This window comes from Streptomyces litmocidini (genome assembly GCF_014649755.1).
In the GTDB taxonomy this organism is placed as follows: domain Bacteria; phylum Actinomycetota; class Actinomycetes; order Streptomycetales; family Streptomycetaceae; genus Streptomyces; species Streptomyces litmocidini.
This window is the reverse complement of record NZ_BMTQ01000004.1, coordinates 510,626-568,296: the sequence shown is the minus strand read 5'-3', so window position 1 is coordinate 568,296 and position 57,671 is coordinate 510,626. Positions and strand designations below refer to the sequence as shown.

The window sequence follows — 57,671 nt, the reverse complement described above, 5'->3', positions numbered from 1 at the left end:
CTGTTCGTCCCGCTCTTCGCGCTGCCCCTCCTCGTCATCCTCGCCGCCTCGTTCTCCACGCACTGGTCCGGCGCCTTCCCCTCCGGACCCACCACCGCCCACTACACGGCGGCCGTGCGCGGCGAGTCCCTCCAGGCGCTCACCACCAGCCTGGTCACGGCCGTCACCGCGAGCGTGGTCGCGCTGACCGTCGGCACCTGGGCCGCGCTCGCCGCGGCGGCCCTCGGGAGGAAGGGCAAGCGGGTCCTCGACGCCCTGTTCATGCTGCCGGTCGCCGTGCCGTCCGTGGTCGTGGGACTCGCCGTCCTCGTCGCCTTCTCGCAGCCGCCGGTGCTCCTCAACGGCACGCGCTGGATCGTGATCATCGCCCACACCGTCCTCGTCACGGCCTTCGCCCATCAGTCGGTCTCGGCCGCCCTCCGGCGCCTGGACCCGATGTACGAGCAGGCGGCGGCCAGTCTCGGCGCCCGCCCCTCGTACGTACTGCTCCGGGTGAAGCTGCCGCTCCTGCTGCCGTCCCTGACGGCGGCCGCCGGGCTCTGCTTCGCCCTGTCCATGGGGGAGCTGAGCGCCACGGTGATGCTCTACCCGCCGGACTGGACGCCGCTGCCGGTGCTCGTCTTCACCGCCACGGACCGCGGCTCCCTCTTCACCGGCTCGGCGCTCGCCGTGGTCCTCATGACCGCGACGCTCCTCGTGCTCCTCGCCGTCTCCCGCATCCGCACCAAAGCCTCGTACCGCTGAGTCCCCGCACCCGCCAGGAGAGAACAACGCCATGCTTACGCACGCCAAGCCGGTCGCCGCCGTCACCGGCGCCCTCGTCCTCGCCGCCGGCCTCACCGCCTGCGGCGGATCCTCCTCCGCCTCCGACGAGAAGGTCGTCACCGTCTACAGCGCCGACGGCCTCAAGGGCGAGGCGGGCGACGGCTGGTACGACAAGGTCTTCGCCGACTTCGAGAAGCAGACCGGCATCAAGGTCAAGTACGTCGAGGGCGGCTCCGGCGAGATGGTGCAGCGCGCCCTCCGCGAGAAGAGCAACACCCAGGCCGACGTCCTCGTCACCCTCCCGCCCTTCATCCAGCAGGCCGGCTCCAAGGGCCTGCTCCAGTCGTACGAGCCGAAGGGCGCCGACCAGGTCGACGGTGGCGACAAGGCCGGCGACGGCACCTGGACCTCCGTCGTGAACAACTACTTCGGCTTCGTCCACAACAAGAAGGAGCTCCCCGCCGCCCCGAAGACCTGGGAGGAGCTGCTCGACGCGAAGTACGAGAACAGGCTGCAGTACTCCACCCCCGGCGTCGCGGGCGACGGCACCGCCGTCCTCATCAAGGCGATGCACGACTTCGGTGGCAAGGCGCCGGCGATGGAGTACCTGAAGAAGCTCCAGGCCAACAACGTCGGCCCGTCCTCCTCCACCTCCAAGCTCGCCCCCAAGGTGGACAAGGGCGAACTCCTCGTCGCCAACGGCGACGTCCAGATGAACTTCGCCCAGGCCAAGTCGATGCCGAACCTCGGCATCTGGTTCCCGGCCAAGGACGGCGGCAAGCCCTCCACCTTCGCCCTGCCGTACGCCGCCGGCCTGGTGAACGAGGCGCCGCACACCGAGAACGGCAAGAAGCTCCTCGACTTCCTGCTCGGCGAGGACGCCCAGCGCGAGGTCAGCGCGATCGGCGGCGGCTTCCCGGCCCGCAAGGACGTCAAGGGCACCGACGCCAACGCCCTCGCGCTCGCCCGGCTGATGGAGGGCGTCGAGGTCTTCGAGCCGGACTGGGCCGACATCGACGAGAACCTCGCGGCGTACGTCGACGCGTGGAAGTCCGCGACCGGAAGCTGAGAGTTCACCGTACGACTCTGGAAAGCCCCCGAACATCGCGGAAGGATAACGGGTACGGACCAACGCCCCTGAGAAGTCAGGGGCGTTGGCCCGTCCCGACCCCCCTTCCACGGAGGACTCCGACATGCCGATCACCGGCATCTCCGCCCCGCTCTCCCGCCGCACCGTGCTCGCCGCCGCCGGTGCCACCGCGGCCACCGCCGCCACCGGACTCGCCGCCGCCCCCGCCGCCCGGGCCGCCCCCGCCGCCCCGACGCTCCCGAACGGCACCAGCCGGGACAAGGTGCTCGTCGTCGGCATGGACGGACTGCGGTACGACCGGATCGACGCCGCCAAGGCCCCCGCCCTCAAGTCCCTGATGGCGAACGGCACCTACGGCCGTTCCCTGCTCTACGCCAACCCGATGGCCGGCACCCTCTCCGGCCCCGGCTGGTCCACGATCTCCACCGGCGTCTGGCCCGACAAGCACGGCGTGAAGGACAACACCTTCGCCGGCCGCGACTACGGCCGGTACCCCGGCTTCCTCGCCCGCCTGAACCAGGTCCGCCCCGGGCTCTCGCTCTTCGCCGCCGTCGACTGGCCCGAGCTCGACACGTACGGCACGGTCACCCCCGGCGCCGACGCCAAGCTCGTCTACGCCAACGACTACGCGGTCAACGACCTCGCGATCACCGAGATCACCGAGGACGTCCTCCGCAACCAGAACCCCGACGTCCTCTTCGTCTACTTCGGCGAGACCGACGAGATCGGCCACACCTACGGCGCCGCCAGCCCCAGGTACACCGACGCCATCGACGTCCAGGACGGCTACCTCGGCCGGCTCCTCGCCGCGATCCGGGCCCGCCCCGCCCACGCCGACGAACGCTGGACCGTCATCGTCGCCACCGACCACGGCCACACCGACGCCGGCGGTCACGGCGGCTCCACCATCGAGGAGCGCCGCACCTTCGTCCTCGCCCAGGGCCCCGGCATCGCCGCCGGCGCCCGCCCCATCGACACCCGGCTCGTCGACGTCGCCGCCACCGTCTTCCAGCAGCTCGGCATCGTCCCCGACCCGGCCTGGGGCCTCGACGGCAAGCCGATACAGGACCGCTCCACCGACCCCTTCGACACCCTCTACCCGACCCTCTCCGGCCGCGTCGACGAGACCGGCATCCCCGCCGGGATCCTCGGCTTCACCCACACCGCGCCCAGCGGCTGGTCCGTCATCAACAACGCCATGGGCACCGGAGGCACGACCGAGTGGCGCGGCTGGTCCTTCGCCACCGACGAGTTCTGGTGCCGCGCCCAGCGCGACCAGTCCCGCGAGCTCAACGTCCGCGCCCGGGGCGTCTTCGCCGTCGCCGACTCCGACGAGTGGGCCGACAAGTCCTTCTCCGGCACGTACGACTCGACCCTGGTCACCCCGGCGCACGGCGTCTCCGGCGCGACCGCCGTACGGCTCGACTTCACCACCCTCTACCGGCAGGAGGGCGGCCAGACCGCCCAGGTCCTCGTGAGCTTCAACGGCGGCACCCCCACGCCCGTCAAGAGCTACACCGCCGACGTCGTCTCCCAGCCCCAGTCCCTCACGGTCGCCGTCCCCGCCGGCGCCTCCAGCGTGAGCTTCCGCTTCCGGTACACCGGATCCGACAACTGGTACTGGACGATCGACGGGGTCAAGATCAGCACATCCTGATTACGCTGGGGGCGTCGCCACAGCGCTGTCGCGGCGCCCCCAGCACACCGCACGTCCCGTGCGTGCATCTGTACGGCAGGAGTCCCGCACCCATGGCAGAGCGCAAGCCGATCGAATCCTGGCTGACCGACATGGACGGCGTCCTCATCCACGAGGGCGTGCCGATCCCCGGCGCCGACGCGTTCATCAAGAAGCTGCGGGAGACCGGGAAGCCGTTCCTGGTCCTCACCAACAACTCGATCTACACGGCCCGCGACCTGCACGCCCGCCTCGCCCGCATGGGACTCGAAGTCCCCGTCGAGAACATCTGGACCTCGGCCCTCGCCACCGCCAAGTTCCTCGACGATCAGCGCCCCGGCGGCACCGCGTACGTCATCGGCGAGGCCGGCCTCACCACCGCGCTGCACGACATCGGCTACGTCCTCACCGACCACGACCCGGACTACGTGGTGCTCGGCGAGACCCGCACGTACTCCTTCGAGGCGATGACCAAGGCCGTCCGCCTCATCAACGCGGGCGCCCGCTTCATCTGCACCAACCCCGACGAGACCGGCCCCTCCCTGGAGGGCCCGCTCCCGGCCACCGGATCCGTCGCCGCCCTCATCACGAAGGCCACCGGCAAGGAGCCGTACTTCGCCGGCAAGCCCAACCCGCTCATGATGCGCACCGGCCTCAACGCGATCGGCGCCCACTCCGAGTCCAGCGCGATGATCGGCGACCGGATGGACACCGACATCCTGGCGGGCCTGGAGGCGGGCATGCAGACCTTCCTGGTCCTGACCGGCCTGACGACCCAGGCGGAGATCGACCGCTTCCCGTTCCGCCCGTCGAAGATCGTCCAGTCGATCGCGGACATCGTCGACCGCGTGTGAGGACCCCTGCCGCCGCTCCCTGCGGATGCGAGACGCGCCGATCCGGGTGACCCTGCCAGTATCAGGAGGTCACGATGCGTTCAGCTCCCATTGCTCTCCGTGCCGCAGGGGCGGCCCTGGCGGTCGTCCTGGCCCCGGCGGCCGGTGGCGCGTACGCCCACGACGGGGTGAAGGCCACCGTCACCCCGTCCACCGCCTCGCCCGGCGCCGACGCCGACGTCCGGGTCCAGGGCTGCAAGGGCACGACCGGCGCCGTCACGTCCGAGGCGTTCGTCGCCGACGCGGAGCTCACCGGCCGGGACGGCGGGGGCCACCCGCTGTTCGGCGACACCACGATCCGGTCCGGCCTGAAGGACGGCACGTACAAGGTCAGCGTGACCTGTGACGGGCACGAGCACCGGAACGTCGGCACCGTGCGGGTCCGGCACCACCAGGAGCCCACCCAGCGGCCGACGCACCACGCGACGCCGGTCGCGCCCGTCCGCGCCGGCGGGGGAGGCGCCGCCGCCTTCGCCGTCCCCGTGGCCCCCGGCGTCGCCCAGACCACCTCCGAGAGCGGCCTCGGCACCCCGTACACCCTGCTCGGCCTCGGCATGGCCGCGATCGCCGCCGTCGCGGTCGCCTTCCGCAGCTCCCGCCGCCGCGCCGAGACCGGCGACGACGGGGAGTGACCGTGCCGTCCGGCACCCGCCCGGCGGGCACCGGGCGCTTCGTCACCGGCCTGGCCTGGGCGGTCCTGCTCTCCGGGCTCTGGCTCTGGGGCCGCGACGCCACCGAGGGGCCCGGCGGCTCCGCGCCGGCCACCGGCGACATCGCCGCCGTCGGCCGCCCCTTCGGCGTCCCGCTGCCCCCGGCCCGCGACCCGCTCCCGCCCCTCGAACCCCGGCGGGTCGAGATCCCCTCCCTGGGCATCGGCGCGCCCGTCGTGGCGCGCGGCCTGGACGACACGGGCGCCATCGACCCGCCGCCCTTCGAGATGCCCCACACGGTGGGCTGGTACGGCTCCGGCACCCGGCCGGGCGCGGTCGGCGCGGCCCTCCTCGTCGGCCACGTCGACACCGAGACCCGTCCGGCCGTCTTCTACGGCCTGAGCGCGGTCCGCCCCGGCGCGAAGGTCCGCGTCACCCGGACGGACGGATCGGTCGCCGAGTTCACCGTCGACGACGTCCAGATCCTCCCGCGCGAGGGCTTCGACCCGGCCAGGGCCTACGGTCCCCACGACCCCCACCGCGCCGAGCTGCGCCTGATCACCTGCGGCGGAACCTTCGACCGGGCGACCGGAACGTACACGGCGAACGTGGTGGTCTCGGCGTATCTGACGGGAACGGGCGCCTGAGGGTCGTCCACCCGCACCGGAGAAAGACCGAGGCCCCCTCACCGATGGTGAGGGGGCCTCGACTCTGCGTGCGCCGCCAGGGACTCGAACCCCGGACCCGCTGATTAAGAGTCAGCTGCTCTAACCAACTGAGCTAGCGGCGCCTGCTGACAGAGAGAACTCTACCCGACGCGAGGGCGTGCTCCTGACCAATACCGACCGCCTCCGGCCTGTCGGATGGTCCTATAGGGCCTTCGATCCGTCAAAATGCGATTTGTCCAGACAGTTGAGACACTGACGCCCGAAACGAGGGTCCAAAAGATCTTGACGAGTGTGGAGGGGAATCGCATGAGCGTGCCGGTCTTCGAGGAGTTCGAACCCGCGGCCGACTGCGGCTGCCCGGGCTGTGCCCGACAGCGGCGTGACCTCGCCCTGGGCCTGCCCGTCCGGGTGGGCGGCCACCCTGCGGCACACGGCGCCCGCCGCGCGCTGGTCCTGGTGACGGCGGCGGGCGTGGTCCTGGGCGGAGGCGGGGCCGGAGCGGCGACGGCCCTCACCGGCCGGCCGGGCCCGCTCGCCCCGACGGACGCGCCGGCCGGCCGGGCGAGAACGGGCCCGGCGGAAGCGGGCCCGGTGGAGGCGGACGCCGCGGTCCTCCGGGAGCCGGCCGAGACCCGGTCCGTCGGCTCGGCCGACTCCGTGGACTCCGGGGACTCCGCCGGTTCCGCCGACGAGGCCGGCTCCGCCACCGCCGACCCTCCCCGGCCGGGGCCCGAGACCCCGCAGGGCGGCCGGGGGCCGCTGCACGGCGCGCCGGGGCCCGGCCCGGACCCGACCCCGATCTCCCTCCCGACGGCCAGTCAGATCTCGACGGAGACGCTGCGGCGGACGACCCGCGCGGAGATCATCAACCGGGCCAAGGAGTGGGTCGCCGCACAAGTCCCGTACTCCATGGAGAAGTACTGGTCGGACGGGTACCGCCAGGACTGCTCCGGCTACATCTCCATGGCCTGGAACCTGCGCAGCAACGAGTGGACCGGCAGCCTCGGCCGCTTCGCCGAGCGGATCGACCGCACCGAGCTCCAGCCCGGCGACATCCTGCTCTTCCACAACCCGGCCAACCCGACCCGCGGCTCGCACGTCACGATCTTCGGCGGCTGGACCGACTACACCCACACCTCCTACATCGCCTACGAGCAGACGAAGCCGCGCACGCGGAAGCAGGCGACGCCCATGGCGTACTGGGAGAACTCCGACCGGTACGTGCCCTACCGCTACAAGGGCGTGGTCGGCGGCAGCACGGGCGGCGGGGCGGAGCCCACGGAGGCGACGGCGTTCCCGGGTGCGGGGCGGTTCGGCCCGGGGACGAACAACGCGTACGTCACCCGGCTCGGGCAGCTCCTCGTCGAGCGCGGCGGCAGGAAGTTCTACAGCCAGGGGCCCGGCCCGAAGTGGGGGGAGGCGGACCGCAGGGCGACCCAGGCGTTCCAGCTCGCGCAGGGCTGGAGGGGCGCGGAGGCGGACGGGCTGCCCGGGCCGCACACGTGGCGGCTGCTGGTGACCGGCGGGGGCAGGGACATCGGCGGTTCGAGTGGTTCGAGCGGCCCGGGCGCGCATGCGACGGGGTTTCCCGGGCGTGGCTCCTTCCGTCCGGGCCAATCCAACGCATATGTGGAGAAGCTGGGCGAACAACTGGTGAAGCGGGGCTTCGGCAAGCACTACCTGTCGGGACCCGGTCCGCGCTGGACGGAGGCGGACCGCCGCAACGTCGAGGCGTTCCAGCGGGCACAGGGCTGGCGCGGCGGAGCGGCCGACGGCTACCCGGGCCCGGAGACCTGGCGGCGTTTGTTCCGATGACCCCGAGAGCATGAGGTGGACCCCGAATGACGGCATCGACCCCGAACCCCGCGGACTCCGGCGCGGCGGCCTCGCGTGACGCGGCCCGCACGGCCAGACGTCTGACGGACGGCACCCTCCCGCGCACGTCCCCCCCGGACAAGGACCGCCCCCTGCCCACCCCGAAACCGGACGGGGGGCCGGATGCGGAGCCGGGGACGACACCGGGAACCCCGGCGGGACCGGTGCAGGGCGGGGCGGGGGAGACGCCGACGGGACCTGCCTCCGGTACGGCACCGGTGGCGTCGGCGGATACGCCGGGGCCGCCCCCGGCCGGGCCGTCGCCCGACACGACGGAGACCGGCGGGACGGGACCTGGTGGGACGGGACCTGGTGGGGCGGGACTTGTGGCCGGTGCGACGCCGGTGACGTCGGCGGGCACGCCGGGGGCGACCCCTGCGGGGCCCGTGTCCGGTACGGCGCCGGGGGCGCCGGTTCCGGCGGGACCTGCGGCGGGCTCGGGGACGGCGGTTCCGACCGGCCTCGGGCCCGGGGCGGGGGCGGTGATCTCCGCCGGGCCCGCGTCCGGGGCGGGAGCCTCGGCCCTGGCGGCCGGTACCGCGCCCGGCTCGGGGGGGCCGGCTCCGGCCGGTCTCGCGTCCGACTCGGGGTCGGCGGTTTCCGCGGGACCCGCGCCCGGGCCGTGCGCGGCTCCGGCCGGTCTCGCGTCCGACTCGGGGTCGGCGGTTTCCGCGGGATCCGCGCCCGGCTCGGGGGGCCCGGCTCCGGCCGGTCTCGCTCCCGACCCGGGGTCGGTGGTTCCCGTCAGGCCCGCGTCCGACCCGGGTGCGGTGGCTCCCGCCAAGCCCGCACCCGGGTCGGAAGCGGGGGTTCCCCCCACGCCCACGTCTGGGCCGGACGCCCCGGTCCCGGCCGGTCCCGCGTCCGCTTCAGGGGCGTCGGCCCCGGCTGGTCCCGTGTCCGCTTCAGGGGTGTCGGCCCCGGTCGGTCCTACGCCCGTCTCAGGGGTGTCGGCCCCGGTCGGTCCTACGCCCGTCTCAGGGGTGTCGGCCCCGGTCGGTCCCGCGCCCGCTTCAGGGGCGTCGGCCCCGGCCGGGCCCGCGTCCGGCATCCGTCCGGCCCGGGTGGCTCCCGGCGCTGCACCGGGGGCCCCTGCCGGGCCCGCCTCCGGCGGAGGGCCCGCCGCTGTGAGCGGTTCCGCTCCCAGCGCGTCGACGGCGCCCCCGGCCCCCGCCTCCCCTTCCCCTTCCGCCCCTTCCCCCTCGGGCCCCTCCGCCCCCGCCCTCGCCGCCCCGGCCCCCGGCCGCCCCGTCGAGAAGGCCGCCGACGGCGGCGACGGCGGTGCTGGTGGCGCTGGTGGCGACGGCGGCAAGGCTTCCGTCCTGGCCCCTGCCCCTGCCCCTGCCAAGGCCCCTGCCAAGGCCCCTGCCAAGGCTCCCGCCCCCGCCGTGCTCGACCTCCGGCGGATCAGCGGGGCGCGGGTCGGTGCCGTCGCGGTGCCCGTCGCCGCCGTGGTGCGGGTGGCGCGGCGGAAGAACGTGATCGGGACCGAGACCACCGGCTCCATCCCGGTGCACCTGCTCTTCCGGGACGAGCCGGGGACCGCCGTCCCCGTCGCGGCGGGCGAGGACGGGGGGCCCGACACGATCTCCATGGCCGCGCCCACCCCGTCGGCGGTCGGCCGCAAGCCCGCCATCCCGGCCCCGTCGAAGGTCCAGGCCGCCCCGGCCAAGCCCGAGCCCGAGCCCCGGGCAGAGCCGAACTCCGAGCCGAACTCCAAGGCGAAGCCGCAGTCGCGGCCCCACGTCCGGCCCAAGGCCGCCGCCTCGCGTCCCGCCCCCACCGCCGATCCCGCGCTCGTGGAGCGCCCGGGGGCGGTGCTGCCCGGGTGGGTCGGGGTGGTCGCCGGGGCGCTGGCGATCGCCTGGTGCGCGGGGATCGTGTGGTGGGTCGGGGCGGTGCCCGCCGAGGCGGCGCGGATGCTGCGGCTGCCGGCGCGCCCGTACCACGGCATCCATCTCGGCCAGTGGGCCCTCCTGGCCCTGGGCGTGGTGCTCGCCCTGTTCTCGCTGGGCGGTCTCAGCCGTGGCCGGGTCGGTTACGCCTGGGTGCTGTCCCTCTTCGGCGACTACCGCGGCACGGTCCGCCGCACGGGCCTGGTGTGGGTCAGCCCGCTGCTGCTCCGCCGCCGGGTGGACGTCCGGCTGCGGCACTGGCGCAGTGAGCCGCTGTCGGCGGTGGACGCGAAGGGCACCGCGCTCGACGTGACCGTCCTGGTGGTGTGGCGGGTGCGGGACACGGTCCGGGCGGTGCTCGGGGTCGACGGGCACGAGGAGTACCTGCGGGAGCAGGTGGAGGCGGCGATGGCCCGGGTGCTGTCGCAGCTTCCGGCGGACGCGTTCCACGAGGACGCCCCCACGCTGCGGGACGCGGAGGCGGTCGGCGAGGCCCTGACGCGGATGCTGTCGGCGGAGTGCGCGCCGGTCGGCGTGGACGTGTTCTCGGCGCAGCCGACGCGCATCGAGTACGCGCCGGAGGTGGCGGCGGCGATGCGTCGGCGCCGGATCGCGGCGATCGACGCGAAGCACCGGGACAGCGTGCTGACCTCGGTGGTGGACGCGGTGGACGACGTGGTCCACCGACTGACCAGTCGTGGTCTGGTGGAGCTGGACGACTACGAGCGCAAGGCGCTGGTCAAGGACCTGACGGTGGCGTTCTACACGGGCAGGACGGGGCCGGTCGAGGGGGCGTGAGGGGGATGGACATGTGCAACGTCCGTCCATACCTTGGTACTTGGTCCAGACCAAAGAACGAGTGAAGCAGTACCGTACGCGCGCGCACGGCCCAACGGAACTCCCCCACGTTCTCCTGGAGCGACAGCATGCGCAAAAAGTCAGTCGGGGCGGCGGTGGTGGCGCTCGGCGTCGCCGGCGTCACCCTCCTGGGCACCGGCACCGCCGGCAGCCACGGCTACACCGACGCGCCGATCAGCCGTCAGAAGCTCTGCGCCAACGGCACCGTGACGGACTGCGGCCCCATCCAGTGGGAGCCGCAGTCGGTCGAGGGGCCGAAGGGCTTCCCCGCCGCCGGTCCCGCCGACGGGAAGATCTGCTCCGCCGGGCTGTCGCAGTTCGCGCAGCTCGACGATCCGCGCGGCGGTGCCTGGCCCGCCACCCGGCTCACGGCGGGGCAGAGCTACAGCTTCCGCTGGCAGTTCACGGCCCGCCACCGCACCACCGACTTCAAGTACTACATCACCAGGAACGGCTGGGACCCGACGCAGAAGCTGACGCGGGCCGCGCTCGACCCCCAGCCGTTCCTGACCGTCCCCTACGGCAACCAGCAGCCGCCGGCGACGCTCTCGCACTCCGGGACGATCCCGGCGGGCAAGACGGGCCGGCATCTGATCCTGGCGGTGTGGACGATCGCGGACACCGCGAACGCCTTCTACGCCTGCTCGGACGTCACGTTCTGACGGCCCGGTCCTGACGGCCCGGTCCTGACGGCCCGGTCCTGACGGCCCGGTCCTGACGGCCCGGTCCTGACGGCCCGGTCCTGACGGCCCGGTCCTGACGGCCCGGTCCTGACGGCCCGGTTCCGGCCGTCCGGTTCCGGCGGTTCAATTCTGACTGAGCGTCAGTTATGGTCCGGGCCATGAGGAGCGCGGACACCGTCGCGGAGCTCGTACGGCGCCAATGGGGCGACCACCGGACCGGTCTGAGGGACGAGCACCACACCCTCACCCACCACCAGGTCGCCGCCGGCGCCGCCGCGCGGGCCGCGCTGCTCGTGGACCTGATGCCACCCGTGCCGGGGGGTGAGCCACACCTCGGCATCCTGCTCGACAACACGCCGGAGTACCCGCTCTGGCTCGGCGCGGCGGCCCTCGCGGGGGCCGCCGTCGCCGGGATCAACCCCACCCGGCGGGGCCCCGAACTCGCCCGGGACATCCTCCACACCGAGTGCCGGGTCCTCGTCACCCAGCGCGCCCACCTGCCGCTCCTCGACGGGCTCGCGCTGCCGGGCCTGCGGATCCTGGTCACGGACACCGAGGCCTACCGGGAACTCCTCGCCCCCTACGGGAACGCCCGGCCGGGAGACGCCGCCCTCGGCCCCGTACGCCCCGACACCCGTTTCCTGCTCTCCTTCACCTCCGGTTCGACGGGCGCGCCGAAGGCCGCCCTGTGCAGCCAGGGGCGTCTGGCCGCCGCCGGCGCCTCTCTCGTCTCCCACTTCTCCGTCGGCCGGGACGACGTCCACTACGTCTGCATGCCGATGTTCCACGGCAACGCCGTGATCGCCGACTGGGCGCCCGCGCTGGCCGCCGGGGCCGGAGTGGCGCTGCGGGCCCGGTTCTCGGCCTCCCGCTTCCTCCCCGACGTCCGCCGCTTCGGCGCCACGTACTTCACCTACGTGGGCCGGGCCGTGCAGTACCTCCTCGCCACCCCGCCCGGCCCCGACGACCGCGCGCACCCGCTGCGGCTCGGCTTCGGCACGGAGGCGGGGGCGGTGGACGCGGCCCGCTTCCGGGAGCGCTTCGGGGTCCCGCTCGTGGAGGGGTACGGCTCCTCGGAGGGCGGCGCGGCGATCCGGCGGACCCCGGACACGCCGGCGGGCGCGATCGGCCGGGCGGCACCCGGCGACGACCTGGCGGTCCTCGCTGCCGACACCGGCGAGGAGTGCGCCCCCGCCCGCTTCTCGCCCACCGGCCGGCTCCTCAACGCCGCCGAGGCGGTCGGCGAGCTCGTCAACCGGGGCCGCTCGCCCTTCGAGGGCTACTGGCGCAACCCCGAGGCGGAGGCGGCCCGGCTGCGCGGCGGCTGGTACTGGACCGGCGACCTCTTCTACCGGGACGCGGACGGCTTCCTCTACTTCGCGGGCCGTACGGACGACCGCCTGCGGGTCGACGGCGAGAACCTGGCCGCGGCGGTGATCGAGAACATCCTCGCCCGCTGGGACCGGGCGGCGGGGGTCGCCGTCTACGCGATACCCGACCCGGTGACCGGCGACCAGGTCATGGCGGCGCTGGCCCTGCGGGAGGGCGCGGACTTCCGGCCCGAGGCCTTCGCCGACTTCCTGGCCGCCCAGCCGGACCTGGGCACGAAGATGGCGCCGCGCTTCGTCCGCGTCCTGCCCGAACTGCCGCTGACCGCCACCAACAAGGTCCATCGGGTCGCCCTGCGCCGGGCCTCGTTCCGCTGCCCGGGCCCCGTCTGGTGGCGCCCCGCCCCCGACGCCCCCTACGAGCCCCTGGGCCACGCGGCGCTCGACGCCCTCCGTGCCCACTACGCCCGGCACGGCCGCCCCGAGGCGTACGGCTAGACGGCGCACGGCTGGACGGCGTACGGCTGGACGGCGCACGGCTGGACGGCGCACGGCTGGACGGCGTACGGCTGGACGGCGTACGGCTGGACGCCTCCCCCGCGGGCCACCGGCCTCCTCCAGGGGGTCGCGGACCACTCCGGGCAGGCGCAGCAGGGCCTGGAGTGCGAGCTCGTGATGGACCTGCCGCTGTCGCCCGGGCACGGCGTCCCGGCCGTGACCCGCCTGACGTACCGGCCGGAGGACCCCTTCGCCGTACGGATCGTCTTCACGCCGACGCGGCGGCCCCGGCCGTCTGGACCTTCGCCCGGGAACCGCTCCCCGAAGGGCTCTTCCGGCCGGTCGGCGAAGGAGACGTCCGGGGCCGGCCGACGGCGACGGACGTCGCGCGCGAGCTGAACGTCCTGCTGCGCTCACCGGACGGCGACGCCTTCCTGCGTTCCCGGGCCGCCGAGGTCTCCGTCTTCGTCGGACGCGCCCTCGACGCGGTCCCGCCCGGCAGCGAGACCGACGACGCCGGCATGACCAGGGGCCTGGCGGCCCTCCTCGGCCCGGAACCCGCACCTGAGGCCCGGAGGCCGCCCCGGGGGTAGGGCCGTCCCCACCCTCCGTACGCCCTCCAGAACCATGGCCCCGCCCCGCCCCCGGCCCTACCGTGGGCGCCATGGAACCCCGTACGCCCTGGCAGGCACTCGCCGGACCCCGGTACCCGCGCAGCTCCTGGCCGTGGAGGTCCGCCGGGTACCTGGCCGGCGGAGGCGTCGTCGGGGCCCTCGCCTGTGCCGTGCTCCTGCTCCTCGGGGTGTTCTCGCTGTTCCTCGTCGGGCTGCCGCTGCTCCTCCTCTCCGGGCTCGCCCTCGGCCGGGCCGAGCGCCTGCGGCTCCGCCTCGTCGACCTGGATCCCGTCCCCGACCCGCACCGCGTCCCCGCCGCCCCCGGCCTGGCCGCCTGGCTCCGGACCCGGGTGAGGGAACAGGCCACCTGGCGGGAGCTCGCGTACGCCCTGCTGCTCGCCACCGTCCTGTGGCCGCTCGACCTCCTCGCCCTCGCCGTCGGCGTCGGCCTGCCCCTCGCCCTCCTCGGCGCGCCCCTCCAGCTCGCCGCGGACGGCCACGAGGCCAAGGTCGTCAAGGCGTATCTGGTCACCACCTTTCCCGAGGCACTCGTCGCCGCCCTCCTCGGCGCCGTCCTCCTCGTCGCCCTCGCCCATCCCCTCGCCGCCGTCGCCGGGGCCCGCGCCGCCCTCGCCCGCGCCCTGCTCACCCCGCGCGGGACCGAGCGGCCGGGCGCGATCGGCGAGGTCATCGCCTCCCGCGCCCGGCTCGTCGACGCCTTCGAGGCCGAGCGGCGCCGCATCGAGCGCGACCTGCACGACGGGGCCCAGCAGCGTCTGGTCGCCCTCACCATGACCCTGGGCCTGGCCCGGCTCGACGCCCCGCCCGGCGGCCCGCTCGCCGAGCAGCTGGAGAAGGCCCACACGCAGGCCGGGCAGGTCCTGACGGAGCTCCGCGAGCTGATCCACGGCATCCATCCGCAGGTCCTCGCCGACTACGGACTCGGCCCGGCGCTCGCCGACGCCGCCGACCGCTCCGCCGTCCCCGTCGACGTCGGCCCCGAGGTCTCCGCGCTGCCCCGGCTGCCCGTCGCCGTCGAGAGCGCCGCGTACTTCGCCGGCTGCGAGGCCCTCGCCAACATCGGCAAGCACAGCGGCGCCCGCCGGGCGCGGATCACCGCCCGGCACACCGGCGGAGCCCTGCGGCTCGACGTCGAGGACGACGGGCACGGCGGCGCCGACCCGGCCCGGGGCTCCGGCCTCACCGGGCTCGCCGACCGGATCGCCGCCCTCGATGGCACACTGACGATCATGAGCCCGCCGGGCGGGCCGACCCTCCTGAGAGTGGAGATCCCGTGTCCCGCACTGCCGACAGGCTCCGCGTCGTCCTCGCCGAGGACAGCGTCCTCCTCCGGGAGGGGCTGATCGGGCTCCTGGCCCGGTTCGGCCACGAGGTCGTCGCCGCCGTCGGCGACGCCGACGCCCTGCGCGAGGCGGTCGCCGCCCACGAGCCCGACATCGTCGTGACCGACGTCCGGATGCCGCCCGGCTTCCAGGACGAGGGCCTGCGCGCGGCGGTCGCGCTCCGCGCCGAGCGGCCGGCCCTGCCGGTCCTGGTCCTCAGCCAGTACGTGCAGCGCAGCTACGCCGCCGACCTCCTCGACGCGGGCGACGGCACGGGCGTCGGCTACCTCCTGAAGGACCGGGTGGGGCAGGTGGAGGAGTTCGCGGACGCCCTGGCCCGGGTCGCGGCCGGCGGCACGGTCGTCGACCCGGAGGTGGTGCGGCAGCTGCTGCGACGGCACCGGGATCCGCTGGAGGCGCTGACCCCGCGCGAGCGCGAGGTCCTGGGCCTCGTCGCGGAGGGCCGCTCCAACGGGGCGATCGCCCGCCGTCTGGTCGTGACCGAGGCCGCCGTCGGCAAGCACATCGGGAACATCCTGGCGAAGCTGGACCTGCCGCCGGCCGAGGACAGCCACCGCCGGGTCCTCGCCGTCCTCACGTACCTCAGGGCATGAGCCCTCGCGTGTCTCCGGGGGCGGTCTCCCCGGCACGACGAGAAGGCCCCCTCACCGGAGTGAGGGGGCCTTCTCTGTCTGTGCGCCGCCAGGGACTCGAACCCCGGACCCGCTGATTAAGAGTCAGCTGCTCTAACCAACTGAGCTAGCGGCGCCTGCTGACAGAGAAAATACTACCTGGTCCCGAGGGGTGCTTCCGACCACCCCGCGGGACCGGCTCGAGCAGGTCGGCCGCGGCCTCAGATCGCCAGCGAGAGCACCACCGGGGCGGCCCTGCGGTTCAGCGTGTCCGCCGCGGCGCGCAGCCGGTGGGCGTGCTCGATCGGCAGGGAGAGCGCCAGGCAGCCCACGGCCGAGCCCGCCGTCAGCGGGACGGCCGCGCAGACCGTGCCCACCGCGTACTCCTGGAGGTCGAGCACGGGGACGGTCGCCGGCTGGCTGTCGAGCTTCGAGAAGAGGATCCGCTCGCTGGTGATCGTCCGGGAGGTCAGCCGGGCGATCTTGTGCCGGGAGAGGTGGTCCCGGCGGCCGTTCTGGTCGAGCTGGGTGAGCAGGCACTTGCCGACCGCGCTGGCGTGCGCGGCCGAGCGGAAGTCCACCCACTCGTTGACCTTGGGCGTGCGCGGGCCGTCGGCGAACTGGGTGATCTTCACCTCGCCGTCGATGTACCGGCTGATGTAGACCGCCGCGCCGACGGAGTCCCGGAGCTCGGTCAGGGTCTCCTGGAGCTTGGCCTCCAGGGCTTCGCGGCGGGTCAGGCCGGAGCCGAGGAGGACGAGGGAGTCCCCGATCACGTACGCGCCGTCGGCGACCTGCTCGACGTACCCCTCGCGGCGGAGCATGAGGAGCAGTGAGGACAGGTGGGCGACGGGCAGGCCGGTCTCGCGCGCGATCTGGACGTCCGTCACTCCGCCACCGTGCCGCGAGACCGTCTCGAGGACGCGCAGGGCGTATTGCACCGAGTGGAACGGCGCGGTGGGCTCGGGCTTCAGCGCCACGGTTTCCCCCTACCAGGTTGTGACCGCAAGCTTTCGTACCACGATAACCGCCAAGGGCCCTTCACGGGGCGGCTGTTGGCGAGAATGATGCGACGGATCGGGCCCCTGGGCTGGGCCGCGACACCCTGGCATATGCCCATGTCATGAGTGGTGCACGGAGCCTCAGGTCAGGGGCGTGCGCGGCGGCGGTGACGTCGGTGTTCGGCCACCGGCGCGCGGCAGAAATTTTCCGCCCGCGACGGGGCGGAATAAGCGGAGACACCCTCCTGTTGTGGTCCGGATGTATCCGCACATGTGCCGAGGAGGGTCCCGACGGTGACCGACGCTATTCGAGGAGAGGCGCGGGGCAGCGCGCCCGTACCGCTGTCCGTACTGGACCTGGTGACCGTCGGCAGCGGGCGGACCGCGACCCAGGCGCTCGCCACGAGCGTCGAGCTGAGCCGGCTCGCCGAGCGGCGCGGCTTCCACCGGCACTGGGTGGCCGAGCACCACTCCATGCCCGGGGTCGCCTCCTCCTCCCCGGCCGTGATCCTCGCCCACCTCGCGGCCCACACCCGGCGCATCCGGCTGGGCTCGGGCGGCGTCATGCTGCCCAACCACGCCCCGCTCGTCGTCGCCGAGCAGTTCGGCACCCTGGAGGCCCTCGCCCCGGGCCGGGTCGACCTCGGCCTCGGCCGCGCGCCCGGCACCGACGGGGCCACGGCCGCCGCCCTGCGCCGGTCCGACACCCTCGACGAGGGAGCCGACGACTTCCCCGAGCAGCTGGCCGAGCTGACCCGGTTCCTGGACGACGACTTCCCGGACGGCCATCCGTACGCCCGGATCCACGCCGTGCCGGGGCCGGTGCAGGGCCCGAAGGGGCGGCCGCCGATCTGGCTGCTCGGCTCCTCCGGCTTCAGCGCCCGCCTCGCCGGGCTGCTCGGACTGCCCTTCGCCTTCGCCCATCACTTCTCGGCCAGGAACACGATCCCGGCGCTCGACCTCTACCGGGACTCCTTCCGGCCCTCGGAGGTCCTCGACGCCCCGTACGCGATGATCGGCGTCTCGGCGTTCGCCGCCGAGGAGGCGGCGGAGGCCCACCGCCAGGTCCTCGCCGGCGCGCTCGCGATGCTGCGGCTGCGCACCGGCCGGCCGGGCCTGGTGCCGACGCCGGAGGAGGCGGAGGCGTACGGATTCGGTCCCGCCGAGCGGGAGTTCGTCGACGGCTGGCTCGCGAACGTCGTGTACGGCACGCCGGACGAGGTGCGCGTCGGCCTGGACGACCTGCGGAAGCGGACGGGTGCGGACGAGCTGATGATCACGGCCAACGGGCACGGCGGCGCGGAGCGGGTGCGGAGCTACGAGCTGATCGCCGACGCGTACGGGCTGCCGGAGCTGTCGGAGTAACGCGAAAACCGGGCCGCCTGGTTCATCCTCGAACGATCCGCCGTCCTTCCCTAAGTGAACCTTAAACCGCTCGTCACCGATGGTGGCGGGCGGTTTCCTTTTGTGCTTCACCTCTCTGACAAGGGCTTTCTTCATCAAATTGGTCTAGTCCTCAATCTGGTTCAGACCATTGACGCGCTGTTCACGCGGCGGATATCACTGCTCCAACTTCCGTACCGCCACCCCCTCCCGGAGGCAGCACGTGCACCCCCGCAAGCCCTTGATCGCCGCGCTCCTCAGCTCGGCCCTCGCCGCCGGCGCCCTCGCCGCCACGGCCGGAATCGGCTCCGCCCAGGCCGCCGAGACCGGCACCACCGCCTCCACGGGAGGCGTGAAAATCGCGTACTACGACCAGTGGAGCGTCTACGGGAACGCCTTCTACCCGAAGCACCTCGACGAGCGGGGCATCGCGGCGAACCTGGACGTCATCAACTACTCGTTCGGGAACATCCACCCGACCGACCTCACCTGCTTCGAGGCCAACAAGGCCGCGGGCGACGACAACAACCCCGGCGCGGGCGACGGCGCGGGCGACTCGTACGCCGACTACCAGAAGTCCTTCTCGGCGGCGGACAGCGTCGACGGCGTCGCCGACAAGTGGGACCAGCCGATCGTGGGCGTCTTCAACCAGTTCAAGGAGCTGAAGGCGAAGTACCCCAAGCTGAAGATCAACATCTCGATCGGCGGCTGGTCCTACTCCAAGTACTTCTCGGACGCGGCCAGGACCGACGCCAGCCGCAAGAAGCTCGTCGCCTCCTGCATCAAGCAGTACATCCAGGGCGACCTGCCCGTCGAGGGCGGCTACGGCGGCCCCGGCACCGCGGCGGGCATCTTCGACGGCATCGACATCGACTGGGAGTACCCCGGTTCGCCCGACGGCCACCTCGGCAACCACTACGCCCCCGAGGACAAGCAGAACTTCACGCTCCTCCTCGCCGAGTTCCGCAAGCAGCTCGACGAGTACGGCGCGGCCCACGGCGGCAAGAAGTACCTCCTGACCGCCGCGCTCCCGGCCGGCCAGGACAAGATCAAGAACATCGAGACGGACAAGATCGGCGCGTACCTCGACTACGCGAACATCATGACGTACGACATGCACGGCGCCTGGGACGGCGACGGGCCCACGTACCACCAGTCCCCGCTGCACTCCGGCACGAACGACCCGACCGACGTCATCAAGCCGGGCACCGAGAAGTACTCGATCGAGAACGCGATCGACTCCTGGATCGACGGCAAGCCCGCCTACGGCATCACCGGCGGCTTCCCGGCGAACAAGCTGACCCTCGGCTACGAGTTCTACTACCGCGGCTGGAAGGGCGTCCCGGCCGGGACCACCAACGGCCTCGCGCAGCCCGCGACCGGCGGCTCCGGCGCCCGGCCGCTGAGCCAGGCGGCCGGCATCGCGTACTACAAGGAGCTCGGCGGCATCGTCGACAACCCGTCGACCACCTTCTGGGACGACCAGGCCAAGTCCGCCTACTTCTACAAGGACGGCGAGTTCTTCACCGGCCTGGACAAGCGCACCGTCCAGGCGCGCGCCGACTACGCCCACAACCGCGGCCTGGCCGGCGCGATGATGTACTCGCTCCTCGGCCTCGACGCCAACGCGACCCTCTTCAAGGACATCGTGACGGCGGTCGGCTCGTCCCCGACGACCCCGACCACCCCGCCCACGACCCCGCCGACGACTCCCACGACCCCGCCGACCACCACGCCCCCCACCACCCCGCCGCCCACCACGGGCTGCACCGCCCCGGCGTACGTGGCCGGCCAGGTCTACACCGGCGGCTCGCTCGTCTCCCACAAGGGCCACACCTGGAAGGCCCAGTGGTGGACCCAGAACGAGGAGCCGGGCACGACCGGCGAGTGGGGCGTCTGGAAGGACCAGGGCGCCTGCTGATCCCGCCCCCGAACGCACCGCTGAACCGATGAGCCACTGCCCCCGCCCGGAATGTCCCTCCGGCCGGGGGCAGTTCCATGCCTCCGGCGCTATACGGGAAGCGGCTCCGTGCCGATCAGCGCGGCGATGCGGTCCGGGGCCACCGCCCGCGAGTACAGCCAGCCCTGCCCGGTGTCGCAGCCGATCCGGCGCAGCCGGCTGGCCTGCCCGGCCGTCTCGACGCACTCCGCGGTCACGGTGAGGCCGAGCCGGTGCGCCAGGTGCACGAGCGCCTCGACGATCAGTTCGTCCGCCGGATTGGCGTGCTCCTCGTCCTGGAAGCCCCGGACGAAGGAGCCGTCCAGCTTGAGCACGGAGACCGGCAGCCGGCTCAGATAGGCGAGGTTCGAATAGCCGGTGCCGAAGTCGTCGATCGCGATCCGCACGCCCATGTCGCTCAGCGCCTGGAGGGCCTGGAGCGGCCGGCCGTTCGAGCCCATCACCGCGGACTCGGTCAGCTCCAGCTGGAGCAGGTGCGGTGCGAGACCGGTCTCCGCGAGGATGCCGGCCACGTCCGCGACCAGGTCGGAGTCCCAGACCTGGCGGACCGCCACGTTGACGCTGACGAAGATCGGGCGCTCGCGCGGATGGTCCTTCTGCCACTGCCGGGCCTGGCGGCAGGCGGTGCGGAGCACCCACCGGCCCAGTTCCACGATGGAGCCGTCCTCCTCGGCGATCCCGATGAACCGATTCGGCGGGAGCGGGCCGAACTGCGGGTGGTTCCAGCGCACCAGCGCCTCCACTCCGCGGACCGCCCCGTCGGTCAGGTCCACCAGCGGCTGGTACTCCAGGGTGAACTCCCCGCGCTCCACGGCCGGTCGCAGGGTGGAGGAGAGCGACTGCCTGGTCATGCGGTGGGCGTTGCGCTCCGGGTCGAAGAGCGTCCAGCGGGCCTTGCCGTCCGCCTTCGCCCAGTACAGCGTGGTGTCCGCGTCCTGCATCAGGGCGGTCGCCGTCGTCCCGGGCGCCGCCCGCTCGACCACGCCGATCGAGGCGGAGACCGAGAGCCGCTGACCGCCCAGGTCGAAGGGGTGCTGCAACGCGTCGAGCACCGAGCGCGCCAGGTCCGCCAGTTGTTCCGTGCCGGTGGAGTCCTCGACCAGGATCGCGAACTCGTCGCCGCCGAGCCGCGCCACGAGGTGGCCGCCGTTGCGGGTGTAGCCGTCGCTGTCCGCGCACTCCGTCAGCCGGGTGGCGACGGCGGCCAGGAGCCGGTCGCCGACCCGGTGGCCGAGGGTGTCGTTGACCGCCTTGAAGCCGTCGAGGTCCAGGTAGCAGAGGCCGATCCGCCCTGTTCTGCCATAGCCGTACGACTCGTACGACTCGTGTGACTCGTGCGACCGGGGGAACTCCCGGGAGCCGTGCCGCGCGCAGGCCTCGGCGACCGCGGCGTCCTGGGCCGCGACCTCCAGGGCCGCCGAGAGGCGCTCGAAGAACAGCGCGCGGTTGGGCAGCCGGGTCACCGGGTCGTGCATCTGGAGGTGGCGCAGCCGGGCGTGGAGCTCGCGCCGCTCGCTGATGTCCGCGATCGACAGCAGGACGCGCCGGCTGTCGGGGACGGGGGCGACGGTGACCTCGGCCCACAGCGAGCGCCCGTCGGCGTGCTTGAGGCGGCGGGTGCAGCGGAAGCGGGAGCGGCGGCCGCCGAGCACCTCGCGGTAGGCGTGCCAGGTGCGGCCGTCGGAGGCGAGGTCCACGAGGTCGGCCGCGGCCTGCTCCCGGAGCGCCGCGGGCTCGGCGCCCAGGAGGGTGCCCAAGGAGTCGTTGGCGGCGATGACGACGCCGTCCTCGTCGACCACGGCCATGGCGAGCTGGGCGACCCGGAAGGCGGCCCGGTAGTCGCGGAGTTCGGCCGCCCGGCGTGCGGGGTGACGCTCCGTGAGTGCGGGTTCGGCCGCGTGTGTCTCCGCCGGCTCTGGGTGCACCGGTCCTTCGGGGGTTCCGCTCACCGCTCGCTCCCGTGTGCAGTCGGGCCGGTCACATGTGGTCGGGACGGTCGGCCAAGGAAGAGTGAGCCGATCATAGAGCCAGCCGGGGGAGCGTTCCAGCTCCGAGGCGTCCGTGAGGGGCCTCCGGCGCTGTGAGGCTGCCCACCGGACCGACCCGCCCGATCGTTTCTGCGCGGGTGTGACACGCGCCGTTCGGGACATGACCGAATGTGACTTTCCGTGAGCTGAAGCGCGCTCGTGTCGCGTCGACCTCGAGGAGTGCCCTCACCCGACCGGGGCAGTGGAAACATGCGAAAAACCTCAAACCGCCACAAGGTGGGTGGGGTGTCCCGCATTCCCGATCCGGAGGTCCACGTGAGGGCTCAGCAGCCACCCGGGGGAGTGGAACGCTCACGGCTGCGTGCCGGCGCGGCGGCCTTCACCGCGCTCGCCGCACTGGCCGCCACGGGGCTCGTCGCGGGCCCCGCCGCCGGCGCGTCCTCGGCGAACCCCTGCGCCCTGCCCCGCACCGCCGCCCACCACTCGCTCGGCCTCGACACCTGGAACGGCTCCTACCCCCGGCCGAACAGGGACCTCGACGCGGTCATGATCTTCCTGTCCTTCCCGGACTCCGCACCGCTCACCGAACCGGGCGAACTCGCCGCCGACCACTTCCCCGCCACCAGCGAGTACTTCGCCCGCGCCTCCTACGGACGCTTCGACCTGCGCCCGCACCCCCGGCCCTCCTGGACCCCGATGCCGCACGCGTCGGAGGAGTACGCCATACGGCGCGACTGGGACGCCGGGAAGCGGGCCGCCTACCTCCGCGACGCGATCGCCGCCGCCGACGAGGACGTCGACTTCTCGCGGTACGACATCGTCTACCTGGTCGCCGACCCGGACGCGCCCGGCGTGGACTCCGACGCGACCAAGGTCGTCAACCTGGAACACCCGCTGGAGGCCGACGGCACCGAGATCAAACGCGTCGTCACCGTCTTCGAGCGGCACCCGCCCGACCGCAACGTCCTCGCCCACGAGACCGGCCACGTCTTCGACCTGCCCGACCTCTACCACCGGCCGGTGGACGGCAAGGGCGACTGGGACACCCACGTGGGCGACTGGGACGTCATGGGCAGCCAGTTCGGACTCTCCCCGGACCTCCTCGGCTGGAACAAGTGGAAGCTCGGCTGGCTCTCCCGCGCCCAGATCACCTGCGTCCAGGGCTCCGGCTCCCGGCTGGTCACTCTGGAGCCGGTCGACGCCCCGCCCCCGGCCGGCGGCATCCTCGGCACCCGGCTCGCCGTCGTCCGCACCGGCCCCGACAGCGTCCTGGCGATCGAGGCCCGGAGCGGCGCGGGGAACGACGCCGACACCTGCACCGAGGGCGTGCTCGTCTACCGGGTCCACAGCGGTACGGCCTCCGGCGACGGCCCGGTCGAGGTCGTGGACGCCCACCCCGCCACCCAGGCGTGCGCGGACCGCTCCGTCTACCCGCCGCTCGCGGACGCCCCCCTGGAGGAGGGCGAGACCCTGACCGTGCCCGGAACCGGGATCCGCGTCGAGGTCACCGACCGCACCGGGGCGGGCGACTGGACGGTGAAGATCACCCCTCCCCGAGGGGCGTGACCGGAAAGACGAAGAAGCCCCTCGCTTCCGCGAGGGGCTTCCCCTGTCTGTGCGCCGCCAGGGACTCGAACCCCGGACCCGCTGATTAAGAGTCAGCTGCTCTAACCAACTGAGCTAGCGGCGCCTGCTGACGTCGTAGACATTAGCATCCGGATCGGCGGGAGGAAAAATCGATACCCGCACGTCGGCGGCGGAGGCCGCCCGGACGGCCCGCACGCAGGCCCAGAGCACGACCTCGGGGCCGGGCAGCCACGGATGCCGGCTGTCCGGGGCCACCAGCCAGCGGGGCCCGGCGGAGCCGGACGGCACGAGCGCCGGCACGGTCACCGCGTCCCCGCGCCCGTGACAGAGCGGCCGGGGGACCTCCCGGCTCCACTCCTCCCAGTCGAGCAGCGCCGGCAGCCGCTGGGCCGTCCCCGGCGCGGCGAACAGCATCATCCGGCCCCGGTGCACGGCGACGGGCCCCGAACCCGGGCCCTCCTCCCACAGCCGGTCCAGCATCCGGCGCCCGAAGACCGGGTCCACGTTGACGACGTCGAAGAGGGTCCCGCAGGGCAGCGCCGCCGGGGAGGCGGGGCGGGACTCCCAGCGGGTGAGCGCGGCACCGGCCCGGCCCCCGGCGGCCGAGGCGAGCCAGGCGGCCCCGTCGGCGGTCACCCGGGCCGCCTGGTGCCGCCCCTCGTCGCCCTGCCGGAGGAACCGGAAGATGTCGTGCGGGGTCTCGTCGCGCAGCCAGGTCGTCATGGATCCAGGTCTACCGGGTGTGATCACCCGATTGCCGAGGGTTCCCGGAATCCCGGACAGGAGGGGTGGGGGAGGAGTATCGTGCCCCCTCGGCATATGCCAGGGGTGGTTTTCGGTCAGACGCACGCCTCCGAGCCACGCGGGCCCTCCGAGCCACGCGGACCCACCGGCCCCCACGGGCCCACCGGCCCCCACGGGCCCACCGGCCCCTACGGACCCACCGGCCCCCACCGGCCCACTGGCCCCGCGTACGCCCGCCCGTGTCACACGCCCGCCCGGCCCTCCCCCGCCCGGCCGTACGCCCGCCCCGTACGCGTCCGTCCGCCCGGTCCTTCGCCGACCGTCCGTACGCCGCTCAGTCCTCCGACGGCTGTCCGTTCGTCCGGATCAGGTCGCGGCCGAACTCGATCATCTTCCGGGCGTAGTCCTCGGTCCACGCCGCCCGCTCGGCGACGTCCGCCACCGTCAGCCGGTCGAACCGGCGCGGATCCGCCAGCTGCGCGGCCGCGATCGCCTGGAACTCGGTCGCCCGGTCCGTCGCCGCCCGGAACGCGAGCGTCAGCTCCGTCGCCCGGGACAGCAGCTCGCGGGGGTCCTCCATCGACTCCAGGTCGAAGAAGTGCTCCGGATCGGCGGTCGCCTCGGCAGGCTCGAAGATCAGCGGTGCCGGCCGAAGCCGCCGCTGTGCGCTCCGCTCCGCGGGTTCCGCCATCGTCCTTCTCCTCCTCGCACAGGCACGGCCCGGACTCCCGGGCCGTCTTCCATTGTCCCGCTTCCCGCAAGAGCGCGAAGCCCTCCCCGTACGCCCCCGCAGACCCCCGGGCCCCGGTTTCGATCCGCGCGGGACGGGCCGGGGCGTCCGGCCACCCGGTGCCCCTCCAGGCGGAGAGGGCGGCCCGGGTGCCCGTCCGAGGGCCGCCGCGGCCCTAGGGGGCCCAGGTCACCCGGTGTTCCTCCAGGTGGGAGAGGACCGCGTGGTTCGCCTCCCAGCCGTCGGGGAACGAGACCGCGACCCCCAGCCGCACCGGATCCGTCGACGGGTGCTCGTCGAGGAGTTCCGCCACGCCCGCCCGGCACACCACGACGCACGCGTGCCGGTGCCGGGAGGCCAGCACGCACAGCCGGCCCGTCTCCAGGTGGAAGGCGGTCGCGTCCGGGCGACCCGACAGCGGGTGCAGGACGACCGTCACGTCGTACTCACGGCCCTGGAGCCGGTTCGCGGTGTCCACCGTCACGCCCGTCACGCCGACGTCCGCGAGCGCCGCCCGGACCGCCGCCGCCTGGTCGCGGTGGGCGGTGCCGACGGCGATCCGGTCCGGGGTGAGCGGGACCGGGGTCTCCGAACGCTCCGAGACCGCCGCGCCGCCCCGGTCCAGGAGCCGGCGCACCACCAGGGCGATCGCGCCGACCGCCTCGGGGTCGGTGCGGGGGGTGTGCCGGGCCGGGAGTTCGAGCAGGCCCCAGCCGGACTCGGCGGCCTCGTCGAGGACCCGGTCGGGACCGGAACCGTCCGAGGGCACCCCGAAGGAGAGCCTCCGGTCCCCGTGTCCGGTGCCGCTGCGGAACGGCGTGTACGGGTAGAAGGCGTCCGACACCAGCGGCGCCGCCGTGGCAGGCAGCCGCCAGGAGACCGGCAGCCGGTGCTGCGGCAGCTCCGGGTTGTGCGCGAGCAGCGTGGAGACGGCGCTCGCCGACGGGTCGTACGTGAGCCCCGCCCACTGCTCCGCGCCCACCACTGAGAACGGGTCGAGCTGCCCGGGGTCGCCCACGAACAGCGCCCGCTCGAAGAGGCCCGCCACGGTGAGCAGCGCGTCCGAGCGCATCTGGTACGCCTCGTCGACGATCGCGTGCGCCCACGGCTCGACGTTCTTCACGTGCCCCCACTTGGCGGCCGTGGACAGGACGACCGGCAGCCCGGTCAGCTCGCCCGCCTTCGCCGACTTCCGTACGTTGGCCAGGTCGTCGAGCGCCTTGTCGTACGGGTCGGAGTCGTTCGAGTGCAGCCGGCCGACCTCCAGGTCGGGCTCCTTCTCCGCGAGCCGCAGCACCAGGTCGTCCACCTGCGCGTTCGTCTGGGCGACCACCATCAGGGGGCGCCCGGCGGCGGCCAGTTCGAGGGCGGCCCGGACCACGAGCGTCGACTTGCCGGCACCCGGCGGGGAGTCGACGACGACGCCCCGCGCGGTGCCGCGCAGGGTGTCCGCCAGGATGGCGGAGGTCGCGCGTGCGGCCTCGGCGGACGGGTCGAACACGGTCACGGCGGGTCCTCGGGGATCAGGGGGACGGACAGGGGCACGAGCGCGGTCTCCGGAGTCAGGGGCACGGCACGCCCCCCGAAGCCGGGGTCACGGCACGTCCTCGCGGGGCACGGTGCCGGACGGGGTCACAGGAGGTCCTCCGGCGTCACGGCGTCGGGCGGTTCCACGGCGTCCGCCCGGGGCGGGCCGCCGTGCGTCCAGGGCGTCTCCTCCGGGTCCGGCAGCTTCGGGCCGACCCGCTGGTCGTGCTCGAACAGCGTCCAGACGATCCGCTCGCCCTTCTCCGGCACCGAGCCCTCCGCGGGCTCCCTGGACCGGCCCATCCGGTCCAGGATCCGCAGCAGCGGCGAGCCGTCCTCCTCGTACCGCACGAACTCCGCCGCCTGCGGCTTGCCGTCCAGCGAGCGGTACACCTTCACCTTCTCGGCCAGGTGCGGCCGGTCGTCCGTGCGGACCGTGACGAGCGGCCGCGGCGCGGGCCGCTTCGACTCCGTCCACGCCATCGTCACCTCGACCACCTCGGCCGAGAACGCCTCGCCCGCGAGCCGCCGCCCCGCCATCACCAGCGGATCGTCCAGGGCCTCCTGCGCCTCCAGCTGGCCCTGCGCCTGTTCGCGGGCGGCCAGCTTCGAGGCCGCCGTCACGGCGTCGTCCCGGCGCGGCTGCGGCGGCTCGCCGGCCGCGATCCGGTCCCGGTGGCCGGTGAAGGACCAGCGGTCACGGGTCCAGCGGTCCTCGACCCGGGCGCCCTCCGGCAGCTCCCGCAGCAGCTCGATCGCCCGCCAGACGGAGTGCCAGGTCGGCTTCAGCTGGGAGGCGATCAGCCGGCGCAGTTCCCGCTCGGCCCCGTGCAGCTCGGCGAGGCCCGTGTCGGCGCTCTCGCCGTCCTCGGCCGCGCCGAGCGACTGCCGGGCCCGGTCGTACCGCTCGATCGCCGGCGCGAGGAGCTTGTTGTCGAAGGCCGGATCGGTCGCGGGACCGGCCGGCGGGCAGAGCAACTGCCCCTGGGCGTCCCGGCCGACCTCGGCCCGCAGGGCCGCCTCGGCGCCCGGCTCCCCGTCGCACGGGGCGATCCAGGCGAGCAGCGCGCCCAGGTGCTGGTCCTCCAGGGACGACTGGCCGGTCGCCCAGTGCCGGTTGAGCAGGTCCGTCGCCGAGAGGAGCAGCGAGGAGCCGGGCACCCGGGCCCGCTCGCCGAAGTGCGTCAGCCACCGGCCGAGCAGCGGCACCCGCGGCGGCGCCGGGAACGGCGTCTCCGGGTCCTGCTCGGCCGTCCGCCGGAACCGCGTCGACCGTCCGAGCAGCCGCACGTACTCGATGCCCGCCCGGCTCGGCACGATCAGCTGCGGCGCGTCGGCGCACAGCTCGACCTCGACCTTCACCTTCTTGCCGGTCTCGGGGTCGACCTCGTTCCGCTCCGCCGCCTCGACGACGTCCGTGAACGAGTCGACGTACGGCAGGATCTCCTCGGCGAGGTCCGCGAGGAACGCGAACCGCAGGTCGCGGTCCCGGGGTTGCGGCACCACCAGGAGCCGCGGCTCCTCGGGATCGGTGCCGACCAGCGCGCCCAGCGGGGCGCCCGCCTCACCGGCCGTCGTCAGCGGCACGAGGACCAACGGCCGTGCGGACAGCCGCCGGTGCCGGACCGTGGCGAGCGGCTGCGCCCGCCCCGACTCGACGGCCTCCATCCGGGCGAGCGTGGAGATCAGCGACATGCGGCCACCCCCGCCAGGGCCTCCTCGCGCAGCGCCCGCGCCCGGCGCAGCGCCGCCACCGCCGGGTCCTCCGGGTCGCCCTCCTCGCCGCGCGCCGCCGCCAGGACCGCGCCGACCGTCGTCAGACCGCCCAACTCCCCCCGTACGGAACGGCCCAGGGCCTCCACCGCGTCCGCCTCCCGGGCGCGCGCCCGGCAGTGGAAGGCCAGCTCGCAGGCGGCCAGGCACTCCGGGGCGTACTGATGGGGGACGCACTCCACGGCCGCCGCCAGCTCCTCCGCCGTCCGTTCCACCACGTCGAAGCTGATGCCCTCCGGCAGGGCCCGCGCGATCTCGTCGATCCGGGTCAGCCGGGCCAGCTGGCGCCGGGTCACCGACCGCTGCTTGCGCACGTCGACCATCGACGCCGTCGGCACGTTCGAGAAGTCCTTCGGGCAGACGAGGAGCACCGACTGCGCGACCCGCGCGCCCTCCGTGCGGGCCGCCACCCGCTCCAGGGCCAGCACGTACACGGCGGCCTGGCGGGCCGCCGCGCCCACCTTCGCCGCGTCGGCCGAACCGTCGATCATCGGGAACGACTTGATCTCCACCACCGTCCAGCCGCCGTCGGGGTGCACCACCACCGCGTCCGGTTCCAGGTGGACGGGGGAACCGGCGACCTCCAGGGCGAGCAGCGGATGGTCGAGCAGCGTCCACGCCCCGGCACCCGTCGCCTCCCGCAGCGCCAGCGCCGTGCGCGCCACCCGCCCCTCGGGTCCGGCCGCCGCCAGGTCGGGCACGGACACCTCGCCCGGCTCCTCCACGCCGATCAGGCGCAGCAGTTCGCGCCCGCCGTCCGCCTTGACCTTCGCCTCGAAGGAGTTGCCCCGCACGATCGCGAACTGCGACTGCCCGAACGGCGCGGGCGAGCCGAGCTTCGCGGCCAGCGCCGACTTGTCGACGCCGGCGCCGTCGAGGACGGCCCGCCGCTTGCAGCCCGGGTTGGCGGCGAGCGCCGCGAGGGCTCGGGCGTCCAGCGGACGCGGCACGACGGCCGGTCCGCGCAGCTCAGCCAGTAGTTGCCGAGGAGGTGTCGTCCGCGGTGTTCGGGACAGACCGCTGTCCGGGGATGCGCTCACCCGCCGAAGTCTCCCATCCACCACCGACAACCGGGGGCGCTTCCGGTGTCGTGCGGATCCGGTCGGCGAGCCGCAGCGCGTGCGGGGCGAGCAGCAGGCCCGCGCCCATCACGGCCGCCCCGGCGACCGCGTCGAGCAGGTAGTGGTTGGCGGTGCCCATCACGACGAGTGCCGTGACCAGCGGATACGCCACCCCGAGGGCCTTCGTGAGCGGTGCCCGTCCGTGCCGCCACAGCATCGTCCCGCACCACAGCGCCCAGCCGACGTGGAGGCTGGGCATCGCCGCGTACTGGTTCGTCAGACCGCCGAGCCCGCGCGGCGCGCTGGCCTCGTCGCCCCACCAGCCGTACGCGCTGAAGTGCGCCATCGTGTCCGTGAAGCCGTGGGCCGCGTCGAGGAGCCGGGGCGGGCAGGTCGGCAGCAGCGTGAAGCCGGCGAGGCCGAGCAGGGTGGAGAGCATCAGCCAGGTGCGGGCGGCCCGGTAGTGCGCGGGGCGGCGGCGGAAGAGCCACACCAGGACCGCCGGGGTCACCAGGTAGTGCAGCGAGGCGTACGCGAAGTCCGCCGGGACCCCGAGCGCGGGGACGTCCGTGAACCACCGGTTCAACGGGTGCTCGGCGTCGATCCCGAGGCCCTCCTCGAACCGCAGGACCGCGAGCCCGTGCGCCACGGCCGAGGCCTCGTCGCCCCTCGCCAGGAGCCGCCCGCCCGAGTAGGCCGCGTACACGACCGCGATCAGGGTCAGCTCCGCCCACCGGCGTGGCTTGCGCATGAACGAGTCCCCCCGGTCGGTGATGCGGTCCGGGGGAGGGGACGCGGGGCGTCCCCCGGAGGTTGCCCGGACGCCGCCGCGCGTTCAGGTCGGCGATGATGGGAGAGGCACGTCCGCACCGTGAACTCCTGGAGCGTCCTTCCCATGGCACCCCGCATCCTGCTCGCCCGGCACGGCCAGACCGAGTGGTCCCTTCTCGGCCGGCACACCGGCAGGACCGACATACCGCTGCTCGACGAGGGACGACGAGGGGCGAAGCTGCTCGGCGAGCGCCTGCACCGGGGCCCCTGGCAGGGGCTCCCCGACGTGGAGGTGCGTACCAGCCCGCTCGTCCGGGCGAGCGAGACCTGCGAGCTCGCCGGCTTCGGGGACAGGGCCCGGCCCTGGGACGCGCTGATGGAGTGGGACTACGGGGCGTACGAGGGGCTGACCCCGCCCGAGATCAAGGAGATCCAGCCGGACTGGTTCATCTGGCGCGACGGCGTCCCCGGGGGTGAGACGCTCGCCCAGCTGTCGGACCGCGCCGACGAGATCGTGGAGTGGGCCCGCTCCGCCGACCGGGACGTCCTGGTGTTCGCCCACGGGCACATCCTGCGCTCGATCGGCGCGCGCTGGCTCGGCGAGGACGTCTCCTTCGCCGCCCGCATCCGCCTGGACCCGACGAGCCTCTCGGTCCTCGGCTGGGCGTACGGCGCCCCGGCGGTCGAGCGCTGGAACGACACGGGGCACCTGGAGCAGTAGCCCGGGGAGCGGGAGCTCCCGGCTCCTGCTCGGTACGGGCCGCTTCGTACGGGCCGTTCGGTGCGGGCCGCTTCGTACGGGCCGTTCGGTGCGGGCCGCTTCGTACGGGCCGTTCGGTACGGGCCGCTCAGTGCGTGCCGGCCAGGACCCGGCCGGTCTCCGTGAGCAGGTCGCGGATCCGGGCCGAGGCGATGCCGTCGAGGGAGTCCACGACGCGCCGCGCCTCCGCCGCCGCCTCGTCCCGACGGCCGGCGTGCGCCAGGTCCTTGGCGAGGTGGGCCCGGTAGAGCGCGAGGTTCCGGGCGAAGTGCGGGTTCTGCAGGACCACCGCCCGGTGGGCGTGGCGCGCCGCCCGGCCCCACTCGCCGAGCGCCGACCAGCAGCCGGCCTCCAGCGCCTCCCGCTCCGGCTCGCCGAAGAAGGACATCCACTCGGGGTCGCCCTCGGCCGGGCCACGCTCGAAGTACTGGTGCGCGCGGCCGAGGGCCTGCTCGCAGGCGGAGCGGTCGCCGAGCCCCGCCCACCCGCCCGCCTCCCGCAGCGACAGCAGCGAGAGGAGCCGGGCCGAGTCCAGCGGCTGCGCGGCCCGCAGGCCCGCCTGGGCCGCCCGGACCGCCTCGCGGTGGCGGCCGGTGTCCCGGGCCAGGAACGAGGTGTTGCAGAAGGCGTGCGCCTCCAGGGCCGCGTTCCCCGCCACGCGCGCGGTGGCCAGGGCCTCCGCGTAGTGCGAGCGCGCGTCCTCGTGCCTCCCCGAGTCGTGGGCCAGCCAGCCGACGGAGAGGGAGAGCTCGCCCGCGCCCGCGTGCAGCCGGTCCTCGGTGGAGCGACGGGTCATGGTGCCGGCGTCGAGGAGCGCGTACGCGGTACGGAGCGGCTGGGCGGCCACCTTGTAGAGCCCGTCGGCGCCGTGCCGGTCGTCGAGCAGCCGGATCCGCCGCACGGCGTCCTCGACGGCCCGCACCTCGGTCTCGCCGATCCGGTGGGTGCCGCGGGGGGAGGGGATCGCGACGGCGGGGCCGCCGAGTCCCAGCGAGGCGGCCGCCAGGGTGGCGGAGCCGCTCGTCATGAATGCGCGACGCAGCACGTCGCTCTCCTCATCGTTCCGGGTGGTGATGGCGGCGGGAGGCGCTGTCCCGGCCGGGACGCCCTGCCGCCGGCCGCGCACCGTCTCCCGCGCGGAGAATCCCAGGTCGGAGAGGCCCAGACCGGGGAACATGTGCAGGAAGACCCGCTCGTACGCGTAGTTGGGGCAGCGGATCTCGCCCGCTTCCACGCGCCCGATGTAGCGGGCGTCGCACGCGACCCGTTCGTCGATCTCCCGCGCCGCCCGGCGGACCGCCGCGGCGAACTCCGCCGGCGAGTGCTGTCCGCGGAGCCGACGGAAGGCGAGATTGGGAACTGCCCGTGACATCGCCATGGCCGAGCCCTCTCCTGGTGCTGCCGGGTTTCCGGCGGCAAGAACGTACCTGCTGTCACCACACGCTTACGCTGAGTTTGGCTACAAATCGGATATCTCGCCTGCGATCTGCCATGAACTGCCATCCTTTGCGGCGGCATCCCGCCGTAGCCGTTGACGCGCACGGGCGTTGAACCGTAATGGGGAGACGGAACGTGTCTCCTTCGGAGCGAGGAGGGGTCCCCATGTCGGAGATCGGTTCGCAGGCGGCCACGCGGCACGTGTCCGTCCCGGAGGCCGCGCACCACGTACCCGCCCCGGGCGCCGCGCGCCGCGCGCCCGCCCCGGAGGCCGACGGGCCCCGGGCCGCCGCCGAGGCCTGGGACCTGGTGACCGTGCCGGTCCGCCAGGGCCTGGAGGCCGTGGACATCCTGCGCCGCGCCGCCGCCCCCGCCGTCGGGCCGGTCGTCCACGACGGCACCTGCGACACCCTCGGCTTCCTGGTGCCGCCCGGCACCGCCGCCGCCTGGGACCTGCCGGGCAGCGCCTGTACGCGCACCTCGGGACGGGGCCTGCGCCTCCCCGAGCTGCCGGAACTCCCCGAACCGGCGGGCGACGCGCCCCGCCCCGCCGGCTGGCTGCTGCCCCCCGGCGACACCGACCCCGTCACCGACCCCGCCGTCCTGCGCGAGGCGCTCGGCGAGGCGGCCCGGCTCATCGAGGCGGCCGACGGCTGCCACTGAGCCCCCCTGCCCGTCGTGCCCCGATAATGGGCCCGTGGCCAGGAACAAACAGCGGGACCGGGCGGCGGCGTCCGCCCCCGTCGTCGAGACCGTCGACGGCGGCCTCGCCGAACTCATACCCGACCGGGAACGCCCGCGCGCCTGGACGCTGCTCATCGACGGCGCCCCGCAGTCGCACGTCGACCTCGACGACCCGGCCCGCCTCACCTTCGAGTACCAGCGGCGCCTCGGCCACATCGCCGACCTCGCCGCCCCGCCGAACCGGCCGCTCCAGGCCGTCCACCTCGGCGGCGGCGCCTTCACCCTCGCCCGCTACGTCGCCGCGACCCGGCCCCGCTCCACCCAGCAGATCGTGGAGCTCGACGCCCCCCTGGTCCAGCTCGTCCGCCGGGAACTCCCCCTCGACGCCGGGGCCCGCATCCGGGTCCGCTCCACGGACGCCCGCGCCGGCCTCGCCAAGGTCCAGGACGGCTGGGCCGACCTCGTCATCGCCGACGTGTTCAGCGGGGCCCGCACCCCGGCCCACCTGACCAGCACCGAGTTCCTCGCCGAGGTACGGCGGGTGCTGCGGCCCGGCGGCTTCTACGCGGCGAACCTCGCCGACGGCCCGCCCCTGACCCATCTGCGCGGCCAGATCGCCACCGCCGCCGCGGTCTTCCCCGAACTGGCGCTCACCGCCGACCCGACGGTCCTGCGCGGCCGCCGCTTCGGCAACGCGGTGCTGCTCGCCTCGGACCGCGAGCTGCCGGTGGCCGAACTGACCCGCCGGGTCGCCACCGACCCGCACCCGGGACGCGTGGAACACGGCCGGGCCCTCGCCGACTTCGCCGGCGGAGCGGCCCCCGTCACCGACGCGAACGCCAAGCCCTCGCCCGTACCCCCGCCGTCCGCCTTCCGCTGACCGGCTCCTACGCCTGCCGGTCGTCGATCTCCACGCGGGGCGCGCTGTCGTGCCACACGCAGAAGACCGACAGCTCCCGGCCGTCCTCGGTGAAGGTGACCCGGATCCAGGCCGGCTGCTTCCACACCTGCATCTGCCAGCCGGACGCGGGCGTCGCCGAGACCAGTTCCGCCGCGCTCTCCCCGAGGTCGAAGGTGACCCGGCCGCCGTCCACGGTGTAGGTCTTCACGCCCGCGCCGGATCCCGCGCCGGAGGCCGGTTCCGGGGGCGGTGCGGCGGACGTCCGCTGCGGGGGGTCCGGGCGGCGCGCGGGGGCCGGGGACGGAGCGGACGGGGGCGTGCGCGCCCCGCTCGGCGTGGGCGTCGGGCCGGCGGGCGCGGAGGGCGGGGCGCTCTCGGGCCGCCGGGTGGAGGAGGTCCCCGGGACGCCCCCGGAGGCGGCCGTCCCGATGGCGGGGCCGGCCGGGAGGGGCAGCGAGCGGGGCGGGTCGTACACCGTGCCGGACAGCACCGTGTGCACCCCCCACCAGGACAGGGCGACCGCCGCGCCGGTGGCGAGCGACCAGGCCAGGGCGTGAACGGGTCCTCTTCGCACCGGGACATAGTGCACCACCGGACAAAGCTCCGCACCGGAGGGTGGACACCGCTCGCGGCCCCACCCGAATGGCGTACGGTGCCGCCCATGGCAAGTGTGCTCGTGGTCGAGGACGACCAGTTCGTGCGCTCCGCCCTCATCCGGCAGCTGACCGAGGCCTCCCACACCGTACGGAGCGTCGGCACGGCTCTGGAGGCGCTGCGCGAGGTCGCCCATTTCCGTTTCGACGTCGTGATCCTGGACCTCGGCCTGCCCGATCTCGACGGGTCCGAGGCGCTCAAGATGCTGCGCGGGATCACCGACGTGCCGGTGATCATCGCGACCGCCCGGGACGACGAGGCCGAGATCGTGCGGCTCCTCCACGCCGGGGCCGACGACTACCTCGTGAAGCCCTTCTCCGTCGACCACCTCTCCGCGCGGATGGCCGCCGTCCTGCGCCGCTCCCGGGCCGCCGGCGAGCCGCCGCCCTCCCGGGCCCTCCGCGTCGGCGGACTCACCGTCGACCCGCTGCGCCGTCAGGCCGAACTCGACGGGACGCCGCTGGACCTGACCCGGCGCGAGTTCGACCTGCTCGCCTTCCTCGCCGGGCGGCCCGGCGTCGTCGTCCCGCGCAAGGAGCTGCTCGCCGAGGTCTGGCAGCAGTCGTACGGGGACGACCAGACCATCGACGTACACCTGTCGTGGCTGCGCCGGAAGTTGGGCGAGACGGCCGCACGGCCCCGCTACCTGCACACCCTGCGCGGGGTCGGCGTGAAGCTGGAGCCGCCCGTGGAGACCCGGCCGTGAGGTGGGCGCTCGTCAAGGTGGCCCTGGCCGTCACCGTCATGGTCGTCTTCGCCTTCGCCATCCCCCTCGGACTCGTCGTCAAGGAGATGGCCCGCGACCGGGCCTTCTCCAACGCCGAACGGCGGGCCGCCGGCCTCGCCCCCGTCCTCGCGATCACCACCGACCGCGACGAACTCGACAAGGCCGTCGCCACCACCGAGGACGGAGCCGCCGGCCGGCTCGCGATCCACGTGCCCGCCCCCGGACCCGGCGGCACCGCCCTGGAGATCGGCACCCGCCGCGCCGACCCCCAGGAACTCGCCGCCACCCGCGCCCTCGGCCGCGCCTCCATCGCCGAGGTCCCCGGCGGCTTCGCCCTGCTCCAGCCCACCGCGCTCAGCAGCGGCCAGGTCGCCGTCGTCGAACTCCTCGTCCCCGAGGAGGAGGTCAGCAACGGCGTCGCCACCGCCTGGCTCGTCCTCGCCGGCGTCGGCGTCGCCCTCGTCGTCGGCTCCGTCGCCGTCGCCGACCGCCTCGGCGTCCGCATGGTCCGGCCCGCCCAGCGGCTCGCCGGCGCCGCCCACGACCTCGGCGAGGGCAGGCTCGGCGCACGCGTCCCCGAGGAGGGGCCGCCCGAACTCAAGTCGGCCGCCGTCGCCTTCAACTCGATGGCCGACCAGGTCGTGCAGCTCCTCGCCAACGAGCGGGAGCTGGCCGCCGACCTCTCCCACCGGCTCCGCACCCCGCTCACCGTCCTCCGCCTCAACGCGGCCTCGCTGGGCTCCTCACCGGCCGCCGAGCAGACCCGCGCGGCCGTCGAACAGCTGGAGCGCGAGGTCGACATCATCATCCGCACGGCCCGCGAGGCGAAGCCGCAGACCCAGGCGACCGGTCCCGGCGCCGGCTGCGACGCCGCCGAAGTGGTCCGCGAGCGGATGGAGTTCTGGTCGGCGCTCGCCGAGGACGAGGGCCGCCGGGTGCGGGTCGCGGGCGTCGAGCGCCCGGTCCGCATCCCCGTCGCCCGGCCCGAACTCGTCGCCGCCCTCGACGCCCTGCTCGGCAACGTCTTCCGCCACACCCCCGAGGGCACCGCCTTCTCCATCGACGTCCACAACGGGGACGACGCCGTCATCGTCCTCGTCTCCGACGCGGGCCCCGGCATCGCCGACCCCGCCGCCGCCCTGGCCCGCGGCAACAGCGGCGGCCGGGACGGCTCCACGGGCCTGGGGCTCGACATCGTGCGGCGGATGGCGGAGGCCACCGGCGGCGACGTCCGCATCGGCCACTCGGTCCTCGGCGGTACGGAGGTACGGATCTGGATCGGCCTCGACGGCCGGCGCGGGGGCGACGGCACGGGCCGGCGCGGCCGTCGGCCCGCCCGCCGGCGCAGGGCCCCGGGGGCCCGCCGGACCTGAACCTTTTCCGGTCCCGATGCCTCCCTTAAGCGGACCCTAAGGATCCGAACGGCGGCGCCAAGTACGGCAATTGTCCGTTTTCCCGGCGCTAGCGTGCTGCCGCACCCCACCCCCACCCCCGGCACGCAGAGGCAGGCACGCGATGGGCAGCAGTTCGCACCGGCGCAGGACGAGCACCCGGAACAAGGTCGTCGGAGCGGTCGTCGCCGCCGCCGTCGTCGGCGGCGCGGCCCTCGCGCTCACCGGCACCGCCCAGGCCGCCGCCGTCGGCGCCGCCTACACCCGGACCAGCTCCTGGACCGGCGGCTACACCGGCCAGTACGTCGTCACCAACGAGACGACCACCGCCCGGTCCGACTGGACCCTGGAGTTCGACCTCCCGGCCGGCACCACCATCGGCTCCCTCTGGAACGGCGAGCACACCGTCTCCGGCAACCACGTCACCGTGAAGCCCGCGAGCTGGAACAGGCGGCTGGAGCCCGGCGGATCCGTCACCGTCGGCTTCGTCACCTCGGCCGCCGGCCAGGCCGGCGACCCCACCGGCTGCCTCATCGACAAGGCCGCCTGCTCCGCCGGAGGCGCCACCCCCACCCCGAGCGGCCGCCCCACCGGGCAGCCCACCGCGACGGCGTCCCCGAAGCCGACGGCCACGGCGAGCCCCAAGCCCACCGCCACGGCCACCACGAGCCCGAAGCCCACCGCCACCGCGACCGCGCGGCCCACGCCCACGCCCACCCCCACCACGACCGGCGCACCGGCCGCGGGGGCCCGGTACGCCCCGTACGTCGACACCTCGCTCTACCCGGCGTACGACCTGCTCTCGACCGCCGACGCCACCGGCGTGAAGGAGTTCAACCTCGCCTTCATCACCTCCGGCGGCTCCTGCGCCCCGCTGTGGGGCGGCGTCACCGACCTCGCGAACGACAAGGTCGCGGCCCAGATCGGCGCCCTGCGCGCCAAGGGCGGCGACGTCCGCGTCTCCTTCGGCGGCGCCGCCGGCCGCGAACTGGCCCTGAACTGCTCGACCTCCTCGGCGCTCGCCGCCGCGTACGGCAAGGTCGTCGACCACTACGGGCTCACCAAGCTCGACTTCGACATCGAGGGCGCCGCCCTCCCGGACACCGCCGCCAACACCCGCCGCTCGCAGGCGATCGCCCAGCTCCAGAAGTCCCACCCGGGCCTGGACGTCTCCTTCACCCTGCCGGTCATGCCCGAGGGCCTGACCCAGCCGGGCGTGGACCTGCTGGCCGACGCCGGGCGGAACGGCGTCCGCGTCGACGCCGTCAACATCATGGCGATGGACTACGGGCCGGCCTACAGCGCCGACATGGGCACGTACGCCGTCCAGGCCGCGACCGCGACCCAGGCCCAGATCAAGGGCGTCCTCGGCCTCTCCGACGCGGCCGCCTGGAAGGCCGTCGCCGTCACCCCGATGATCGGCGTCAACGACGTCTCCTCCGAGGTCTTCACGGTGGAGGACGCCACCCAGCTCGTCGCCTTCGCCAGGTCCAAGGGGGTCGGCCGGCTCTCGATGTGGTCCGCGGCCCGTGACAAGCAGTGCGCGGCCGGCGCCGTGACCTACGCCGACCCCACCTGCTCCTCGATCCTCCAGCAGCCGCTGGCCTTCACGAAGGCCTTCGGCGCCTACAGGTAGCAGGCCCCCGAGTCCCCCCACACCGCGCGCCCCGGCCGGAACCACCCCACCGCCGACCGGGGCGCGCACCCTTTCCCGGGCAGGGACCGTGCCCCGGCAGGGCCCACGGGGAACGTCCTCCGTGTGGCGGAGCGCACACGAGAACGACTCAGGCCCCGGTTCTTCCGAACCGGGGCCTGAGTCATCAGGGTGAGTAACGGGACTCGAACCCGCGACATCCTGGACCACAACCAGGTGCTCTACCAGCTGAGCTATACCCACCACGACCGGCGGTTTTCCCGAAGGTTTCCCCGACCGGCCGAGAAGAAGTCTACAGGGTTCCGGAGGGTGCTCGCGCCACCGTTTCCCGCGGGGGGTTCCCGGGGCTCCCGGAGGCGCGAGCGGACGGTCACTCCGAGGGCAGGACGTGACGGGCCGCGATCTTCTTCGCGGTCTCCGAGTCCGGGCCGGGCCGCGGGACGAAGACCGCCTCGCGGTAGTAGCGCAGCTCCGCGATGGACTCGCGGATGTCGGCGAGCGCCCGGTGGTTGCCGTTCTTCTCCGGACTGTTGAAGTACGCCCTCGGGTACCAGCGGCGGGCCAGCTCCTTGACCGAGGAGACATCGACGATCCGGTAGTGCAGATGGCTCTCCAGGGCGGGCATGTCGCGCGCGAGGAAGCCGCGGTCCGTGGAGACCGAGTTCCCGCACAGCGGCGCCTTGCCCGGTTCCTTGACGTGCTCGCGGACGTACGCGAGGACCTGGGCCTCCGCGTCGGCGAGCGTGGTGCCGCCGGCGAGCGCGTCGAGCAGCCCCGAGGTCGTGTGCATCTGGCGCACGATCTCGGGCATGGTCTCCAGGGCCGCGTCCGGCGGGCGGATCACGATGTCCACGCCGTCGCCGAGCACGTTCAGTTCCGAGTCGGTGACCAGCGCGGCCACCTCGATGAGTGCGTCGTCCGTCAGCGAGAGCCCGGTCATCTCGCAGTCGATCCACACCATGCGATCGTTCATGCGTCCTACCTTAGGGCGTGTCCCGCCGATCGGGCCGGGCCCGAGGGCCTCGGGCCCCGTCGGCGGACTCCCGCCCGCTCCGCGTCGCCGTGCGCGCGCCCCCGAGCTCCCGGCTCCGCTCGAACAGGGGCGCGCCCCCTCCGCCGCACCGGGCGCGGGGCCCGGGACACGTCCCGGCGGGCCGACGGGCCCCCGGGGGAGGTGTCCCCGGGGGCCCGTCGGTCCTGCGTCGCGCCGCTTGTGGCGGCGTCGGTCCCGTTACGGCGCGCTGCGCTGGCCCGGCAGGGCGGGCCGGCCGGAGGCGTACACGTCCGACTGCGGCTTGCCCGGCTCCAGCGGCCTGCGGAGCCCCGCCGGACCCTGGGCCGGCACCGCCGCTTCGAGCACGGCCGTGCCGACCTCGCCCTGCGGCCGCCGGGCGCGGTACGCCGCGCGGTAGGCGGCCGGCGAGGAGCCGAGCTGGCGCCGGAAGTGACCGCGCAGCGCCACCGGGGAGCGGAAGCCGCACCGGCCCGCGACCTCGTCGACCGAGTAGTCGGAGGTCTCGAGCAGCCGCTGCGCCTGCAGCACCCGCTGGGTGATCAGCCACTGGAGCGGGGCCGAGCCCGTCAGCGAGCGGAACCGGCGGTCGAAGGTCCGCCGTGACATGTAGGCGCGCGCGGCGAGCGTCTCCACGTCGAACTGCTCGTGGAGGTGCTCCAGCGCCCAGGCGACGACCTCGGCCAGCGGGTCGGCGCCGATCTCCTCGGGTAAAGACCTGTCGAGGTAGCGCTCCTGACCGCCGCTGCGCCGCGGCGGGACGACCAGCCGGCGCGCCAGCGCGCCCGCGGCCTCGGTGCCGTGGTCGGTCCGCACGATGTGCAGACACAGGTCGATTCCGGCCGCGGTGCCGGCGGAGGTCAGCACGTCCCCGTCGTCGACGAAGAGCTCCCGCGGGTCCACGTGGACCGACGGATAGCGCTTGGCGAGCGTCGGCGCGTACATCCAGTGCGTGGTCGCCGGGCGGCCGTCGAGCAGTCCGGCGGCGGCCAGGACGAACGCCCCGGTGCACAGCCCGACGATCCTGGCCCCCTCCTCGTGTGCGCGGCGCAGCGCTTCGAGCGCCTCCGGCGGCGGCGGCGAGGTGATCGACCGCCAGGCCGGGACGACGACGGTGCCCGCCCGGCCGATGGCCTCCAGGCCGTACGGCGCGGTGAGTTCGAGCCCGCCGGTGGTCCGCAGCGGTCCTTCCTCGCCGGCGCAGACGAGCAGCCGGTAACGTGGCACCCCGGCGTCCTGCCGGTCGATGCCGAACACGGAGAGCGGGATGGAGCTCTCGAAGATGGGGCCGCCGCTGAACAGCAGCACCGCGACGACTTCGCGACGGCGGCGCCCGGACAGCTTCCGTGCGGCCTCCGGTGCGGCGGAGTCCTGGCTCATGACGCTAAGCCCCCCTCGGTGTTCGCGTCTCCCTGGTCGTGTCGCTCCTGCACGTTTCCCCTCGGTTTTGCACGAGACCCCAGTCTTCGGTACCCATGATCGAATCTACTGTGTCCCGTGGCGCCGGCGTGACAAGTTCTCCATCCGGTGGATTGTCGACAAGGCAACTTGGCGTGAAGCGATCGATCGCGGAGTCCGGCGTCCGACGGCCGCCCGGGGAGGGGACGGGACGGCGAACGCCCCCGTACGCGGGGGGTGTGGGCCCTCGGGGCAAGGCTTTCGGGGCCGTCGGCACCGGGCTTGGCCAATCGTTCCGCCAAGGACTCGCCGACGACCTCAAGTTGGCTGAAAACATATGGGGTCGGGTGTACGAACCTGTCAACTCGAAGGGTTCCGGAGCCGGCTCCGGAACTCTCGGGGGCTAGTTCCGGCGCCCCGGCCGGACCGTCTCGGAGCGCAGTCCGCGCTCCGAGCGGCGCAGCAGCAGCCGGCAGGCCGCCGTCACCGAGGCGAGCCCCAGCGCGGTCCCGGCGGCTCCGCCGAGCGAGGTGCCGTAGACGAGGAGCACCACGGGGACCAGCGCGCAGCAGAAGACCGCCCAGCGGACGACGTCACCGGCCTGCTCCGCCGCGCCCGCGCCCGCCGCCGGCCCTGGCCCCGGCCCCAGCCCCGGCCCCGTTCCCGGATCCGCGCCGGCGGCCGGGGGGAGGGCGGGCGCCCGGCGCCGGCCGCGGGGCGCGCCGGGGGCGGGGGTGGCGGAGGTCTGGCCGACGGCGGTCGATGGTGCGGGCACGGGCGGTCTCCCTGCGACGGTGGGACGGTTCTGTGCTGAGGGCGGGGTGGTTCCGCGGTGGGGGCGGGGCGGTTCCGCGGTGGAGGCGGGACGGGTCCGTGGTGACGGTGGGTCGATCCGTGGTGACGGTGGGTCGATCCGTGGCGACGGAGGGGTGGGGTGGCGGCGGGCCGGGGGCGCGGTCGGGACGGGCTGGACCTGTGGCAACGAGGAACGGAACGTTCCGGTCACTCTCGGCGACGTCCGTTTGGCCCCCGTACGGACGCCTGTAGGGCACATCCGGCATTGCCAGATCCCGAACCCCTCGTGCATGCTCCCTGGAACGCCGCGCGCGAGCGGCGGGCACGCCGGGTGCGGCACGGCGGGCTCTGGGCAGGAGAGGAGTGTCGCCGTACCCTTGGGGGTATGGGCTTGGGAAGATGATTCCCGGACACAGCTCCGCCGTCACCCGTCGTTCGTCCCCCTTTCCCCGTCCCTTCCCACGAGGACCCTCTTCGCCGAGACACCGATGGCCGGTCACGAATTCCCCGAACCCGCGGACCGCAAGCGCGTCGCCGACTCCACGGTCGACCCCCTGGCGGTAGAACAGCCACGTCACGCCTGCGACCCGGCCTTCCGGCACGGAGTGGTCGTCGGCTTCGACGGTTCCACGTCCAGTGAGCGCGCCCTCGCGTACGCCATCGGCATGGCCCGCCGCTCCGGATCGGGCCTGATCATCGTGCACGTGGCCAACCGGCTGCCCACCACGGTGTGGGCCGGCTGCGAGCCCCCGGTCTTCGTCGACGTGCCGGACCACCGCACCGAGGTCCTCGGTCTGGAGCTGGCCTGCGCCGATCACCTCTCCGAGGTGCCGTGGATCCTGGTCGAGCGCGGCGGGGACATCTGCCACGAGCTGGAGGAGGTCGGCCGGGAGTACTCGGCCGACGCGATCGTGGTCGGCTCCACGCACGGGATCGTCGGCCGGATCTTCGGCTCGGTCGCCGGCCGCCTCGCGCGCCGCGCCCAGCGGCCCGTCATCGTCATCCCGTAACGCGCCCGCGGGCCCCTCCGCCTCGTGCGGCCCGTCGGATCACTCCCTCAACTGCCGTCATCCGGCCATAAATTCGGACTTCCTCAGGTGAATTGTGTGCTTGTGAAGGGTACATAAAGGCCACGGAACACAGCAGCTCACGCAGGACAACTGCACACCTGAAGGGAGCCCGCCGTGAACAACGAAGTCGCCGCGGGAAACACCACCTCCACGCTCGGCCACCTGGCACTCGGACTGACCCTGCTGGCCTTCGGCCTGGGCGGAACCGGTGTCATCGACAACGTCGCGGCAGCGGATGCCGCGGGTCTCGCCACCTGGGTCGGCGGCGTGACGCTCTTCCTCGTCGGACTGCTCGCCCTGCGCGCGGGCGACAAGGGCGAAGGCACGGCGTACGCGGCGCTCGGCGCCTTCTGGTTCACCTGGGGCAGCGGAGCCGGCGGGCACGCCTCGGCCGACGCCATGGGCCTCTTCCTGCTCCTGTGGGCGCTCCTCGCGCTCACGCTGACCATGGCCTCCGCGGGCAGCGGGCTCTTCGGACAGGGTGTGTACGGGCTGCTGTTCGTCGCGCTGCTGCTGCTCGGCATCGGCGCCCTCGCCGACAACGGCGGCCTCGGCGAGGCGGGCGGCTGGGTCGCCGCCGCCGCGGGCCTGGTCGCCTGGTACGGCGCCACGGCCGCGGTCGCCGGCTGGCCGATGGCCCTGCGCCGCTCGGCGGGCGGTGCCCCGGCCGCGGGCTGAGCCGGAAGGTCCGGAAAGGACAGCGGTCCCCGTGCACGGGAGGTGTGTGCACGGGGACCGCTGCGTGTCCGGCCGAGGCTCCGGGGGACAGGCCCGGAGGGGCGCGGCGTCCGGGGGACAGGCCCGGCGCCGCGCCTCGGCCGCGACGGCGTGGAGACCTACTCGACGGTGACGGACTTCGCCAGGTTGCGCGGCTTGTCGATGTCGCGGCCCATGGCGAGCGCCGTGTGGTAGGCGAGGAGCTGGAGCGGGATGCCCATCAGGATCGGGTCCAGCTCGTCCTCGTTCTTCGGGACGACGATGGTGTGGTCGGCCTTCGCCTGCGGCTGGTGCGCGACCGCGAGGATGCGGCCGCTGCGGGCCTTGATCTCCTCCAGGGCGGCGCGGTTCTTCTCCAGCAGGTCGTCGTCGGGGACGATCGCGACGGTCGGCAGGGCCGGCTCGATGAGGGCGAGCGGGCCGTGCTTCAGCTCGGAGGCCGGGTACGCCTCGGCGTGGATGTAGGAGATCTCCTTCAGCTTGAGGGAGGCCTCCAGGGCGACGGGGTAGCCGCGCACGCGGCCGATGAACATCATCGACTGGGCGCCCGCGTACTCCGCGGCGATCTCCTTGATCTGCTCCTCGGTCTTGAGGATCTCCTCGATCTGCGAGGGCAGCTTGCGCAGGCCCTCGATGATCCGCTTGCCGTCGGTGACGGACAGGTCGCGGATGCGGCCCAGGTGCAGGGCGAGCAGCGCGAAGGCGGTGACCGTGTTGGTGAAGCACTTGGTGGAGACGACGCAGACCTCGGGGCCGGCGTGGACGTACACGCCGCCGTCGGCCTCGCGGGCGATGGCGGAGCCGACGACGTTGACGACGCCGAGGACGCGGGCGCCCTTCCGCTTGAGCTCCTGGACGGCGGCGAGCACGTCGTAGGTCTCACCGGACTGGGAGACGGCGATGTAGAGGGTGTCGGGGTCCACGACCGGGTTGCGGTAGCGGAACTCCGAGGCCGGCTCGGCGTCGGCGGGGATGCGGGCCATGGACTCGATGAGCCCGGCGCCGATGAGGCCGGCGTGGTACGAGGTGCCGCAGCCGAGGATCTTGATGCGGCGGATGGTGCGGGCCTCGCGGGCGTCGAGGTTCAGGCCGCCCAGGTGCACGGTGGAGAAGCGGTCGTCGATCCGGCCGCGCAGCACGCGGTCGACCGCGTCGGGCTGCTCGCAGATCTCCTTGTGCATGTACGTGTCGTGGCCGCCCATGTCGTAGGAGGCGGCCTCCCACTCGACGGTCTCGGGGGTGGCCGTGGTGGAGGCGCCGGAGACCGTGTAGGTGCGGAAGTCGTCGGCCTTGAGGGTGGCCATCTCGCCGTCGTTCAGGGTGACGACCTGGCGGGTGTGGGCGATCAGGGCGGCGACGTCGGAGGCGACGAGCATCTCCTTCTCGCCGATGCCGAGGATGACCGGGGAGCCGTTGCGGGCCACCACGATGCGGTCGTTGAAGTCGGCGTGCATCACGGCGATGCCGTAGGTGCCCTCGATGACCTTGAGGGCCTCGCGGACCTTCTCCTCCAGCGTCTCGGCCTGGGAGCGGGCGACGAGGTGGGTGATGACCTCGGTGTCCGTCTCGGAGGCGAAGACGACGCCGTCGGCCTCCAGCTTGGCGCGGAGCTCCTGGGCGTTGTCGACGATGCCGTTGTGGACGACCGCGACCTTGTTCTCGGGGTCCAGGTGCGGGTGCGAGTTGACGTCGCTCGGGGCGCCGTGCGTGGCCCAGCGGGTGTGGGCGATGCCGGTGGTGCCGGTGAAGCGCTTGGGGACCCTGGCCTCCAGGTCGCGGACGCGGCCCTTGGCCTTGACCATCTTCAGGCCGGAGGACTTCGGGCTGGTGACGACCATGCCGGCCGAGTCGTATCCGCGGTACTCCAGGCGGGCCAGGCCCTCCAGGAGCAGCGGAGCCACGTCGCGCTTACCGATGTAACCGACAATTCCGCACATAAAGGTGAAACCCCTCCAGGTTGGTGGATGTGCTCGGACGTACGGAGCTCAGCCGTAGACGATGCGGCGCAGTTGCCGGAGCGAGAGCTCCGGCGGCGCCACCGCCCGGTGCGGCAGCTCCGCCGCGATCCGTTCGAAGATCTCGGCGTTCACGGCGCCGCCGGACTGCAGTTCGCGATGGCGGCGGCGGACGAACTCCTCGGTCGTCTCGTCGAAGTACGCCAGCACGTCGAGCACCACCCGGGCGGCCTCACCGCGCTGGAGCGCGGTGCTGCGGACCAGGTGGTCGATGAGGTCGTCGTGCGACGGGCGGCGTTCGAGCACCCGTGCATATTGAGGGTTCGTCGGGGGCCTCCGCAAGAATCCTGCCCGAATTCGGGCAGGGAGTGGTCGATCCGCCCCCTCTTTCGGCCCCTTGGTCCAGACCTTGAATCCGAACGGCAGCGGCGATACACAGACCGACCGAGGGGATATACAGAACGACGGACGTGTCGATCACCCGAAGTCGACCCTCCGAAGCCGATCACCCGAAGGGGAGCCCGCCTGTGAGACAGCGCACGACGATTCCGCGCCTGATCGGATCCCTGCTCCTGTTCGCGACCGCCGGCGTCGGCTGCGGAGAGGCCGCCGCCGACGGCACCGACGCCAAGGCACCCGGCAGGACCGCCGCCGAACCCGAGGTCCGCCCGCTCGGCCGCATCGTGCCCGTGCCCGCCTCCGTCACCCCCGAGGGCGAGCCCTACACCCTCACCGCCGCCACCCGCATCGGCGTCGACGTCAGATCCGGCGAGTCCCAGGCACTCGGCCGCTACCTCGCCGGCCTCCTCCGCCCCGCCACCGGGTTCCCGCTCCCCGTCGTCGACGACCGCGCCGCCGGCCGCGGCATCCGGCTCCGCCTCGACCCCGGCGAGACCGCCCTCGGCGACGAGGGCTACCGGCTCCGCTCCGCGCCCGACGGCCTCACCCTCACCGCCCGCGTGCCCGCCGGCCTCTTCCGCGGCGTCCAGACCCTGCGCCAGCAGCTCCCCTCCGCCGTCGAACGGAAGAGCGTCCAGCCGGGCCCCTGGAAGATCGCCGGCGGCACCGTCACCGACACCCCGCGCTACGCCTACCGCGGCGCCATGCTCGACGTCGCCCGCCACTTCTTCACCGTCGACGAGGTGAAGCGGTACATCGACCAGCTCGCCCTCTACAAGGTCAACACCCTCCACCTGCACCTCTCCGACGACCAGGGCTGGCGCATCGCCGTCGACTCCTGGCCCCGCCTCACCACCCACGGCGGCTCCACCGAGGTCGGAGGCGGCACCGGAGGCTTCTACACCAAGGCGCAGTACCGCGAGATCGTGGAGTACGCCGCCTCCCGCTACCAGGAGGTGGTCCCCGAGATCGACATGCCCGGCCACACCAACGCGGCCCTCGCCTCCTACGCCGAACTCACCTGCGACGGCGTCGCCCCGCCCCTCTACACCGGCACCAAGGTCGGCTTCAGCTCCCTGTGCGTGCCCAAGCCCGTCACGTACGACTTCGTCGACGACGTCGTCCGGGAGATCGCCGCCCTCACCCCCGGCCGCTACCTCCACATCGGCGGCGACGAGGCCCACTCCACCAGCCACGCCGACTACGTGACCTTCATGGACAAGGTGCAGCCGGTCGTCGCCAAGTACGGCAAGACCGTCGTCGGCTGGCACCAGCTGACCGGCGCCACCCCCGCCGAGGGCGCCCTCGTCCAGTACTGGGGCCTCGACCGCACCCCCGCACAGGAGAAGGAGAGGGTCGCCGCGGCCGCCCGCAACGGCACGGGCCTGATCCTCTCGCCCGCCGACCGCACGTACCTCGACATGAAGTACACCAAGGACACCCCGCTGGGCCTCGCCTGGGCCGGATACGTCGAGGTCCGCAGGTCGTACGACTGGAACCCCGCCACCTACCTCCCCGGCGCCCCCGAGGACGCCGTCCGGGGCGTCGAGGCCCCGCTGTGGACCGAGACCCTCGCGTCCCCCGGCGACCTCGACGTCATGGCCTTCCCGCGCCTCCCGGGCATCGCCGAACTCGGCTGGTCCCCGGCGGCCACCCACGACTGGGACGCCTACAAGGAACGCCTCGCCGAACAGGCCCCCCGCTTCGACGCGATGGGCATCACCTGGTACCGCTCGCCGGAGGTCCCCTGGCCCGCCGAGTAGCGGGCACGACCACGGGCCCCGGCGGAGGACCGTGCTCCGCCGGGGCCCGCGCCGGTCCCGGAACGGCTCAGGCGAACCGGGCGATCGGGTTCACCAGGTCGCCGACCAGCTGGAGGGCCGCCGACGGGTCCGCCAGGTCGACCATCTGCCGGTTGTTGCGGAGCTGGAGGCGGTTGAGGGCGGAGAGGGCGAAGGTCTCCGCGAACATGTCGTACCGCGCGAACTTCTCCGCCAGCTCCGGCTTCGACTCCTGGTAGGCGCGCACGCACTCCGCGACCGTCCGCCAGAAGCCGTCCTCGTCCAGGACGCCCTCCGCCGCCAGGGTCGCGCCCAGGAAGCGGAGGAAGCAGTCGAAGACGTCCGTGAAGACCGACAGGAGCTTCATGTCCTCCGGGACCTCGGCGCGGACGCGCTCCACCGCCGGCGGGAGGACCGCCGTCGGGTCCATCACGCAGATCTCCTCGGCGATGTCCTTGAAGACCGCCCGCGCGACCGCGCCGCGCTCGTCGAGGACGAGGATCACGTTCTCGCCGTGCGGCATGAAGACCAGGTCGTACGCGTAGAAGCAGTGCAGGACCGGCAGGAGGTACGCGTCCAGGTACCCCCGCAGCCACACCGCCGGCTCCAGACCCGACTCCTCGACCAGCGCGCCCGCGAAGGACGCGCCCGTGTGGTCCAGGTGGAGGAGGGAGGCCATCGTCGCCAGGCGCTCGCCCTCGGCGAGGGACGGCACCGGGGACTCGCGCCACAGCGCCGCCAGCATCTTCCGGTACGGGGAGTAGCGGTCCGTCGCGGCCTCGTACTCCAGGTGCCGGTAGCCGACCGCCGCCCGCTCCCGGATGATCGAGAACCGGGCCGCCTTCAGCGTGGCGTCCGCCTCGACCAGACCGTGCAGCCAGTCGTTGATCGCCGGCGTGGCCTCCATGTACGCCGCCGACAGGCCCCGCATGAAGCCCATGTTGAGGACGGACAGGGCCGTCTTCACGTAGTGCTTGGCCGGGTCGGAGCTGTTGAAGAAGGTGCGGATCGACTGCTGCGCCAGATAGGTGTCGTCGCCCTCGCCCAGGTACACCAGGCGCTGCTGGGCGACCTCGGCGGCGAAGGTGACGGACAGCTTGTTCCACCACTGCCAGGGGTGGGCCGGCACGAGGAGGTAGTCGGCCGGGTCGAGGCCGCGCCCGGCGAGGGTCGCGGCGAAGCCGTCCACCGCCGCGTCGCCGAGCTCGGCGCGGACGAAGGCCTCGTACTCGATGTCCGCCCCGGCCGTGAAGGTGGCCCGGTCGCGGCGCGCGGCCAGCCAGATCAGCCGGATCCCGCTCGCGGCCTCGGGGGCGTACGCCCGGTACTCGTCGACGCCGAAGCCCAGCCGGCCGTTGTTGGCGACGAAGCAGGGGTGGCCCTCCGTCATCCCGGTCTCGATCGCCTGGAAGCCGGCGCGGGCCAGTTCGGCGGAGGTGACGGGCGGCTTGGTCGACTTGTAGGCCGTGCCGGCCAGGGTGGAGGAGATCTCCTCCAGGTAGACCGGCAGGATCTCGTCGCTCAGGCCGAGGGAGCCGCGCAGCTCGATGACGAACTGGAGCGCGTCGAGCGGGAGCTGCTCGTCGCCCCGGTGGCGGCTGATCGAGTCCGGGTAGACCTGCCAGTGGTCGAGCGCGAAGCGGTCGGCGGTGAAGCGGTACTCGGTCGTGCCGTCGTCGCTGAGGACCTGGTAGCGGCTCTCGCCCAGCTCCTTGGGGTTGAGCAGCCGCTCGTGGGCGAACTCGGCGAGGCCCTTGCGGATCAGGGCGCGGTTGGCGGCGGCCCAGCGCTCGGGGGTGAGGTGCGCGACGGGGTTCACGCGGCGGCTCCGACGGCGGTCTCGAACCGGGCACGGGTGCAGAAGCTCAGCAGGGCCTTCTTCTCGGGCTTCTGGATCTCGCGCTCGGGCACGAAGCCGACGGCCTCGTTGAGCGCGTGGACGGCCTTGTTGCGGACGTCGGGCTCGACGACCACGCGGGCGGTCGCCGGGTCGGCGAACAGTTCCGCCATCACGGCGGTGATCACGGTCCGGGTGAAGCCGTGCACGGGGGTGTCGGTGGGCGCGACGAGGAAGTGCATCCCGACGTCGCCGGGCCGCGCCTCGTACAGTCCGACGAGCTCGACCTCCGAGGGGTCGTACCGCTCCATGAGGAAGGCGGGCTCGCCGTCGACGAGGCCGATGAAGGCGTCGTGGTGCGGATGGGCGGCGATCGCCATGTACTCGCGTTCGACGTCCTGGAGCTTCGCGTCCTGCATCATCCAGAAGGCGGCCTTGGGGTGGGTGACCCAGGGGTGGATCAGCTCGGCGTCCGTGAGCGGGTCGAGCGGGCGTATCCGGACGGTCCGGTCGGTCCGGTCGGTCCGATTGGTCTGGGCGGTCATGCGGCGAACTCCTGGAACGCGATGGTCTTCTCTACCGGGTAGTACTCGGAACCCAGCATCTCCCCGATGATGTACGCGTTGCGGTACGGGCCCATGCCCAGGTCGGGCGAGGTGATCGAGTGGGTGTGCACGCCGGCGTTCTGGAGGAAGATCCCGCGGCCGGTGGTGTCGATCGCGTAGTTGCGGGCCACGTCGAAGCGGCCCCGGCCGTCGAAGCGGAGGCGGTCCTCGACCGGCTTCAGGAACGCGGGGACGGCGTACCTGTAGCCCGTGGCGAGGATCAGGCCCTCGGTCTCCAGGGTGAAGTCCTTCTCCTGCTCCTCCTGGCGGAAGCCGAGCGTGTACGTGCCCGTCGCGGGGTCGTACGCGGCCGTGTTCAGGGAGGAGTTGGTCAGGAGGCGGGTGGGGACCGGGCCGGCCAGGTTCTTCTGGTAGAGCAGGTCGAAGATGGCGTCGATGAGTTCGCCGTCGATGCCCTTGAAGAGGCCCTTCTGCTGGGTCTCCAGGCGGTAGCGGGTCCTCTCGGGCAGCGCGTGGAAGTAGTCCACGTACTCCGGGGAGGTCATCTCCAGGGTGAGCTTGGTGTATTCGAGGGGGAAGAAGCGGGGGGAGCGGGTCAGCCAGTTCAGCTGGTAGCCGTGGACGTCGATCTCGCTCAGGAGGTCGTGGTAGATCTCGGCGGCGCTCTGGCCGCTGCCGACCAGGGTGATCGACTTCTTCTTCTGGAGCTCCTCCTTGTTCGGGAGGTAGCGCGAGTTGTGGATCAGGTCGCCGCCGAGTCCCTCGCAGGACTCCGGGACGTACGGCGGGGTGCCGGTGCCGAGGACGATCCGGTGCGACCGGAACGTTTCTCCCGAGGTCGTGGTCACCACGTACACCTCGGCGGGCTCGTCGTACGCGACCGAGGCGACGGTCGTGGAGAAGCGGATCGAGGTGAGTTTCCCGGCGGCCCAGCGGCAGTAGTCGTTGTACTCCGTGCGCAGCGGATAGAAGTTCTCGCGGATGTAGAAGGAGTAGAGCCGGCCCTTCTCCTTCAGGTAGTTGAGGAAGGAGTACGGGGAGGTCGGGTCCGCGAGGGTGACCAGGTCCGACATGAAGGGGGTCTGGAGGTGGGCGCCGTCGAGGAACATCCCCGAGTGCCACTCGAAGTCCGGCTTGGACTCCAGGAAGACCCCGTCCAGCTCGGCGATCGGCTCGGTCAGGCAGGCGAGTCCGAGGTTGAACGGACCGAGCCCGATGCCGATGAAGTCGTGGATCTCAGGCGTGGACAAGGTTCTCTCCCAGGTACTGCTCGGCGTGGCCGGCTATCAGATCGAGGACGGCGGCGATGTCGGCCGCGGTGGTCTCGGGGTTGAGCAGGGTGAACTTGAGGTACTGGCGGCCGTCGACCTCGGTGCCGGCGACGACGGCCTCGCCCGAGGCGAACAGGGCCTTGCGGGCGTGGAGGTTGGCCCGGTCGACGTCCTCGGGGGAGGCGGCGGTCCCGGGGACGTAGCGGTAGACGAGGGTGGAGAGCTGGGGCTCGACCACGACGTCGTAGCGCGGGTCGGCGGCGAGCAGCTCGAAGCCCTCGCGGGCCAGGGCGCAGACCTCGTCGAAGAGCTCGCCGATGCCGTCGGCGCCCATCACGCGGAGGGTCATCCAGAGCTTGAGGGCGTCGAAACGGCGAGTGGTCTGGAGGGACTTGTCGACCTGGTTGGGGATCTTCTCGGCCAGTGTCCGGCGCGGGTTGAGGTAGTCCGCGTGGTAGGTCGCGTGGCGCAGGGTGGCGCCGTCGCGGACCAGGACGGCGGAGGAGCTCACCGGCTGGAAGAAGGACTTGTGGTAGTCGACGGTGACCGAGTCGGCCCGCTCGATGCCGTCCAGGAGTCCACGGCGGGTCCGGGAGGCGAGCAGTCCGCAGCCGTAGGCGGCGTCGACGTGCATCCAGGCGCCGTACTCGGCGGCCAGGTTCGCGATCTCGGGGAGCGGGTCGATGGAGCCGAAGTCGGTGGTGCCGGCGGTGGCGACGATCGCCATCGGGATCAGGCCCTCGGCGCGGCAGGCCTCCAGCTCGGCGGCGAGGACGACGGACTGCATCCGCTTGTTCCGGTCGACCGGGACGGAGACGACGGCGTCGCGGCCGAGGCCGAGCAGCTGGGCCGACTTCTGGACGCTGAAGTGGCTGCACTCGGAGGAGAAGATCCGCAGCTTCGTCAGGTCGGTGGTGCCGGTCTCCTCGCGGGCGAGGAGCAGGGCCTGGAGGTTGGACTGGGTGCCGCCGCTGGTGAAGACGCCGTCGGCGAGCGGGCCGAGGCCGATCCGGCCGGTGGTCCAGTCGATCAGTTTCCGCTCGATGAGGGTGCCGCCGGCGCTCTGGTCCCAGGTGTCGAGCGAGGAGTTGACCGCCGAGAGGACGGCCTCGCCGAGGACGGCGGGGATGACCACCGGGCAGTTGAGGTGCGCGAGATAGCGGGGGTGGTGGAAGTAGACGGCGTCGCGGAGGTAGACGTCCTCCAGCTCGTCGAGGGCGGCGGAGGCGTCGCCGAGCGGCCGGTCGAGGTCGACGGCGTCGACGGCGGGGGCCAGCTCGGCGGGCGTCACGCCCGTGAACGGCCCACGCGCCGTCGTGAGTTTCCTCGCCACCCGCTCCACTCCTTCGGTGACGGAGCGCCGGTAGCTCTCCGCCGTCGTGTCGTTGAGCAGGTGGGAACGCATGTGGGGCCCTTCCGGGAGCGGACTCGGTCGGTCTTGGTTAGGTTAGCCTAACCTAACTTTACGACACAACGGCCCCCCGACTCCGAGGCGCCGGGGGGCCGTTGGCCCTGCGGGGGGACGGGGGCGGCCGTGCCGCTCCGGAGGCACGGAGCGGCTACGCCGCTTCCCGGGCCTCGTCCTGCGCCGTCTCGTCCGGCACCTCGCGCAGGGCGTCCTCGGACAGGCCCCTGCGCCAGTAGCCGACGAACGTGACCCGGCGGCGGTCGAGCCCCCGCTCCCGCACGAAGTGGCGGCGCAACGCCCTCACGGCGCCCGACTCGCCCGCGATCCAGACGTACGGCGCCTCGCCGGGCAGCTGGACGCCGGACACCGCGTCGACGGGGGACGGCGCCCCCTCCTCCCGTACGAGCCAGGTGACCGTGGCGTCCGCCTCGGTCGCGAGCTCCATCCGGTCGCCGGAGTACGGCACTTCCAGGAACACCTGGGCGCGGGTCTCGGCCGGCAGCCACTCCAGGATCGCGGAGGCGGCGGGCAGGGCCGTCTCGTCGGCCCAGATCAGCACGGAGTCGGCGTCCTCCGGCAGCCGGAAGCGGACGCCCGTGTTCTCGGCGACCGCCGGGCCCAGGACCACCACCCGGTCGCCGGGCTCGGCGCGGCCGGCCCAGCGGCAGGCCGGGCCGACGCCCGCCGCGCCGGCGGCCGACGTCTCGCCGTGGAGGGCGAAGTCGATGTCGATCTCGTTCGGCCCGGTGCGCTGCTCGCGGACGGTGTACGAGCGCATCACGGCCCGCACGTCGTCGGGCATGGCCCGCCAGGCGCCCAGGATCGCGTACATGTCCGGGTCGTCCAGGGGCGGCAGGACCGGCGCGTCCTGACCGGGGTGCGGCAGGAAGAGGGAGAGGGACTGGTCGCGGCCCCCGGCGGCGAAGTCCTCCAGGTCGTCCCCGGTGAAGGTGATGCGGACCAGGGACGGGCCGAGCCGCCGCGTCCGGTCGACCTGGAGGGAGAAGAACTGGAAGGGGGCGGTCTCGCTGTGCGTCATGGGTCGGGGCACCTTCTTGGTCGGCCCGGGCAAGTCTAAGGTAGGTTAGCCTAACCTCATATTGATCAGTAGGGGGGATTCGCTGCTAGGGTCTGGCTGAATCGGGAGAGGGGGGCTCCTCGTTTCGGCGACGGCGTGACGCCTCTCCGCGTGCGTTGCCGCAGACGAAGGAGATCCATGGCTGACGCGATGGTCGAGAGGGCCCAGCGCTTCATCAACTCGACCTACGACAACGGGGCGATGCTGGGCATATCCAAGCTGGAAGAGGACGGCAGGACCAGCTGGACGGTCATGTACGCCCTCACCCGGGCCCTCCAGTACGAGATGGGCCTCACCAGCCTGTCGAACGCCTTCGGGCCCACCACCCTGTCCACGCTGCAGTCGAAGTACCCGAGCCTCAACGCCTCCACGATGCCGTCGGCGAACTTCTGCCGCATCATCCAGTCCGCCCTGTACTGCAAGGGCTACGACGGCGGCGAGATCGACGGCATCTACAACAGCCGGGTCCAGGCCGCCGTGGCGCAGCTCAAGCTCCACATGGGCGTGGACAGCGCCTACTCGGGCACGTCCCTGGAGCCGAAGGTCGTCAAGGCCCTGCTCACCATGGACGCCTACGTCAGCACCGCCGGCGCCAACGAGCAGATCCGCACCGTCCAGCGGTGGCTGAACGCGCGCTACGTCAACCGCCGGGACTTCTACATCATCCCCTGCGACGGCCACCACTCCCGCGACGTCGCGAAGTCCATGCTCTTCGCCATCCAGTACGAGCTGGGCATGGCCGACGGCGTCGCCAACGGCAACTTCGGCCCCGGCACCCAGGCCGGCCTGAAGTCCCACGTCATCGGCCTGGGCAACAGCAGCACCTGGGCGTACCTGTTCACGGCCGCGATGGTCCTCAACAAGCGCAACGTCCTCTTCGGCGAGTTCACCGGCGGGGTCCAGAGCGAGGTCGAGGCCTTCCAGGCCTTCTCCATGCTGTCGGTCACCGGTGTCGCCGACTACGCGACCTGGTCCTCGCTGCTCGTCTCGTACGGCGACCAGACCCGCAGGGGCAGCGCCTGCGACTGCGTCACCAAGATCACGCCGGAGCGCGCCCAGACCCTCGTCGACGCCGGGTACACCTACGTCGGCCGGTACCTCTACAACCCGTACCCCAACGGCAGAACGCCCGAGAAGCAGATCCAGCCGGGCGAGCTCGACACGATCAAGGCGTACGGGCTGCGCTGCTTCCCGATCTACCAGACGTTCTCCGACTCGGCGGGCTACTTCCACTACGGCCAGGGCTGCGTCGACGCGACCAGCGCCGTCGAATGGGCACGGGCGCACGGCTTCAAGCCGGGCTCGATCATCTACTTCGCCGTCGACTACGACGCCATGGACGCCGAGGTCACCTCCAACGTCCTCCCGCACTTCCGCGGCGTCTTCCGCACCGTCACCGAGAACTCGGGCTACCGGGTCGGCGTCTACGGCCCGCGCAACATCTGCCAGCGCGTCACCGACGCCGGGTACGCCGAGACCGCCTTCGTCTCCGACATGTCGGCCGGCTTCTCCGGAAACCTGGGCTACCCGCTGCCGGACAAGTGGGCCTTCGACCAGATCGCCACGATCACGGTCGGCTCCGGCGCCGGCGCCATCAACATCGACAACGACATGGCCTCCGGCCGGGACCGGGGCCAGGCGGACTTCGACCCGCCCGCCGGCATCGTGACCGGCCTGGACAAGGACCTCGACCAGGCCGCGTACAAGGCGCCCCTGCTCGCCGACATCCAGTCGTACCTCACCTCCATCGGCGTCCCCGAGACCGGCGGCGAGGGCTGGACCCTGGACGGCGACTGGGTCACCTACGGGGCCGTCAGCACCACCGAGGCCTTCAACCGCGTCATCGACGCCGACTACCTCTTCACCAACCTCGCCAGGACGCTGAAGATCCGCAAGGCGCTCATCCAGGCCCCCGTCCTGTGGGAGCTGCGCAAGCTGAACGCGCTCGACGCGGTCGCCGACGAGGCCGTCAAGGCCGGCCTCAAGGACGACTGCAGCACCGGCTGGGGCCAGATCTTCGCCTGGGTGACCATCCAGGCCCGGAACTACTGCATCCAGCAGGGCATCCTCAACGCCACCCCGCTGACCAGCGCCGACACCAGGGCGGTCTGGGACCAGCTCCAGGACCCCGAGTACAACATCCGCTCGGTCGCGTACCTGACGATCTACAACGCCCACCAGCTCGGCATCGCCGCGCCGTCGCTGACCACCGGCCTCGCCGACACGCAGGCCCTGCTCGCCCGCTACAACGGCACCGGCGACAAGGCGGCGCAGTACGGGCGCGAGCTCGTCGGCCTGTACCAGGTCCTGGAGAACTACAACGCGCTCAGCCGCGCCTAGCGGCCCCCGCCGATCGCGAAGAATGGGTGCATGAGGAAGCTTTTCGTGCCGGCCGCGGTGAACCTGCTGCTCGGCGTGCCCGGGATCGTTCCGTACTTCCTGGTCTGGTACGTCCTGGCCAACGGGCCGCTCGCCGCCCTCGGGTGGACGGCGCAGGACCCGAACGAGAACGACGGCATGTCGCTGTGGCTGGTCGTCGTCGTACCGGTCCTCGGGACCTACGGCCTCGTCTGGGGCCTGGTGAACCGGCGCCTCGCGCGCCGGACGCCCGCCCCGAGGACCGTGTTCTGGACGGTGTGCGCGGTGGCTTCCCTGGCGCCCTTCCTGGCGATCGGACTGTTCTGACGAAGACTCGAGAGGAGATGTGAAGCACATGCAGCAGAAGATGACGCGCCGTACGGTCGTGCGGACCGCCGCCGTCGTGGGCGCGGCCGCCGCCCTCGGCCCGGCCCTGTCCGCCACGGCCGTCGCCGCGCCCGGCGCGGGCGCCGCCGACGGCACCGTCCCGGGGGCCCGCAAGCCCGAGCGCCCGGCGACCTCCGCCAACGGCTGGACCATCCAGACCAACGTCGACCGCGACTCCCAGGTGTGGACGCGCTCGGTGGCCGGCACCGGACTGACCGTGCCGGTGTGGATCGGCGACGTCGAGACCGTCCTGCTCCACGTCGTGCGCCGCTTCCACTACGAGGTGGAGGAGCTCCACACCGGAGACCTCGCAGGCTGGCGCCCCGCCGCGGAGGTGCGCCGCCGCCACCCCGAGTCGAACCTCGCGTCCGGCACGGCCGTGCGGATCCGCCCGGGCACCGGGGCGACGCGCGGAACGCTGTTCCCGCTCCAGACCGACACCGTCCGCGCCATCCTCGCGGACTGCGACGGCGTGGTCCGCTGGGGCGGTGACGACGAGCCGGTGGACGAGTCCCTCTTCTCCATCGCCGTCGGCCCGCTCGACCCGCGCCTCGCCGCGCTCGCGGCCCGGATCCGGGAGTGGAACGCCACGCCGGGCGAGGGTGCCGGAGCCGTCACGGCCTGATGAGGCACGAGGAAGGGGCGCACGGCCTGAAGCCGCGCGCCCCTTCTGTCCGTTCTTCCCGTCAGGCCGGGAGACCCAGCTCCCGGGCGATCAGCATCCGCTGGACCTCGCTGGTGCCCTCGCCGATCTCCAGGATCTTCGAGTCGCGCCACATCCGGGCCACCGGGTACTCGTTCATGAAGCCGTAGCCGCCGTGGATCTGGGTCGCCTCGCGGGCGTTGTCCACCGCCACCGTGGAGGAGTACAGCTTCGCGATCGCCGCCTCCTTCTTGAACGGCTCGCCGAGCACGAGCCGCGAGGCCGCGTCCCGCCAGCCGATCCGGGCCATGTGCGCCTTCATCTCCATGTCGGCGATCTTGAACTGGACGGCCTGGTACGAGCTGATCGGCGACCCGAAGGCGTGCCGCTCGTGCGCGTACTTCACCGACTCGTCCACACAGCCCTGCGCGAGGCCCGTCGCGAGCGCCGCGATCGCGACCCGGCCCTCGTCCAGGATCCGCAGGAACTGCGCGTACCCGCGGCCCTCCTCGCCGAGGAGGTTCTCCACCGGGACGCGGACGTCGTCGAAGGAGAGCTCACGGGTGTCCGAGGCGTTCCAGCCGACCTTCGAGTACGGGGCGGCGACCGTGAAGCCCGGGGTGCCGGACGGCACGATGATCGAGGAGATCAGCGGACGCCCGTCGGGCTTGCGGCCGGTGACCGCCGTGACCGTCACCAGACCCGTGATGTCCGTGCCGGAGTTGGTGATGAAGCACTTCGAACCGTTGACGACCCAGTGGTCGCCGTCCCGGACGGCGGTGGTGCGGGTGCCGCC

49 protein-coding genes and 4 tRNA genes (2 of these 53 running past the window's edge) are annotated in these 57,671 nt (G+C 73.2%); 28 read left to right on the top strand and 25 right to left on the bottom strand.

Features of this window, described 5'->3' with window-relative positions; genetic code table 11:
* The 6 genes from IE180_RS12135 to IE180_RS12110 all read left to right on the top strand — a co-directional run.
* Positions 1–744: the 3' portion of an ABC transporter permease gene (locus IE180_RS12135; RefSeq protein ID WP_190156808.1), read on the top strand. The gene continues 54 nt to the left of window position 1, outside the view; only the last 744 of its 798 coding nucleotides appear in the window; its start codon lies off the left edge, out of view; its stop codon occupies positions 742–744.
* A gap of 31 nt (positions 745–775) precedes the next feature.
* A complete protein-coding gene (locus IE180_RS12130; RefSeq protein ID WP_190156807.1) occupies positions 776–1,834 on the top strand; it encodes a 2-aminoethylphosphonate ABC transporter substrate-binding protein in 1,059 nt (352 codons plus the stop codon).
* Positions 1,835–1,958: 124 nt separating this feature from the next.
* A complete protein-coding gene (locus IE180_RS12125; protein WP_190156806.1) occupies positions 1,959–3,512 on the top strand; it encodes an alkaline phosphatase family protein in 1,554 nt (517 codons plus the stop codon).
* A gap of 92 nt (positions 3,513–3,604) precedes the next feature.
* Positions 3,605–4,384: an HAD-IIA family hydrolase gene (locus IE180_RS12120; protein WP_123452652.1), complete on the top strand. Its 780-nt coding sequence runs from the start codon at positions 3,605–3,607 to the stop codon at positions 4,382–4,384.
* A 74-nt stretch (positions 4,385–4,458) separates the two neighbouring features.
* Positions 4,459–5,055 carry a hypothetical protein gene (locus IE180_RS12115; RefSeq protein WP_190156805.1) on the top strand — a complete coding sequence of 199 codons (597 nt, stop codon included), beginning with the start codon at positions 4,459–4,461 and terminating at the stop codon, positions 5,053–5,055.
* Entirely contained in the window at positions 5,052–5,720 is a 669-nt protein-coding gene (locus IE180_RS12110; protein WP_373302737.1) for a class F sortase, read from the top strand. Before IE180_RS12115 ends, IE180_RS12110 begins: the two co-directional genes overlap by 4 nt.
* A gap of 69 nt (positions 5,721–5,789) precedes the next feature.
* Here IE180_RS12110 and IE180_RS12105 read toward each other — a convergent pair.
* Positions 5,790–5,863 (bottom strand) — tRNA-Lys (locus IE180_RS12105).
* 184 nt (positions 5,864–6,047) lie between these two features.
* Here IE180_RS12105 and IE180_RS12100 point away from each other — a divergent pair.
* The 7 genes from IE180_RS12100 (at position 6,048) to IE180_RS12070 (ending at position 15,449) form a co-directional block, all read left to right on the top strand.
* Entirely contained in the window at positions 6,048–7,556 is a 1,509-nt protein-coding gene (locus tag IE180_RS12100; RefSeq protein WP_190156803.1) for a peptidoglycan-binding protein, read from the top strand.
* A gap of 1,187 nt (positions 7,557–8,743) precedes the next feature.
* Complete coding sequence (locus IE180_RS37160; protein ID WP_268255449.1) at positions 8,744–10,309, top strand: SPFH domain-containing protein; 1,566 nt, start codon at positions 8,744–8,746, stop codon at positions 10,307–10,309.
* Positions 10,310–10,437: 128 nt separating this feature from the next.
* Positions 10,438–11,031: a lytic polysaccharide monooxygenase auxiliary activity family 9 protein gene (locus tag IE180_RS12090; RefSeq protein WP_190156801.1), complete on the top strand. Its 594-nt coding sequence runs from the start codon at positions 10,438–10,440 to the stop codon at positions 11,029–11,031.
* Between the two features lie 179 nt (positions 11,032–11,210).
* On the top strand, positions 11,211–12,878 hold the full coding sequence (locus IE180_RS12085; RefSeq protein ID WP_190156800.1) for an AMP-binding protein: 1,668 nt from the start codon (positions 11,211–11,213) through the stop codon (positions 12,876–12,878).
* A 164-nt stretch (positions 12,879–13,042) separates the two neighbouring features.
* Complete coding sequence (locus tag IE180_RS12080) at positions 13,043–13,471, top strand: SsgA family sporulation/cell division regulator (RefSeq protein WP_229860437.1); 429 nt, start codon at positions 13,043–13,045, stop codon at positions 13,469–13,471.
* Positions 13,472–13,542: 71 nt separating this feature from the next.
* Positions 13,543–14,856 (top strand): sensor histidine kinase, encoded by a 1,314-nt coding sequence (locus IE180_RS12075; RefSeq protein WP_190156799.1) that lies wholly within the window; start codon positions 13,543–13,545, stop codon positions 14,854–14,856.
* Complete coding sequence (locus IE180_RS12070; protein ID WP_190156798.1) at positions 14,787–15,449, top strand: response regulator; 663 nt, start codon at positions 14,787–14,789, stop codon at positions 15,447–15,449. Before IE180_RS12075 ends, IE180_RS12070 begins: the two co-directional genes overlap by 70 nt.
* Positions 15,450–15,530: 81 nt before the next feature.
* Here the strand turns inward: IE180_RS12070 and IE180_RS12065 are convergent.
* Together IE180_RS12065 and IE180_RS12060 are read right to left on the bottom strand one after the other, a co-directional pair.
* Positions 15,531–15,604, bottom strand: a tRNA-Lys gene (locus IE180_RS12065).
* An 84-nt stretch (positions 15,605–15,688) separates the two neighbouring features.
* Complete coding sequence (locus IE180_RS12060) at positions 15,689–16,447, bottom strand: IclR family transcriptional regulator (RefSeq protein ID WP_017237127.1); 759 nt, start codon at positions 16,445–16,447, stop codon at positions 15,689–15,691.
* A gap of 315 nt (positions 16,448–16,762) precedes the next feature.
* Between IE180_RS12060 and IE180_RS12055 the strand changes: the two genes are divergently transcribed.
* A complete protein-coding gene (locus IE180_RS12055) occupies positions 16,763–17,833 on the top strand; it encodes an LLM class flavin-dependent oxidoreductase (protein WP_190156797.1) in 1,071 nt (356 codons plus the stop codon).
* A gap of 241 nt (positions 17,834–18,074) precedes the next feature.
* On the top strand, positions 18,075–19,772 hold the full coding sequence (locus IE180_RS12050) for a glycosyl hydrolase family 18 protein (RefSeq protein ID WP_190156796.1): 1,698 nt from the start codon (positions 18,075–18,077) through the stop codon (positions 19,770–19,772).
* Positions 19,773–19,861: 89 nt separating this feature from the next.
* Here the strand turns inward: IE180_RS12050 and IE180_RS12045 are convergent, their stop codons facing one another.
* Complete coding sequence (locus IE180_RS12045; RefSeq protein ID WP_190156795.1) at positions 19,862–21,760, bottom strand: putative bifunctional diguanylate cyclase/phosphodiesterase; 1,899 nt, start codon at positions 21,758–21,760, stop codon at positions 19,862–19,864.
* A gap of 324 nt (positions 21,761–22,084) precedes the next feature.
* Here IE180_RS12045 and IE180_RS12040 point away from each other — a divergent pair, with 324 nt between their 5' ends.
* Entirely contained in the window at positions 22,085–23,365 is a 1,281-nt protein-coding gene (locus IE180_RS12040; protein WP_373302735.1) for a M6 family metalloprotease domain-containing protein, read from the top strand.
* A 50-nt stretch (positions 23,366–23,415) separates the two neighbouring features.
* On the opposite strand, the gene IE180_RS12035 is transcribed toward IE180_RS12040, so the two are convergent.
* The 7 genes from IE180_RS12035 to IE180_RS12000 form a co-directional block, all read right to left on the bottom strand.
* Positions 23,416–23,489: transfer RNA gene (locus IE180_RS12035), tRNA-Lys, on the bottom strand.
* A complete protein-coding gene (locus tag IE180_RS12030) occupies positions 23,480–24,109 on the bottom strand; it encodes a hypothetical protein (protein WP_190156794.1) in 630 nt (209 codons plus the stop codon). Before IE180_RS12030 ends, IE180_RS12035 begins: the two co-directional genes overlap by 10 nt.
* Before the next feature lie 355 nt (positions 24,110–24,464).
* Complete coding sequence (locus IE180_RS12020; RefSeq protein ID WP_190156793.1) at positions 24,465–24,821, bottom strand: DUF8844 domain-containing protein; 357 nt, start codon at positions 24,819–24,821, stop codon at positions 24,465–24,467.
* A 214-nt stretch (positions 24,822–25,035) separates the two neighbouring features.
* Positions 25,036–26,367 carry an AAA domain-containing protein gene (locus tag IE180_RS12015; RefSeq protein ID WP_190156792.1) on the bottom strand — a complete coding sequence of 444 codons (1,332 nt, stop codon included), beginning with the start codon at positions 26,365–26,367 and terminating at the stop codon, positions 25,036–25,038.
* Between the two features lie 125 nt (positions 26,368–26,492).
* Positions 26,493–28,082 carry a hypothetical protein gene (locus IE180_RS12010; protein ID WP_190156791.1) on the bottom strand — a complete coding sequence of 530 codons (1,590 nt, stop codon included), beginning with the start codon at positions 28,080–28,082 and terminating at the stop codon, positions 26,493–26,495.
* Positions 28,073–29,200, bottom strand: coding sequence for a hypothetical protein (locus IE180_RS12005; protein ID WP_190156790.1), 1,128 nt, complete (start codon positions 29,198–29,200; stop codon positions 28,073–28,075). Before IE180_RS12005 ends, IE180_RS12010 begins: the two co-directional genes overlap by 10 nt.
* The gene (locus IE180_RS12000) at positions 29,130–29,972 is read right to left on the bottom strand and encodes a phosphatase PAP2 family protein (protein WP_190156789.1); all 843 of its coding nucleotides are present in this window, start codon (positions 29,970–29,972) and stop codon (positions 29,130–29,132) included. Before IE180_RS12000 ends, IE180_RS12005 begins: the two co-directional genes overlap by 71 nt.
* A gap of 144 nt (positions 29,973–30,116) precedes the next feature.
* On the opposite strand from IE180_RS12000, the gene IE180_RS11995 reads away from it, so the two are divergent.
* Positions 30,117–30,713 carry a histidine phosphatase family protein gene (locus tag IE180_RS11995; protein ID WP_190156788.1) on the top strand — a complete coding sequence of 199 codons (597 nt, stop codon included), beginning with the start codon at positions 30,117–30,119 and terminating at the stop codon, positions 30,711–30,713.
* 127 nt (positions 30,714–30,840) lie between these two features.
* On the opposite strand, the gene IE180_RS11990 is transcribed toward IE180_RS11995, so the two are convergent.
* Positions 30,841–32,130: an NsdA family TPR-like regulatory protein gene (locus tag IE180_RS11990; protein ID WP_190156787.1), complete on the bottom strand. Its 1,290-nt coding sequence runs from the start codon at positions 32,128–32,130 to the stop codon at positions 30,841–30,843.
* 224 nt (positions 32,131–32,354) lie between these two features.
* Between IE180_RS11990 and IE180_RS11985 the strand changes: the two genes are divergently transcribed.
* On the top strand, positions 32,355–32,852 hold the full coding sequence (locus IE180_RS11985; protein WP_190156786.1) for a hypothetical protein: 498 nt from the start codon (positions 32,355–32,357) through the stop codon (positions 32,850–32,852).
* Positions 32,853–32,886: 34 nt separating this feature from the next.
* Complete coding sequence (locus tag IE180_RS11980; RefSeq protein WP_190156785.1) at positions 32,887–33,753, top strand: spermidine synthase; 867 nt, start codon at positions 32,887–32,889, stop codon at positions 33,751–33,753.
* A gap of 7 nt (positions 33,754–33,760) precedes the next feature.
* Here IE180_RS11980 and IE180_RS11975 read toward each other — a convergent pair whose 3' ends face one another.
* Complete coding sequence (locus IE180_RS11975; protein ID WP_190156784.1) at positions 33,761–34,348, bottom strand: hypothetical protein; 588 nt, start codon at positions 34,346–34,348, stop codon at positions 33,761–33,763.
* Positions 34,349–34,435: 87 nt separating this feature from the next.
* On the opposite strand from IE180_RS11975, the gene IE180_RS11970 reads away from it, so the two are divergent.
* The 3 genes from IE180_RS11970 to IE180_RS11960 all read left to right on the top strand — a co-directional run bounded on the left by IE180_RS11970 (position 34,436) and on the right by IE180_RS11960 (position 38,182).
* Entirely contained in the window at positions 34,436–35,134 is a 699-nt protein-coding gene (locus tag IE180_RS11970) for a response regulator transcription factor (RefSeq protein WP_190156783.1), read from the top strand.
* The gene (locus IE180_RS11965) at positions 35,131–36,528 is read left to right on the top strand and encodes a sensor histidine kinase (protein WP_190156782.1); all 1,398 of its coding nucleotides are present in this window, start codon (positions 35,131–35,133) and stop codon (positions 36,526–36,528) included. The genes IE180_RS11970 and IE180_RS11965 overlap by 4 nt, the downstream gene beginning before the upstream one ends.
* 142 nt (positions 36,529–36,670) lie before the next feature.
* Positions 36,671–38,182 carry a glycoside hydrolase family 18 protein gene (locus IE180_RS11960; protein WP_190156781.1) on the top strand — a complete coding sequence of 504 codons (1,512 nt, stop codon included), beginning with the start codon at positions 36,671–36,673 and terminating at the stop codon, positions 38,180–38,182.
* Between the two features lie 188 nt (positions 38,183–38,370).
* Here the strand turns inward: IE180_RS11960 and IE180_RS11955 are convergent.
* The 4 genes from IE180_RS11955 to IE180_RS11940 all read right to left on the bottom strand — a co-directional run bounded on the left by IE180_RS11955 (position 38,371) and on the right by IE180_RS11940 (position 41,385).
* A tRNA-His gene (locus IE180_RS11955) sits at positions 38,371–38,443 on the bottom strand.
* Between the two features lie 127 nt (positions 38,444–38,570).
* Positions 38,571–39,173, bottom strand: coding sequence for an oligoribonuclease (gene orn, locus IE180_RS11950; RefSeq protein WP_190156780.1), 603 nt, complete (start codon positions 39,171–39,173; stop codon positions 38,571–38,573).
* Between the two features lie 258 nt (positions 39,174–39,431).
* Positions 39,432–40,592: a helix-turn-helix domain-containing protein gene (locus IE180_RS11945; protein ID WP_190156779.1), complete on the bottom strand. Its 1,161-nt coding sequence runs from the start codon at positions 40,590–40,592 to the stop codon at positions 39,432–39,434.
* Positions 40,593–41,013: 421 nt separating this feature from the next.
* Complete coding sequence (locus tag IE180_RS11940) at positions 41,014–41,385, bottom strand: hypothetical protein (protein WP_373302733.1); 372 nt, start codon at positions 41,383–41,385, stop codon at positions 41,014–41,016.
* A 508-nt stretch (positions 41,386–41,893) separates the two neighbouring features.
* On the opposite strand from IE180_RS11940, the gene IE180_RS11935 reads away from it, so the two are divergent.
* Both IE180_RS11935 and IE180_RS11930 read left to right on the top strand, forming a co-directional pair.
* On the top strand, positions 41,894–42,415 hold the full coding sequence (locus tag IE180_RS11935; protein WP_123452601.1) for a universal stress protein: 522 nt from the start codon (positions 41,894–41,896) through the stop codon (positions 42,413–42,415).
* A 174-nt stretch (positions 42,416–42,589) separates the two neighbouring features.
* Positions 42,590–43,153 (top strand): GPR1/FUN34/YaaH family transporter, encoded by a 564-nt coding sequence (locus tag IE180_RS11930; protein ID WP_190156778.1) that lies wholly within the window; start codon positions 42,590–42,592, stop codon positions 43,151–43,153.
* Positions 43,154–43,311: 158 nt separating this feature from the next.
* Here IE180_RS11930 and glmS read toward each other — a convergent pair whose 3' ends face one another.
* Positions 43,312–45,129 (bottom strand): glutamine--fructose-6-phosphate transaminase (isomerizing), encoded by a 1,818-nt coding sequence (gene glmS / locus IE180_RS11925; RefSeq protein WP_190156777.1) that lies wholly within the window; start codon positions 45,127–45,129, stop codon positions 43,312–43,314.
* A gap of 48 nt (positions 45,130–45,177) precedes the next feature.
* Positions 45,178–45,453, bottom strand: coding sequence for a hypothetical protein (locus IE180_RS11920; protein WP_030210307.1), 276 nt, complete (start codon positions 45,451–45,453; stop codon positions 45,178–45,180).
* Between the two features lie 221 nt (positions 45,454–45,674).
* On the opposite strand from IE180_RS11920, the gene IE180_RS11915 reads away from it, so the two are divergent.
* Positions 45,675–47,309: a beta-N-acetylhexosaminidase gene (locus IE180_RS11915; RefSeq protein WP_190156776.1), complete on the top strand. Its 1,635-nt coding sequence runs from the start codon at positions 45,675–45,677 to the stop codon at positions 47,307–47,309.
* Between the two features lie 67 nt (positions 47,310–47,376).
* Here the strand turns inward: IE180_RS11915 and IE180_RS11910 are convergent, their stop codons facing one another.
* The 5 genes from IE180_RS11910 to IE180_RS11890 form a co-directional block, all read right to left on the bottom strand.
* A complete protein-coding gene (locus tag IE180_RS11910) occupies positions 47,377–49,146 on the bottom strand; it encodes an IucA/IucC family protein (RefSeq protein ID WP_190156775.1) in 1,770 nt (589 codons plus the stop codon).
* Positions 49,143–49,709 (bottom strand): GNAT family N-acetyltransferase, encoded by a 567-nt coding sequence (locus IE180_RS11905; protein ID WP_190156774.1) that lies wholly within the window; start codon positions 49,707–49,709, stop codon positions 49,143–49,145. The genes IE180_RS11910 and IE180_RS11905 overlap by 4 nt, the downstream gene beginning before the upstream one ends.
* Positions 49,706–50,980 carry a lysine N(6)-hydroxylase/L-ornithine N(5)-oxygenase family protein gene (locus tag IE180_RS11900; protein ID WP_190156773.1) on the bottom strand — a complete coding sequence of 425 codons (1,275 nt, stop codon included), beginning with the start codon at positions 50,978–50,980 and terminating at the stop codon, positions 49,706–49,708. The genes IE180_RS11905 and IE180_RS11900 overlap by 4 nt, the downstream gene beginning before the upstream one ends.
* A complete protein-coding gene (locus IE180_RS11895) occupies positions 50,967–52,406 on the bottom strand; it encodes a pyridoxal phosphate-dependent decarboxylase family protein (protein ID WP_190156772.1) in 1,440 nt (479 codons plus the stop codon). Before IE180_RS11895 ends, IE180_RS11900 begins: the two co-directional genes overlap by 14 nt.
* Positions 52,407–52,560: 154 nt before the next feature.
* The gene (locus IE180_RS11890; RefSeq protein WP_190156771.1) at positions 52,561–53,448 is read right to left on the bottom strand and encodes a siderophore-interacting protein; all 888 of its coding nucleotides are present in this window, start codon (positions 53,446–53,448) and stop codon (positions 52,561–52,563) included.
* A 177-nt stretch (positions 53,449–53,625) separates the two neighbouring features.
* On the opposite strand from IE180_RS11890, the gene IE180_RS11885 reads away from it, so the two are divergent.
* The 3 genes from IE180_RS11885 to IE180_RS11875 are packed head-to-tail and all read left to right on the top strand — an operon-like array spanning position 53,626 to position 56,857.
* On the top strand, positions 53,626–55,827 hold the full coding sequence (locus tag IE180_RS11885; RefSeq protein WP_190156770.1) for a glycoside hydrolase domain-containing protein: 2,202 nt from the start codon (positions 53,626–53,628) through the stop codon (positions 55,825–55,827).
* A gap of 30 nt (positions 55,828–55,857) precedes the next feature.
* Entirely contained in the window at positions 55,858–56,172 is a 315-nt protein-coding gene (locus tag IE180_RS11880) for a hypothetical protein (RefSeq protein ID WP_190156769.1), read from the top strand.
* A gap of 28 nt (positions 56,173–56,200) precedes the next feature.
* Positions 56,201–56,857 carry a hypothetical protein gene (locus IE180_RS11875; RefSeq protein ID WP_190156768.1) on the top strand — a complete coding sequence of 219 codons (657 nt, stop codon included), beginning with the start codon at positions 56,201–56,203 and terminating at the stop codon, positions 56,855–56,857.
* 61 nt (positions 56,858–56,918) lie between these two features.
* Here the strand turns inward: IE180_RS11875 and IE180_RS11870 are convergent, their stop codons facing one another.
* Positions 56,919–57,671: the 3' portion of an acyl-CoA dehydrogenase family protein gene (locus tag IE180_RS11870; RefSeq protein ID WP_190156767.1), read on the bottom strand. Its footprint extends 408 nt past the window's final position; only the last 753 of its 1,161 coding nucleotides appear in the window; its start codon lies beyond the right edge, outside the window — the gene reads right to left on this strand; its stop codon occupies positions 56,919–56,921.

Bases quoted from the DNA above. Each gene is read 5' to 3' on its own strand.
- IE180_RS12020 (WP_190156793.1), bottom strand. From the start codon at position 24,821: ATGGCGGAACCCGCGGAGCGGAGCGCACAGCGGCGGCTTCGGCCGGCA.
- IE180_RS12030 (WP_190156794.1), bottom strand. From the start codon at position 24,109: ATGACGACCTGGCTGCGCGACGAGACCCCGCACGACATCTTCCGGTTC.
- IE180_RS11875 (WP_190156768.1), top strand. From the start codon at position 56,201: ATGCAGCAGAAGATGACGCGCCGTACGGTCGTGCGGACCGCCGCCGTC.
- IE180_RS11895 (WP_190156772.1), bottom strand. From the start codon at position 52,406: ATGCGTTCCCACCTGCTCAACGACACGACGGCGGAGAGCTACCGGCGC.
- IE180_RS11935 (WP_123452601.1), top strand. From the start codon at position 41,894: ATGGCCGGTCACGAATTCCCCGAACCCGCGGACCGCAAGCGCGTCGCC.
- IE180_RS12090 (WP_190156801.1), top strand. From the start codon at position 10,438: ATGCGCAAAAAGTCAGTCGGGGCGGCGGTGGTGGCGCTCGGCGTCGCC.
- IE180_RS12125 (WP_190156806.1), top strand. From the start codon at position 1,959: ATGCCGATCACCGGCATCTCCGCCCCGCTCTCCCGCCGCACCGTGCTC.
- IE180_RS12000 (WP_190156789.1), bottom strand. From the start codon at position 29,972: ATGCGCAAGCCACGCCGGTGGGCGGAGCTGACCCTGATCGCGGTCGTG.
- IE180_RS12085 (WP_190156800.1), top strand. From the start codon at position 11,211: ATGAGGAGCGCGGACACCGTCGCGGAGCTCGTACGGCGCCAATGGGGC.
- IE180_RS11990 (WP_190156787.1), bottom strand. From the start codon at position 32,130: ATGGCGATGTCACGGGCAGTTCCCAATCTCGCCTTCCGTCGGCTCCGC.
- IE180_RS11880 (WP_190156769.1), top strand. From the start codon at position 55,858: ATGAGGAAGCTTTTCGTGCCGGCCGCGGTGAACCTGCTGCTCGGCGTG.
- IE180_RS11885 (WP_190156770.1), top strand. From the start codon at position 53,626: ATGGCTGACGCGATGGTCGAGAGGGCCCAGCGCTTCATCAACTCGACC.
- orn (WP_190156780.1), bottom strand. From the start codon at position 39,173: ATGAACGATCGCATGGTGTGGATCGACTGCGAGATGACCGGGCTCTCG.
- IE180_RS12115 (WP_190156805.1), top strand. From the start codon at position 4,459: ATGCGTTCAGCTCCCATTGCTCTCCGTGCCGCAGGGGCGGCCCTGGCG.
- IE180_RS12075 (WP_190156799.1), top strand. From the start codon at position 13,543: ATGGAACCCCGTACGCCCTGGCAGGCACTCGCCGGACCCCGGTACCCG.
- IE180_RS12130 (WP_190156807.1), top strand. From the start codon at position 776: ATGCTTACGCACGCCAAGCCGGTCGCCGCCGTCACCGGCGCCCTCGTC.
- IE180_RS11970 (WP_190156783.1), top strand. From the start codon at position 34,436: ATGGCAAGTGTGCTCGTGGTCGAGGACGACCAGTTCGTGCGCTCCGCC.
- IE180_RS12100 (WP_190156803.1), top strand. From the start codon at position 6,048: ATGAGCGTGCCGGTCTTCGAGGAGTTCGAACCCGCGGCCGACTGCGGC.
- glmS (WP_190156777.1), bottom strand. From the start codon at position 45,129: ATGTGCGGAATTGTCGGTTACATCGGTAAGCGCGACGTGGCTCCGCTG.
- IE180_RS12120 (WP_123452652.1), top strand. From the start codon at position 3,605: ATGGCAGAGCGCAAGCCGATCGAATCCTGGCTGACCGACATGGACGGC.
- IE180_RS11985 (WP_190156786.1), top strand. From the start codon at position 32,355: ATGTCGGAGATCGGTTCGCAGGCGGCCACGCGGCACGTGTCCGTCCCG.
- IE180_RS11905 (WP_190156774.1), bottom strand. From the start codon at position 49,709: ATGACCGCCCAGACCAATCGGACCGACCGGACCGACCGGACCGTCCGG.
- IE180_RS11960 (WP_190156781.1), top strand. From the start codon at position 36,671: ATGGGCAGCAGTTCGCACCGGCGCAGGACGAGCACCCGGAACAAGGTC.
- IE180_RS12010 (WP_190156791.1), bottom strand. From the start codon at position 28,082: ATGTCGCTGATCTCCACGCTCGCCCGGATGGAGGCCGTCGAGTCGGGG.
- IE180_RS11890 (WP_190156771.1), bottom strand. From the start codon at position 53,448: ATGACGCACAGCGAGACCGCCCCCTTCCAGTTCTTCTCCCTCCAGGTC.
- IE180_RS11945 (WP_190156779.1), bottom strand. From the start codon at position 40,592: ATGAGCCAGGACTCCGCCGCACCGGAGGCCGCACGGAAGCTGTCCGGG.
- IE180_RS11995 (WP_190156788.1), top strand. From the start codon at position 30,117: ATGGCACCCCGCATCCTGCTCGCCCGGCACGGCCAGACCGAGTGGTCC.